45 protein-coding genes (1 of these 45 running past the window's edge) are annotated in these 57,671 nt (G+C 59.3%); 37 read left to right on the top strand and 8 right to left on the bottom strand.

From position 1 onward, the window contains the following. The 17 genes in view from IEV40_RS00225 to IEV40_RS00145 are tightly spaced (at most 45 nt apart) and all read left to right on the top strand, a layout consistent with a single transcriptional unit that may run on beyond the window. A protein-coding gene (locus IEV40_RS00225; RefSeq protein WP_188418929.1) for a phage tail sheath family protein crosses the window boundary here: on the top strand, positions 1 to 1,077 show its 3' portion. Its footprint begins 492 nt before the window's first position; only the last 1,077 of its 1,569 coding nucleotides appear in the window; the start codon falls outside the window, past its left edge; the stop codon is at positions 1,075 to 1,077. Between the two features lie 45 nt (positions 1,078 to 1,122). Further along, positions 1,123 to 1,581, top strand: a complete 459-nt coding sequence (locus tag IEV40_RS00220) for a phage tail protein (RefSeq protein WP_188418927.1) — start codon at positions 1,123 to 1,125, stop codon at positions 1,579 to 1,581. Between the two features lie 34 nt (positions 1,582 to 1,615). Next, positions 1,616 to 2,092: a phage tail protein gene (locus IEV40_RS00215; protein WP_188418925.1), complete on the top strand. Its 477-nt coding sequence runs from the start codon at positions 1,616 to 1,618 to the stop codon at positions 2,090 to 2,092. Between the two features lie 7 nt (positions 2,093 to 2,099). Next, positions 2,100 to 2,273 carry a DUF5908 family protein gene (locus IEV40_RS00210; RefSeq protein WP_188418923.1) on the top strand — a complete coding sequence of 58 codons (174 nt, stop codon included), beginning with the start codon at positions 2,100 to 2,102 and terminating at the stop codon, positions 2,271 to 2,273. Next, on the top strand, positions 2,273 to 2,965 hold the full coding sequence (locus IEV40_RS00205) for a CIS tube protein (protein ID WP_188418920.1): 693 nt from the start codon (positions 2,273 to 2,275) through the stop codon (positions 2,963 to 2,965). Before IEV40_RS00210 ends, IEV40_RS00205 begins: the two co-directional genes overlap by 1 nt. A gap of 13 nt (positions 2,966 to 2,978) precedes the next feature. Continuing rightward, entirely contained in the window at positions 2,979 to 4,772 is a 1,794-nt protein-coding gene (gene vgrG, locus IEV40_RS00200) for a type VI secretion system tip protein VgrG (protein ID WP_188418918.1), read from the top strand. Between the two features lie 17 nt (positions 4,773 to 4,789). Beyond that, the gene (locus IEV40_RS00195) at positions 4,790 to 5,092 is read left to right on the top strand and encodes a PAAR domain-containing protein (protein WP_188418916.1); all 303 of its coding nucleotides are present in this window, start codon (positions 4,790 to 4,792) and stop codon (positions 5,090 to 5,092) included. Positions 5,093 to 5,104: 12 nt separating this feature from the next. Beyond that, on the top strand, positions 5,105 to 5,536 hold the full coding sequence (locus IEV40_RS00190; RefSeq protein WP_188418914.1) for a GPW/gp25 family protein: 432 nt from the start codon (positions 5,105 to 5,107) through the stop codon (positions 5,534 to 5,536). A gap of 9 nt (positions 5,537 to 5,545) precedes the next feature. Beyond that, the gene (locus IEV40_RS00185) at positions 5,546 to 9,397 is read left to right on the top strand and encodes a baseplate J/gp47 family protein (RefSeq protein ID WP_188418913.1); all 3,852 of its coding nucleotides are present in this window, start codon (positions 5,546 to 5,548) and stop codon (positions 9,395 to 9,397) included. Positions 9,398 to 9,399: 2 nt separating this feature from the next. Continuing rightward, positions 9,400 to 10,197 carry a hypothetical protein gene (locus IEV40_RS00180; RefSeq protein ID WP_188418911.1) on the top strand — a complete coding sequence of 266 codons (798 nt, stop codon included), beginning with the start codon at positions 9,400 to 9,402 and terminating at the stop codon, positions 10,195 to 10,197. After that, positions 10,194 to 10,484, top strand: coding sequence for a hypothetical protein (locus IEV40_RS00175; RefSeq protein ID WP_188418909.1), 291 nt, complete (start codon positions 10,194 to 10,196; stop codon positions 10,482 to 10,484). Before IEV40_RS00180 ends, IEV40_RS00175 begins: the two co-directional genes overlap by 4 nt. A 16-nt stretch (positions 10,485 to 10,500) precedes the next feature. Further along, positions 10,501 to 13,008, top strand: coding sequence for a baseplate wedge protein (locus tag IEV40_RS00170; protein ID WP_188418907.1), 2,508 nt, complete (start codon positions 10,501 to 10,503; stop codon positions 13,006 to 13,008). After that, positions 13,005 to 18,002, top strand: coding sequence for a contractile injection system tape measure protein (locus IEV40_RS00165; RefSeq protein ID WP_188418905.1), 4,998 nt, complete (start codon positions 13,005 to 13,007; stop codon positions 18,000 to 18,002). Before IEV40_RS00170 ends, IEV40_RS00165 begins: the two co-directional genes overlap by 4 nt. Before the next feature lie 25 nt (positions 18,003 to 18,027). Further along, entirely contained in the window at positions 18,028 to 19,392 is a 1,365-nt protein-coding gene (locus IEV40_RS00160; RefSeq protein WP_188418903.1) for an ATP-binding protein, read from the top strand. Between the two features lie 44 nt (positions 19,393 to 19,436). Continuing rightward, complete coding sequence (locus IEV40_RS00155; protein ID WP_188418901.1) at positions 19,437 to 22,280, top strand: hypothetical protein; 2,844 nt, start codon at positions 19,437 to 19,439, stop codon at positions 22,278 to 22,280. Positions 22,281 to 22,292: 12 nt separating this feature from the next. Then, entirely contained in the window at positions 22,293 to 22,913 is a 621-nt protein-coding gene (locus tag IEV40_RS00150; RefSeq protein ID WP_188418899.1) for a class I SAM-dependent methyltransferase, read from the top strand. Continuing rightward, positions 22,913 to 26,200 carry an eCIS core domain-containing protein gene (locus IEV40_RS00145; protein ID WP_188418897.1) on the top strand — a complete coding sequence of 1,096 codons (3,288 nt, stop codon included), beginning with the start codon at positions 22,913 to 22,915 and terminating at the stop codon, positions 26,198 to 26,200. The genes IEV40_RS00150 and IEV40_RS00145 overlap by 1 nt, the downstream gene beginning before the upstream one ends. A 69-nt stretch (positions 26,201 to 26,269) precedes the next feature. Here the strand turns inward: IEV40_RS00145 and IEV40_RS00140 are convergent, their stop codons facing one another. The 3 genes from IEV40_RS00140 to IEV40_RS00130 all read right to left on the bottom strand — a co-directional run bounded on the left by IEV40_RS00140 (position 26,270) and on the right by IEV40_RS00130 (position 29,727). Then, positions 26,270 to 27,694, bottom strand: a complete 1,425-nt coding sequence (locus IEV40_RS00140) for an ATP-binding protein (protein ID WP_188418895.1) — start codon at positions 27,692 to 27,694, stop codon at positions 26,270 to 26,272. A gap of 498 nt (positions 27,695 to 28,192) precedes the next feature. Then, positions 28,193 to 28,867 carry a response regulator transcription factor gene (locus IEV40_RS00135; protein WP_188418892.1) on the bottom strand — a complete coding sequence of 225 codons (675 nt, stop codon included), beginning with the start codon at positions 28,865 to 28,867 and terminating at the stop codon, positions 28,193 to 28,195. Positions 28,868 to 29,154: 287 nt separating this feature from the next. Then, a complete protein-coding gene (locus IEV40_RS00130) occupies positions 29,155 to 29,727 on the bottom strand; it encodes a response regulator transcription factor (RefSeq protein WP_188418890.1) in 573 nt (190 codons plus the stop codon). Positions 29,728 to 30,063: 336 nt separating this feature from the next. Here IEV40_RS00130 and IEV40_RS00125 point away from each other — a divergent pair, with 336 nt between their 5' ends. The 20 genes from IEV40_RS00125 (at position 30,064) to IEV40_RS00030 (ending at position 52,298) form a co-directional block, all read left to right on the top strand. Further along, positions 30,064 to 31,107: a BamA/TamA family outer membrane protein gene (locus tag IEV40_RS00125; protein ID WP_229723887.1), complete on the top strand. Its 1,044-nt coding sequence runs from the start codon at positions 30,064 to 30,066 to the stop codon at positions 31,105 to 31,107. 131 nt (positions 31,108 to 31,238) lie between these two features. After that, a complete protein-coding gene (locus IEV40_RS00120) occupies positions 31,239 to 31,862 on the top strand; it encodes a hypothetical protein (RefSeq protein ID WP_188418886.1) in 624 nt (207 codons plus the stop codon). A gap of 352 nt (positions 31,863 to 32,214) precedes the next feature. Then, positions 32,215 to 33,285, top strand: a complete 1,071-nt coding sequence (locus IEV40_RS00115; RefSeq protein WP_188418884.1) for a hypothetical protein — start codon at positions 32,215 to 32,217, stop codon at positions 33,283 to 33,285. 82 nt (positions 33,286 to 33,367) lie between these two features. Next, a complete protein-coding gene (locus tag IEV40_RS00110) occupies positions 33,368 to 33,784 on the top strand; it encodes a hypothetical protein (RefSeq protein WP_188418882.1) in 417 nt (138 codons plus the stop codon). Positions 33,785 to 33,833: 49 nt separating this feature from the next. Beyond that, positions 33,834 to 34,853 (top strand): HAD family hydrolase, encoded by a 1,020-nt coding sequence (locus IEV40_RS00105; protein WP_188418879.1) that lies wholly within the window; start codon positions 33,834 to 33,836, stop codon positions 34,851 to 34,853. A 167-nt stretch (positions 34,854 to 35,020) separates the two neighbouring features. After that, positions 35,021 to 36,031: a SphA family protein gene (locus IEV40_RS00100; protein WP_229723886.1), complete on the top strand. Its 1,011-nt coding sequence runs from the start codon at positions 35,021 to 35,023 to the stop codon at positions 36,029 to 36,031. 38 nt (positions 36,032 to 36,069) lie between these two features. Further along, positions 36,070 to 36,228: a hypothetical protein gene (locus IEV40_RS00095; RefSeq protein ID WP_188418877.1), complete on the top strand. Its 159-nt coding sequence runs from the start codon at positions 36,070 to 36,072 to the stop codon at positions 36,226 to 36,228. Further along, positions 36,221 to 37,471, top strand: coding sequence for a DUF3300 domain-containing protein (locus tag IEV40_RS00090; RefSeq protein ID WP_188418875.1), 1,251 nt, complete (start codon positions 36,221 to 36,223; stop codon positions 37,469 to 37,471). The genes IEV40_RS00095 and IEV40_RS00090 overlap by 8 nt, the downstream gene beginning before the upstream one ends. A gap of 11 nt (positions 37,472 to 37,482) precedes the next feature. Further along, positions 37,483 to 38,451 (top strand): DUF2950 domain-containing protein, encoded by a 969-nt coding sequence (locus tag IEV40_RS00085; RefSeq protein WP_229723885.1) that lies wholly within the window; start codon positions 37,483 to 37,485, stop codon positions 38,449 to 38,451. A 206-nt stretch (positions 38,452 to 38,657) separates the two neighbouring features. Further along, positions 38,658 to 40,274, top strand: coding sequence for a mechanosensitive ion channel family protein (locus IEV40_RS00080; protein ID WP_188418873.1), 1,617 nt, complete (start codon positions 38,658 to 38,660; stop codon positions 40,272 to 40,274). Between the two features lie 205 nt (positions 40,275 to 40,479). Then, the gene (locus tag IEV40_RS00075) at positions 40,480 to 40,836 is read left to right on the top strand and encodes a hypothetical protein (protein WP_188418871.1); all 357 of its coding nucleotides are present in this window, start codon (positions 40,480 to 40,482) and stop codon (positions 40,834 to 40,836) included. A gap of 200 nt (positions 40,837 to 41,036) precedes the next feature. Then, a complete protein-coding gene (locus IEV40_RS00070; protein ID WP_229723884.1) occupies positions 41,037 to 41,837 on the top strand; it encodes a hypothetical protein in 801 nt (266 codons plus the stop codon). A 51-nt stretch (positions 41,838 to 41,888) separates the two neighbouring features. Beyond that, on the top strand, positions 41,889 to 43,865 hold the full coding sequence (locus IEV40_RS00065) for an alkyl/aryl-sulfatase (RefSeq protein ID WP_371870017.1): 1,977 nt from the start codon (positions 41,889 to 41,891) through the stop codon (positions 43,863 to 43,865). A gap of 109 nt (positions 43,866 to 43,974) precedes the next feature. Beyond that, positions 43,975 to 45,102, top strand: coding sequence for a formylglycine-generating enzyme family protein (locus IEV40_RS00060; protein ID WP_188418869.1), 1,128 nt, complete (start codon positions 43,975 to 43,977; stop codon positions 45,100 to 45,102). Between the two features lie 93 nt (positions 45,103 to 45,195). After that, entirely contained in the window at positions 45,196 to 46,137 is a 942-nt protein-coding gene (locus IEV40_RS00055) for an HAD family hydrolase (protein WP_229723883.1), read from the top strand. 29 nt (positions 46,138 to 46,166) lie between these two features. Then, complete coding sequence (locus IEV40_RS00050) at positions 46,167 to 47,816, top strand: arylsulfatase (protein ID WP_188418867.1); 1,650 nt, start codon at positions 46,167 to 46,169, stop codon at positions 47,814 to 47,816. Positions 47,817 to 48,057: 241 nt separating this feature from the next. Continuing rightward, the gene (locus tag IEV40_RS00045; protein ID WP_188418865.1) at positions 48,058 to 48,606 is read left to right on the top strand and encodes a lipid-binding SYLF domain-containing protein; all 549 of its coding nucleotides are present in this window, start codon (positions 48,058 to 48,060) and stop codon (positions 48,604 to 48,606) included. A gap of 113 nt (positions 48,607 to 48,719) precedes the next feature. After that, positions 48,720 to 50,174: an MltF family protein gene (locus IEV40_RS00040; protein WP_188418863.1), complete on the top strand. Its 1,455-nt coding sequence runs from the start codon at positions 48,720 to 48,722 to the stop codon at positions 50,172 to 50,174. Positions 50,175 to 50,310: 136 nt separating this feature from the next. Next, positions 50,311 to 50,871, top strand: a complete 561-nt coding sequence (locus tag IEV40_RS00035) for a DUF4136 domain-containing protein (RefSeq protein ID WP_229723882.1) — start codon at positions 50,311 to 50,313, stop codon at positions 50,869 to 50,871. Between the two features lie 218 nt (positions 50,872 to 51,089). After that, positions 51,090 to 52,298, top strand: coding sequence for a multidrug effflux MFS transporter (locus IEV40_RS00030; RefSeq protein WP_188418861.1), 1,209 nt, complete (start codon positions 51,090 to 51,092; stop codon positions 52,296 to 52,298). A 43-nt stretch (positions 52,299 to 52,341) separates the two neighbouring features. On the opposite strand, the gene IEV40_RS00025 is transcribed toward IEV40_RS00030, so the two are convergent. The 5 genes from IEV40_RS00025 to IEV40_RS00005 form a co-directional block, all read right to left on the bottom strand. Further along, a complete protein-coding gene (locus tag IEV40_RS00025; RefSeq protein ID WP_188418859.1) occupies positions 52,342 to 52,968 on the bottom strand; it encodes a class I SAM-dependent methyltransferase in 627 nt (208 codons plus the stop codon). Between the two features lie 61 nt (positions 52,969 to 53,029). After that, the gene (gene fusA, locus IEV40_RS00020) at positions 53,030 to 55,126 is read right to left on the bottom strand and encodes an elongation factor G (protein ID WP_188418857.1); all 2,097 of its coding nucleotides are present in this window, start codon (positions 55,124 to 55,126) and stop codon (positions 53,030 to 53,032) included. 267 nt (positions 55,127 to 55,393) lie between these two features. Continuing rightward, positions 55,394 to 55,660 carry a hypothetical protein gene (locus IEV40_RS00015; RefSeq protein WP_188418855.1) on the bottom strand — a complete coding sequence of 89 codons (267 nt, stop codon included), beginning with the start codon at positions 55,658 to 55,660 and terminating at the stop codon, positions 55,394 to 55,396. 235 nt (positions 55,661 to 55,895) lie between these two features. Next, a complete protein-coding gene (locus IEV40_RS00010; RefSeq protein ID WP_188418853.1) occupies positions 55,896 to 57,179 on the bottom strand; it encodes a multicopper oxidase family protein in 1,284 nt (427 codons plus the stop codon). A gap of 12 nt (positions 57,180 to 57,191) precedes the next feature. Beyond that, positions 57,192 to 57,563 carry a hypothetical protein gene (locus tag IEV40_RS00005; RefSeq protein ID WP_503826737.1) on the bottom strand — a complete coding sequence of 124 codons (372 nt, stop codon included), beginning with the start codon at positions 57,561 to 57,563 and terminating at the stop codon, positions 57,192 to 57,194. Positions 57,564 to 57,671 lie beyond the last annotated feature (108 nt).

The raw sequence follows: 57,671 nt of genomic DNA, 5'->3' as shown, positions 1-57,671 counted from the left end.
CTCGACAAGGACAACTGCACCTCGGTACAGCAGGCGATGCTGCGCCACTGCGGCGAGACGATGCGCAACCGTTTTGCGATCCTCGACATCCACGACGGCTACAAGGAGCGTACCGATCCTTCGGGCGACTGCATCAACGCATTCCGCGATGCGCTGGGCATCAACAACCTCGATTTTGGCGCGGCCTACTACCCGTGGGTCAACACGACCATCGTGCAGGAGCGCTCGCTCGGCTACGAAAACATCACGAACCTGCCGGACCTGCAGGCGCTGCTGAAGACCGAACTGCAGTTCGCCGACGCGCTGACCGACGACGACAAGAAGGACCCGAAGCGCGTGGCTGCCTTCAACGCGATCGCCGATATCGGCAATGCCTGGGACAAGGATGCGTCGCTGACGCCGGATGTCGTCGCGACGAAGAAGATCTTCCTGAACAAGACACTGGTTGCGATCAGCCCGGTGTTCAACGTCATCCTCGACGTCATCAAGCGCCGCCTGAACCTGCTGCCGCCGGCCGCCGCCATGGCCGGCGTCTACACGGCGACCGACAACCAGCGCGGCGTGTGGAAGGCACCGGCCAACGTCAGCCTGAATTCGGTATCGGCCCCGACCGTCAACATCACGCACGCCGAACAGGAAGACCTGAACGTGACGACCGCCGGCAAGTCGATCAACGCGATCCGCACTTTCATTGGCGAAGGCACGCTGGTCTGGGGCGCCCGCACGCTGGACGGCAACAGCCTCGACTGGCGCTACATCAACGTGCGCCGCACGATGATCATGCTGGAAGAATCGATCAAGCTGGCATCCAAGGCCTATGTGTTCGAGCCGAACGTGGCCAACACCTGGGTCACGATCAAGGGCATGATCCGCAACTTCCTGACCGGCATCTGGAAGCGCGGCGGCCTGGCCGGCGCCAGCCCGGACGATGCGTTCGCCGTGTTCGTCGGCCTCGGCGAGACGATGACGCCGGAAGACATCCTCGAAGGCATGTTGCGCGTGACCGTGCTGGTCGCGATCAGCCGCCCGGCCGAATTCATCGAGATCACCTTCCAGCAGCAGATGCAGAAGTCCTGATCCGCTTATTCCATTCGATCAAAACTATTCAGACAGAGGTAAGTAATGGCAGACGACGGTTCGAAACAATCCACCAGTGTATGGCCGATGCCGAAGTTCTACTTCCAGGTGAAGTGGGATTCGCAGGTCATGTCCTTCCAGGAAATTACCGGACTGGACATTCAGTCCGAAGAAATCAAGTATCGCCACGGCGACAGCCCGGAATTCTCGGTCATCAAGATGCCGGGCCTGAAGAAGGTCGGCAACGTCACGATGAAGAAGGGCGTCTTCAAGGGCGACAACAAGTTCTGGGACTGGTTCAACCAGATCAAGATGAACACGATCAAGCGCGTGCCGGTCACGATCAGCCTGCTCGACGAAACCGGCGCGCCGACGATGGTGTGGACGCTGGCGAACGCCTGGCCGACCAAGATCACCGGCACCGACCTGAAGGCGGAAGGCAACGAAGTCGCGATCGAGACCATCGAGATCGTCCACGAGGGCCTGACCATCGCCAACGGCTGACCGGCGCAAGCCGGATCGCACGGAGTAAAACACCATGCCGGACGCCAACGCGCTGGTCGGGAAGGGCGGCTATCCGCCGTCCGCCTTCTATTTCAAGGTGGTGTTTTCCGCCACGATGGGCATGTCCGACACCTCCTTCCAGGAAGTGTCGGGCATCACCTCGGAACTGGAAACCGAAACCGTCACCGAAGGCGGCGAGAACCGCTATCAGCTGCAGTTGCCCAAGGCCGTCAAGCATCCGTTGCTGGAACTCAAGCGCGGCATCGCGTCGGCCACGTCGCCGCTGGTGATCTGGTGCCGTTCGGTGTTCGAGATGGATTTCGCCGTGCCCATCGTGCCGATGCCGATTGCCGTCTACCTGATGGATGAAAACCAGGTGCCGATCCGCGCCTGGACCTTCGCCAACGCCTTTCCCGTCAAGTGGGAAGTGGAAGGCTTCGGCTCGACCAAGAACGAAGTCGCGATCGAGAAGATCGCGTTAAGTTACACGTATTCCAACCGGCTCATCTGAATCCGCCATGTCCATCGAAATCAGGCAATTGCTGATCAAGTCCAATGTCGTCCAGCGCTGCGCCACCGGCGGCGAGGGCGGCGGCGATTCCGATGAACAGCGCGCGGAAATGCACGAAGACATCCTCGCGCAATGCCGCGAGCTGGTGCTGGACATCCTCGCGCAGCGGGGTGAACGCTGATGCCAGGAATCAGCACCGGACTGAAGAAGAAGCTGACCATCTCCGCCTGCACGGTGGACGAGGCCGGCAATATCGCGGTCGACAATTCGCAGACGGCATTCGAGGTCTTGATCAATCCGTCCAGCTACAAGCACCAGCGTGCAATCGAATACAACAAGAAGAAAACGATCGGCCAGGCCGGCGCCACGCCGCGTTTCAACGGCATGTGTCCGGAAAAGGTCACGCTGCAGGACATCATCCTCGACGGCACCGGTGTCGTTTCGCTGATCGGCATGAGCGACGTCAAGACGATGGTCGATAAGCTGATGACCGTCATCTACAAGTATGTCGGCAAGAGCCACGAGCCGAACTACGTGCGCCTGCTGTGGGGCAGCCTGATTTTCTTCTGCCGCGCCGAATCGATCGGCGTCGACTACACGCTGTTCAAGCCGAGCGGTGCGCCGCTGCGCGCCAAGGTGCAGATCACCTTCGTCGGCTGGATGAGCGAACAGGAAGCGATGCTGAAGGCCAATCCGTCGTCGCCGGACCTGACGCACCTGGTCGAGGTCAAGGCCGGCGATACGCTGCCGCTGCTGTGCTACCGCATCTACAAGGACAGCGGCTACTACCCGCAGGTGGCACGCCTCAACGGCATCACCAATTTCCGCGACCTGCGTCCGGGAACGGTGCTGCGTTTTCCGCCGCTGGCGTGATTCGGGGAAAGATATGGCAGATTCCCCGGCAGTCGGCAGTTCCGACGTTCTCAAGCTGACGATCACCAGCAACGGCAGTCCGCTGGCGACCACCATCGGCATCGAATCGGTCAGCATCAACAAGAGCGTCAACAAGGTATCGATGGCGCGCATCGTCATCCGCGACGGCGACATGCCGAACGCCGAATTCCCGCAGAGCGACGCCGCCGATTTCGTGCCGGGCGCAGCCATTGTCGTCAGCGCTGGCTATGGCTCGACCGAGACGTCGATTTTCGAAGGCGTCATCATCCGCCACAGCATCAAGATCACCGGCGCCAACCATTCGCGCCTGATCGTCGAATGCCGCGACAAGGCGGTCGGCATGACGATAGGACGCAAGAATGCCAACTACGTCGACCAGCTTGACAGCGACATCATCAGCAAGCTGATCGGCAACTGCAGCGGCCTGTCGGCCGATGTGACGGCGACCTCGGTGCAGCACAAGGAACTGGTGCAGTACTACTGCACCGACTGGGATTACATGGTCGCGCGTGCCGAGGTCAACGGCATGCTGGTGACGGTGGATGCCGCCAAGGTCACCGTGCAGCCGCCAGCCGTCAGCGGCTCGGCGGTACTGACGGTCACCTACGGCATGGATCTGATGGAGTTCCACGCCGACATCGATGCGCGCACGCAATTGACGTCGGTGCAGGGCACGACATGGGACCTGTCCACGCAGGCCGTGGCGCAGACGACCGCTTCGCCGAAGACGCTGAATGCACAGGGCAATCTGGACAGCGCGACGCTGGCCGGCGTGATCGGCCTCGCCAATTTCAACCTGCAGACTGCCGTGCCGCTCGATACCGGATCGCTGCAGGCCTGGGCCGATGGCCAGCAGTTGAAGGCCGGGCTGTCGCGCATCCGCGGCCGCATGAAATTCCAGGGTAGCGCGCTGGCGCTGCCGGGCGCTCTGATCGAGATCAAGGGCGTCGGCGCGCGTTTCAGCGGCAACGTCTTCGTCAGCGCCGTCAACCACGATATCGAAAACGGCAACTGGGTCACCGAAGTCGAGTTCGGCATGCCGCACCGCTGGTTCGTCGAGCAGCAGGACGACGTGATCGCGCCGCCGGCGGCCGGCCTCGCGCCGGGTGTGCAGGGCCTGCAGATCGGTGTCGTGATGAAGCTCGATGCCGATCCGGACGGGCAGTACAAGATCCAGGTATCGACGCCGGTGATGCAGCCCGAGACCGACGGCGTGTGGGCGCGGCTGGCCGGTTTCTATGCGTCCAGCGGTTTCGGTTCCTTCTTCCTGCCGGAAATCGGCGACGAAGTCGTGCTCGGTTACTTCAACGACGATCCGTCGCATCCTGTCATTCTCGGCAGCCTGTACAGCAGCAGCCGCAAGCCGGCCTACGAACCGGCGGCGGAAAACAATTTCAAGGCGATCGTCACGCGCAGCATGCTCAAGTGCGAATTCGACGACGACAAGAAGATCATCACGCTGACCACGCCGGCCGCCAACAAGATCGTCATCAGCGACGATGCCAAGTCCATCCTGCTGTCGGACCAGAACGGCAACACGCTGGAACTGAAGCCGGACGGCATCTACCTCGATAGCGCGAAGGACATCGTGATGAATGCCAAGGGCAAGGTCACGATCACCGCCACCGGCAACATCGAAAGTACGTCCCAGGCCGACATCAAGAGCCAGGGGCTGAACATCAACAACAACGCCAACGTCGGCTTCGTCGCCAAAGGCGCGGCGTCGGCGGAACTGTCCGCGTCCGGCCAGACCACGGTCAAGGGCGCGATGGTCATGATCAACTGAGCGCAGGAGAGAAAACGATGCCGCCCGCCGCCCGCATTACCGACATGCATGTCTGCCCGATGCAGACGCCTGCATTTCCGGCACCGATTCCGCACGTCGGCGGGCCGATCATCGGTCCTTGCGTGCCGCAGGTGCTGATCGGCAATCTGCCGGCCGCCGTGGTCGGCGACAGCTGCGTCTGCGTCGGCCCGCCGGACAGCATCGTCAAGGGTTCGGCCACCGTGATGATCGGCGGCAAGCCGGCCGCACGCATGGGCGACACGACGGCGCATGGCGGCAACATCGCCATCGGTTATCCGACCGTGATGATCGGCGGTTGAGGGAAGCGGACGATGGCAGTCGATCAATCCTTCCTCGGTACCGGCTGGAGCTTCCCGCCGCGCTTCCACAAGCACACCGGACGCGACGGCGGCGGTGCGCTGGATACGGTGTCGGGCGAGGACGACATTCGCGAAAGCCTGCTGATCCTGATGTCCACCGCACCGGGCGAGCGCGTGATGCAGCCGGCCTACGGCTGCGGCCTGAAGACGCTGGTGTTCGACAACGTCACCGAAAGCACGCTGACCGAAATTCGCGACCTGATCGAGCGCGCGATTCTGTTCTTCGAACCGCGCATCACCGTCGAGCGCATCGACATCGCCGACGACCGCATCGAGGAAGGGCTGCTGACGATCGACATCGTCTATCGCGTGCGTTCGACCAATACGCGCAGCAACATCGTCTATCCCTTCTATTTCATGGAGGGCACGCATGTCCGGAGTTGAGTGCCGCCCATGACTGCGCATCCCGTATCCCGCCACGCCTCAAGCCGCTCGTCACGCCGCACCGGCACGATCAGGCGGCCCATCGTCAGCGATGGCATCAGCCAGCAGCAGCGCGCACAGCCGGCGCTGCGCGACGGCTATTTCAACGTCGATGAGACCAAGCTGACCGATCTGCTGGCGATGATGAGCCGCTATGCGGCCGGTGTGCGCTTTCGCGACGAACGCAACCGGGACGACGGTACCTGGGAAGCGTATTTCTCCGCCGACGAGACGATGATCATCGCCGACATCCTGTCCATTGATCTGGACGGTTACGCGGCCGCCTTCGAGCAGATGTGGAGCGATACCGGCAGCGATCCGCGCCGGCTGACACGCGACGTCGCACTCGACGAACTGCCGGCCTACAGGCTCGCCGCGCTGATCGATCGCTGGTTCACCGCGCTGCGCTCGTCGCAGACACCGGCCGGACGCGATCTCTACGGCCTGCTGTCCAGCATGGCGAGCCGGCTGCAGGGCGAGTTCGAGCGGCTGCAGCAGGCATGCGGCGAGGCCGATGCCGATGTCTCTGCAGCGCAAACGCAGGAAGCCGAACCGGCCATGATGGCGTTCGATCCGGCCATGCGTGGCGACAGCGTGGCGAACGGAAAAAATGGCACGGGCGGCGAAGCCCGCATGGCCTTTTCGTTCCGCACCAACTTCTATGCCTTCCTGAAAGCGATCGACATGCTGCAGAAGGGCGCGGCGCGTCTGCTGCCGGCATCGCTGGCCAACCGGCGGCACGACCCATCGATCGGCATGCTGATCGCCTTTGCGCAACTGTATCCGCATTTGCAGGAACGCCTGAACCGCTTCACGCATCGGCATCTGGATTTCTACTACGACAAGGTGCTGCTGGCGAAGCCGCGGCCGGCGCGCGCCGACAAGGCCTGCCTGGTGCTGCAGCCCAGCCTGCCGGGGCGCGACATCCCGATTGCGCCCGGCACCGAGTTCAGCGCGGGGCCGGATGCAACCAAGCGCGAGATCGTCTTCGCCAGCGAATCGCCGCTGCTGGTCGGCGATCTGCAGGTGAAAGCGCTGCACACGCTGTACTTCGACCGCGATGCGAACAGCGCACCGGAGAATGCGCTGCAGGAACCGGCAGACGACGACAGGGAGCGGCAATACGCCACCGGCTGCTATCTGAACAGCATCGACGTGCCTGCGGAAGTCGTCACCGATCCGGAAAAGCTGTTTCCGCAGCCGCTGCTGGGAGCGCCGAAAGCCGCGCGCGATGCGATGTTCCTGCCGGAAGCGCGGCTGGGCTTCGCGATCGCCAGCCGGGTGCTTCTGCTGCGCGAGGGCAAGCGCCGCATTCGCATCACGCTGTCCTTCGAGGAAGGCGCGAACGGCGAAGACCTGTTCGCGCAACGCGTGGCGACACTGGCCGAAGCGATCAATGGCAGACAGCAGGATGCAGAACAGCGGCAGGTGTCGATCGAGGATGCGTTCTTCCGTGTGTTCCGCCGCATGTTCACGGTCGCCGTCACCTGCGAGCAGGGCTGGCATGCCGTCACCGAATACATTCCGCTGTGCCAGGGCGTCGATCGCAATTTCGATATTCGCTGCGCGCCGCATACCCTGGTGATCGATTTCGAACTGGCAGCCGACGCGCCGGCGGTCACACCCTACGTGCCGGCCGTGCACGGCGAACGCTACGAAACCGCGCTGCCGATGGTGCGCTTCCAACTGCACGCCGACTACATGTATCCGTACGGCGTGCTGGATCGCCTGCCGCTGCGCAAGATCGCGATCGACGTCGGTGCCGAAGGCTGCAAGCAACTGGCGTTGTTCAACAATGTCGGCCAGCTGTCACCGGCAGCGCCGTTCCAGCCGTTCGGTCCGATTCCGGCATTGGGTTCGTATTTCATCGTCGGCAGCGCGGAAACCGCCGGCAAGCGGCTCGGCAGTTTCGAGATCGAGGTCGAATGGGGCGGGTTGCCGACCGGTCACGGCGGATTTCGCGACTGGTATGCCGGCTACGGCTACAGGGAAGGCGCGGCGGTGACGGCCGCAGCCAGCGTGCTGGCCGACGGCAAATGGCTGCCGGCCGATATCCGCAGGCAGCCGGACGTCGTGCTGTTCGACCGCTGGGACGACGAGCGCGATCTGGAAGCGATCCGCACGCAGCGTACGCTGTCGTTCGCGCAGGTGATCCACCATGCGCGGCCGGCCGACCAGGTGCCGCCCGATGCCGCATTCGCCTACGGTCCGCTGGCGAAAAACGGTTTCTTCAAGCTGACGCTGAACAGCCCGGAGTTTGCATTCGGCCATAAGGAATATCCGGTCGCGCTGGCCGAAGCGCTGGGGCGCAACGCCGTCGAGAAGAAACTGAAGCGCCACGAGCCGCTGCCCAATCCGCCGTACACGCCATTGATCAACGCGATTTCGTTCAGCTACACGGCGTTCGCGCATCTCGATCTGGCGCACACGAACGGGCGCGACGTGACGGGCGACCGCATGTTCCACCTGCATCCGCTCGGCTGGGAAAGCCTGGCCGGCATGCGGCGCGGCCATGCGACGCTGCTGCCGCACTTCGACGATTCCGGCAATCTGTACATCGGACTGTCCGGCACCGCCGACGGCCAGATCGTGAGCCTGCTGTTTCATCTGCATCCGGATTCGCTGCCTTGCGATAATCCGGCCGGACCGTCGCTGCACTGGGCCTACCTGTCCGGCAACCACTGGATTCCATTCGGCAATCGCGTGGTGTCCGATACGACGCACGGCTTCATGGTGTCCGGCATCGTCTCGCTCGAACTGCCGCCGGACATCGACAACGATGGCACCGTGATGCCGCGCGGCCTGTACTGGCTGAGGCTGTCGGCCGAATACGATCTGAACAAGGTCTGCAGTCTGTATGCGGTCTATACGAACGGGCTGCAGGTCAGCCGTGTGCGCGGCAGCGATTCAGACGGCGGCGGCAATGGCTATTCGACCTCCGATGCGCCGCTGCCGGTCGGCGCGATCCAGCGCAGCCGCAAGACCATTGCCGGCCTTGGCAGGATCGTGCAGCCGGTCGCCTCGTTCGGCGGCGCACCGGCGGAAACGCGCGAACAGCTGCGCACGCGCATCAGCGGCCGCCTGCGCCACAAGAACCGCGCCGTCTCGCCGTACGATTACCAGACGCTGATCCTCGAAAAATTCCCCGAGATCTACAAGGTCAAGTGTTTCGCGAACATGCGGATGGATGCGGATCCGCAGCGCTGGATCGCGCCCGGCCACGTGCTGATCGTCGCGCTGCCGCAGCTGCCGGCCGACATCGGCAGCGGCCACATGCCGACGCTGGACGGCCACCTGATCGGCGAGGTGCGGCAGTACGTCGCCGGCCTCGCGTCGCCATGGGCGCAGATCGACGTGCGCAATCCGGTCTATGAACACCTGCAGGTGCGCTGCACCGTCAAGTTCAAGAAAGGCTTCGGCGGCGGCTATTACGTCAAGCAGCTGAACCGCGACATTTCGCGCTTTCTGTCGCCATGGGGCGGCGGCGGGTATTCGGTGCACTTCGGCTGGCGCGTGCGCCAGCATGACGTCGAAGCCTTCATTCTCGGGCTGGATTACGTCGAATTCGTCACCGGCTTTTCGATGCTGCGCATCTCGCCGGATGGCGGCGAACGTTACGGCCTGCTGGATACCGCCGCGCACAAGGCCGGCGGCGCGCGCCGTAACCGGGACATCGCGCCCGATTACCCGTGGAGCATCGCAGTGCCGCTGCAGCGCCACGCGATCGCGATCGGCGACGATCTGTTGCCGCGCGATCCGAAGGCGGCCGGTCTCGCGGCGCTGGAAGTCGGCACCACATTCATCATTGGAACGGAAGAATAGCGATGGGCCAGCAGAACAGGAAAACGCTGAAGGACAAGTTCATCGAAGGCCGAATGCCGGATGCGGCCGGCTTCGCCGACCTGATCGATTCGACGCTGAACATGCTCGACGATGGTTTCGAGAAGACGCGCGCCGACGGCTTCAAGGTCACGCAGCTGGGCGGCGGCCGGCTGCTCAGCTTCTATCACGACATCGACGTGCAAAGCCCGCTATGGTCCATCCAGCTTGATCCGTCCGCCGAACGCAATCTGCTGATCACCGACAAGCAGGGCGCGCCGGCTTTCGCGCTGCGCCGCATGCCGGACGAAGACGGCGCACCGACCGACCGGCCGCCGCGCTTCGGGCTCGGTCTCAACAAGGAAAAGCCCGAGCATGCGCTGGACGTCGCCGGCACCGTCGCCTCGTGGGGGCGCATCGGCCGCAAGGGTGAACTGCCGGTGCCGGCCGACAGCGAATGGCACGACATCACCGGCGTGCTCGAAGGCTGCCAGGCATTCGAGATCATGGCCGGCGTCGGCAAGCGCGGCAGCGGCCGCTACGCGCTGATGCATGCGTTCGCCGTCAATGCCTTCAACGGCAAGGGGCACATTACCTACCACCAGGCGCACTTCAGCTCGCGCTGCTGCCGCATCGAACTGCGCTGGCAGGAAGCCGGGCCGAACAACGAATACAAGCTGCAGATGCGCGTCGGCTGCGGCTATGGCGAAGGCGTCTGGATCAAGTATTACCTGACCGGCCTGTGGCCCGATCCCTTCATGGACGATTGCCTGCTCAAGCCCGGCCAGAAGGGAGGCCGATGAAAACCTATGCCGTCGCGCTGACGGCGGACGAGGGCAGCCTGATCGTGCAGGCGCTGGCCGAGCGGCCGTTCAAGGACGTGTTCGCGCTGGTTGCCAGCCTGAACCGGCAGGCCAACGGCTTTGCCGGTGGCGATGGCGGTCGGCGCGACTACACGATGAACGCCGCCGAACTGGCGCTGGCCGTGCGTGCGCTCGGCGCATTGCCCTTCGATCGCGTCTGCGGATTGATCGCGGACCTGAACGCGCAGATCCGGCAGCAGCAGGATGCCGCTTGCGCGGCGGACTGATTCGTCTCGAGCACGCATGACGAACGCCGGCACCATCGCCCGACGCCAGCCCGATTCCGACGGACTGGATTTCGATGCGTTGCGCGCGACCGGCATTGCACTACTGCAGCAGCTGTGCGGCGAAACCTGGACCGACTACAACCTGCACGATCCCGGCGTCACCATCCTCGAACAGCTGTGCTACGGCCTGACCGATCTGGCCTATCGCTCCGGCTTCGAGCCGCAGGACTACCTGACCGGGCCGGACGGCCGCATCGATTACGCGGCGCAGGGGCTGTACATGCCGGAAGACATCCTGCCGGTGCAGCCGATCACCGAAAACGACTACCGCAAGATCATCTACGACGCGGTACCGCAGATCGACGATTTGTGGCTGGAACGCTTGCCGGCCGACGGCAAACGTCCGCGCGGGCTGTATACGCTACGCGTGCTGCTGGACGAAACGTTCACGCAACCAGCCTCCGACGCCCAGCGCGAAGCAGTGCGGCAGCGCATCCGTGCAACTTATTCTGCACACCGCAACCTCGGCGAGGATCTGGAAGACGTCGTCATCGTCGATACTGCGCCGTATTTCCTGACCGGCGAAATCGAACTCGAAGGCTTCTGCAATCCGGCCGAAGTCTATGCGCGTATCTTCTTCGCCTGCGAACGCTGCATCTCGTCCGGTTTCTACGTGCATCGTTACGAAGACGTGTTCGCCGCCGGCGTCGATCTGGACAAACTGTTTCTCGGTCCGCTGACGCGCCACGGCCATATCGACGACGAGCGCATTTCGTCCGCGCAGCGGACGGTGACGCTGGTCGATCTGATCGGCCTGATCCAGCAGATCGACGGTGTGCGGCAAGTGCATGAACTCGGACTGGTCGATGCGCAGGGGCAGCCGGCGGAATCGCTGTCCTTCGATCCGTCCGCCTCCGTCTGTCCACGCCTGCAGTTTCCCGCCAATGCGGATCAGGATCTGCTGCATCTGGTATTCGGCCGCAATGCCGGTGCCGCGCTGGCGCCGGAAGACGACGAAGCTCGCCGGCTGCGCAAGGAACGCCGGACCGATCTGCTGAGCGAAGCCAGGGACGAACTGGTGCAGCTGCAGTTCGGCTTCCGCGCCTTCCGCAACAGCCGACAGACCTTTTCGCAATTCATCCCTGTGCCGGAAGGGCAGCGGCGCGATCTGGCCGACTATTATTCGGTCCAGCATCACTTCCCGGCGATCTACGGCATCAATCGCCACGGCGTGCCGGATTCCGCTCCCGCAAGGCGCAAGGCCGAAGCCGCGCAGCTGAAAGCCTATCTGTATCTGCCGGAACAGCTGATGGCCGACTACCTGCAGAACCTGCAGGAAATGCGCCGTATGTTCTCGATCGAAGACGGCATGCGGCAATCGTACTTCACGCAATACATCGGCAACGACAGCCTGTCCGGCATCGAAGCGCTGTATGCGCAGGATCGTGCGCATACCACGGAAGCGCTGGCCGCCGTGCGCCGCCAGCATGACAATGCGGCCGACCGCCGCAGTCGCGCGCTGGATTACATGCTGGCGATCTACGGCGAACAGTTCACACAGAAATCGCTGAACCGCTTCAGCTATGAAAGCGAGGCGCAACGGCCGTGGTGGCTGGCAGAAAAGAAACTCGCCTTCCTGAAGAACATCGTCGATATCAGCGCGCGCCGTGCGACCGGCTTCGACTATCTGCGCCCCGCATGGGAGTCCGACAACATCGCCGGCCTGCAGCGCAAGGTTGGCGTGCTGCTCGGCATCGAGGAAGTCGGCCGTTTCCGCCGGCTCGGCCAGGTGCTGCAGCAGCGCAATCTGCGCCTGCTGCCGGACAAGGTGTTCGACCGCTCGACCAAACAGCTGAACGAAAGCCGCGATGCGCGGCCGGTTCCGCGCATCGATCCGTCGTTCGCGGAAAACGAGGAGACATCGTCACTATTCAACGGCATCGTGCTCGGCGAATCGGTTTTTCGCCACGGCATCGATACCGGCAATTACGTGCTGATTCCAGAGGAGGGGCAGCGCATCGCCGTCTGCTTCAAGCCGCACCGGGACGCCAGGCCGTGGCTGCTGGCAACCGCGCCGGATTACGAAAAAGCCAAACGCTGCGCCTGGCAGATGAGCCGCGAACTGACCGCGCTGAACGCCGCCAGCGAAGGATTGCATATCGTGGAGCACGTTCTGCTGCGGCCGCGCGGTGCACCTGCCGACGCATCCCTGTCCGAAGCTGACAGCGATTTCTTCACGCATCGCATCAGCGTCGTGTTCCCCGGCTGGACTGCGCGCTTCCATGACAGTGAGTTCCGCAAGCTGGCCGAGGAAACCGTCTGCATGAACGCGCCGGCGCACCTGCTGCCGGAGTTCTACTGGCTCGACCATGTGCAACTGTGCGATTTCGAATCGCGGCTGCATGGCTGGCTGCATGCTCTGCGTTCGCCGCAGCAGGACGACGCGACCATCGATACCGCTTCCGCCGCATTGCGTGCCTTCCTGCGCCGGCATGTGCGGACCGAACGCGATTACTGGGTATGAACATGGCCAGCCACGTGATCGACGACATGGTGCTCGATATCGCGTTCGACGCGGATGCTGGTCCGCGCGACGACGAATGGCGTTCCTACCTGTCGGCAAGACTGCTGCCGGCCATCGCATCCGTGCTGGACAGGCACAGCCATCGCGACGGTGTGCTGGTGCTGCCGCAAGTCGAACTCGATCTGGGCGATATTCCGCTCGACGATTTTCAGGAGGAAATGACGCGGCGCGTCGAACGCCAGCTGGCGGACCTGCTGCAGCATCGGCAGGCGCAGCTTGCCAGCGGCGAGAAGGGAGAGGTCGCGCTGGTACCGCATGCGCGCCGCGCGATCGAACGGCTGGCGGATTTCCTGACCAACGGCGTGCTGACGGTGCAGGAAGACATTGCCGATGCCGGCAGCCATCAGCGCCTGCTGGATCAGGTACTGGATGCGAATCCGGCCGGATTGCATGCCTTGCTGCGGCTATCCGCGAAGAGAATGCAGGCCGTTGCACGGCTAGTCGCGCAGTTTCCGGTGTCGTCGCTGCAGCGGTTTGCGAACATTTTGCAGCCGGAGGTCGATGTCGCCACGCTAATTGATCGAAGGTTGAGCCGTCCCGGCAAGCCGCTGCCGCCGATACCGAAAGAAGCGCTTCGCCTCCAGCTTTGGCGCGCGGCTATCGATGCGCTGCTGGATGGGCGGGATGTACAAAATGCATTGATGGCTGCGGCCCGGATTGAAGCCGAGCCTGTCGGTATTGCGGTTGTCACGGAAAAACGGGAAGGCATTGCGGCAGAGATTGCGACAGATGTTGCGGCACAGGCATCGACAAGCGATATGCCGCAACAAACTGCTCCGGCATCGCCGCATGACGACAGGGCAACGGCAAATGCCGACATCTTGCATCGCCAATTGTTACAGGCATGCATGGCAGGCGATGCCGCGACGCTTTCCCGTCTGCTGGAGAAGGGCGAGGGCGATGCGATCCGCTCGGCCTTGCATGCCGTTGCAGGCAGGCATGGGATAGCGGAAAAGATGGCAGAGAACTTGCCTGCATCCTTGCTCGCCAAACTGATCGGCGTGCTGCAACCGCAAGCCGGACATTTCCTGCGCGCCCTGTACAAAGCCGTGTCGAACATGCGACCCGATATGCGCATGGGCGTATCCGTGACAGAACGGACCATTGATCCGGATGCGGATGAATGGTCCGGAATACTTGAACGACGATTGATCGCTTCGCTATTCGTGGCTGTGCTGGATGCATTGAAGACGTCGGCTCCATTGTTCGCGGCGATCCGCCATGCTCGACAGGACGTGAAGATGATGGCGAATCGATTGCGGCAACCGGCGAGTTCTAGCGACGCGATGAACAGAGACATCGTTCATCCAGTTCTCAACGCAGAATCCCTGTCGCGGGAGATCGGCGAGAAGATGTCCCGCTTGCCGGTGGCGGCATCAGGCGTCTTGCAGGAAGTGCTATTCGGTCGAATTGCCAGAGAAGCATCGGCAACGTCAGCCGGTACGTCTTCTGACAGGGAGCAGAAGGATTCGATTGCGCCTGCTGCCATGCAGCCAATCGGCACGATGGATGGAAGGACCGTTGCAGGAGAGAAAAAAGAAGAGGGAGAAGCGGAAGCAAACGCAAACGCTGAAGATGTGCTGGAACATGAATACTGGCGGCTTGCATTGGCTGTTTTACTGGAACGCGAAATGCAGACGACAGAAATTTCCCGCAATGGAAATGATGATGCCGTTTCCGGTATCGAAAACGATCAATCGTTCCGATCTGATGCAAATGCAAACACCGCTTCGGAATCGAAAGGAATATCGCAGCCCGACAAACGTTCATCGTCACATCAGAATCATGTGCCGCCTCTATCCCGTAATGCAACGAACGAGGCTGCAGATCGGTCCATGCAGCTATCGGATGCGAGGAAAAATGAGTCTCTCCAATCCAGTGTCGATTTGTTCAGCGAACGCAATGCAGCAGCCATGCAAGCAGATATCACTTATCCTAAAACTGGCCGAGGCATGGGGCATGACATAGACGAACCGCTTGTCGAACTGAACGATCGCTCTCATTTTGCAGTTCAGTCCCCGCAAAGTAAAACCGCTGAAATCGCATCGCGCAATACGTCATTGCAGAACGAAGAACGTCAGAAAATGCATCTCCCTGACAACAGACGACAGCAGAGCGATGCTGCAGGGGCAATACCAAATCAGCCTGCAGAACCGTTGAACGCACCCGATGCACTTGCCGATGCCGACGATCAGCATGAATCGCCGGACATCGCCGTCATTGTCGATTCCATGATGCAGATTGCAGATGCGTGGCAGTCCGAGGAACGCATTTCCGCCGATGCCATCGAGCATGCTCCCGACAGTTCCGCTTCCGTCGAAACCGAAACCAATCTGCGCCATCGTCTCGCCAAGGCTCTGCTCACTGGCGATGCCGCAGGCCTGCAAACTGACTGGCGCAGGCTGTTGCAACAGCAGCCTGAATTGATCGCACAGGCTGTCCGCCATTACATGCAGATGGCTGGCGTTCTCGAACGCCTGGTACGCGGCTTCCCGGAAACCATGCTGACTGATCTGTTGATGCTACTGGAACCGCGTGCCTTGGCGCTGCTTTCCGAACAGCAGAAGCGCCTGCATGTCTTGACTGAAACAGAAGGCACAGCGGCACGGAAATCGCTCTGGGAAGCGACATGGCAGCAATTGCCAATGGCGACGCAGACCTTCGATGCAACGACCTATGCGAACGCACTGAAGCAGCGAACCGATGCCATCCTGCAGGACGCCATCGCGTCGGTGGAACAGAACAATACGTCGGAGAACGCGACACTGGAACAGGCTTATCGGCGAACCCGGCAATTGCACGATGCCTTGCTCGGCAACGTGGCGCTGACACCGCAAGCTGTGGACGATGCCGGCATCCTGCAGGTGGATTTTCCCTTGCTGTTGCGCCAGTTGATACGCGCTCTGCGTTCGGAGCCGCCATCCGTGGATCGACTCGCCTATGACGAAAGTCTGTATGCCGTGCTGCTGCCGCAGGCGATTGCCGATGGCGGCACGACGTTGACCGACATGCAGACGGCATTCCTGGATGCGATCGCCTCGCATGCCAGACATGCGGTCGATCGTTCCGCCTATTACCGTGGCGTGCTGGCGGCCTTGCTGCGTGGGGAAGCGGTTGATCTCGATGCATTGGCCTCTCAGAAAGCGCGCGTTTCAGCCAACATGGCTAACGACGAAGGCGTGGCAACGGTGGAAGTGAAAGCAACGAAAACCGGTGACGCAGAGAGAAAGTCCCAACCGGGACCTGTCGATATGGACGCCGGCAATCCATCTGCAGAAAGCCGGCATGGGACATTGGTGTCCGATGGGAAAGAACGTATCCAGCAGGCGACGCACAATCACAACGCGTCGCAGCCGTCGCGCCTGTACCAGACACTGGCTGTATCGGACGACGAAGAGACTGAAGCGCTACAAAAACTGATACTGGAAACAGCCACCAGATTTCCCGAAGCCATGCAGACGATCTGGGATGCCTTACGGACGGAAAAACTGCCGGCCCCAGGAAAAATCTTCACGCGCGAAATATGGCGCAGCCTGTTGATCGCATGGATGCGAAACCGCTTTTCCGCTTCAGAGACTGAGTCCATGCTAGCCACGCTGGACAACAAGGCCGGGGTGGCAACAAGAAATAACGAATCCTGTCGTCTCGCCTTGCTGAACATGCTGCAAGGGCACACTGCTCATACGCATTCCAGCGAGCCGCAATCTTCCATGCCACCTGCTGAAGCACGGAACGATGTGCAGCGCGAACAGAAGGAAGCACCGGCGTGGCAAGCTACTACGTTACCTGCGCTGTTGGCTGCCACGGAAAACGATATCGATGCCCAGCGATCCTTGCATCACTGGCTGCGTACCGGCTTGTCCGATCATGCACCGGCGGCGCGAGCAGCACTGCGCGCAGCCTTGCAGGACATGCGCATGGCCGGCGTGTTTGCCATCGCGGTGCCGGAGGCATTGCTGGCCGAGACCCTGGCGGCTATCGATGTGAGGCATGCGTCGAAACGATTCCGTGCAGACTGGGTAGAGGATTCACTCTTTGCTATCGATGGCGCGTTATCTTCATCTCGGTTACGCACGGCAAAATGGCAGCATCTTCTGCATCGTGCAGCGACAGGAAAAGGCAATAGCGACGACAGCGAATATGCCTCCGATCTGGCACGACATCTGATCGAAGCAACCGGCTCGGCGCATGCCGACGCGCTGCTTGCAGCCATCCGCCAACCGATGCCGGCCATTCCTTCACCCCGCACCAATGTTGCCGGCATTGATGAAAACAGCCGCCGGCAAACGACCGCCTCAGCTTCCGCGCCATTCTCTTTTGCCTCTGATGCCGCATCGCCATTGGCAAGCGGCGGCACGAAAGCCCGACGCACCCGAACTGCTTCCAGCGACGATACGCAGGAAACGGAAGACGACCGACGCAACCGCCCCGAACAGGAAATCCACATCCCCAACGCCGGCATGGTGCTGGCCGCGCCGTATATCCCGCATCTGTTCTCGCTGCTGAAGCTGACGGAGCAAGGCAGATTCGTCGATCCCAAGGCGGCGGAACGTGCCGTGCATCTACTGCAGTTCATGGTCGATGAGCGCACCGCGACGCCGGAATACCAGTTGGTATTGAACAAGCTGCTGTGCGGCGTGAAAACCGGCACGCCGATCGCTGCCGGAATCGACATCACCGATCACGAACGGGAAACCGTCGAATCGCTGTTGACAGGATTGATAGCCAACTGGGGCGCGCTGGGCAGCACGTCGATCGACGGTTTGCGCGTGTCCTTCCTGCAGCGCACCGGCTGGCTGCGGCGACAGGAAGACGGCTGGCACCTGCAGGTAGAACGGCGCGCCTACGACATGCTGCTCGACCGGCTGCCGTGGAGCTTTTCGATGATCCGGCACAGCTGGATGCCGACCCTGTTGCGCGTGGACTGGCGCTGATCGAGCAATGGAGAACAAACACAACATGCATATGGCCGACAACAACGCGCGCGTACTGGAACGGGAAATCGCCTGGTTTTCCCGTGTGATGGATGCGCGCTTCAACCTGCATTTCGAGGCGAAGGATGTCGAACTGATCGATATCCGCGACATCCCGGCGCCCGATCTGCAGCAGGGCGATTCTGTCGATTCGGAATACGCGCGCGTGTTGCGCGAGCACGAACTGGAAACCGATTTCAATGCGCGCCTCGTGCTGATGCTGGCGATGATGCCGCACATCCGTCCGCAGGTACTCGATCCGCTGTTCACGAAAAATAGCGGCATCGGTCGCAACTTCACCGAGTTCGGCGGCTGGACCGGCAAAACGCACGGCGGCCATCTGCCGACTTGCGAGACGGCGGCCTTTCTGCTGGCCGGCAACGATCTGGCGCACCGCTTCGCCGTCATGCGCCTGTTCGAGGACGATCATCCGCTGATCAAGGCCGGCATTTGCAGGATCAGCAACCGCCAGCCTGACGAACCGTTCTTCAGTGCCGCGCTGACCGTCACGAGCGAATATCTGAACCGTTTCACGACCGGGCATTTCCACAAGCCGGATTTCAGCAGCGATTTTCCGGCCAAGCGCATTGTCAGCAAGTTGAATTGGAGCGATCTGGTGCTGCATCCGGAAGTGATGGACGAGATCGACAACATCGGCGTCTGGCTGAAGCACACCGGTGCGCTGATGCAGGACTGGGGATTGGAGCGCAGCGTAAAGCCCGGCTATCGCTGCCTGTTCCATGGTCCGCCCGGCACCGGCAAGACGCTGACGGCGACGTTGATCGGCGCGGCAGCCGGTGTCGATGTCTATCGCATCGATCTGTCGATGATCGTTTCCAAATACATCGGCGAGACGGAAAAGAACATGGCCAGCGTATTCGATCAGGCCCAGAACAAGAACTGGATCCTGTTCTTCGACGAAGCCGATGCGTTGTTCGGCAAGCGCACGCAGGCCGGCAATTCCAACGATCGCCATGCGAACCAGGAGATTTCCTATCTGCTGCAACGCGTCGAGGATTTTCCAGGGCTGGTGATTCTGGCGACCAACCTGAAGGCGAACATCGACGACGCCTTCGCGCGGCGTTTCCAGGCATCGATCTATTTCCCGATGCCGGACGCGGTGCAGCGGCTGCGGCTATGGCAGGGCCTGTTTCCGGACAGTCGCCGGCTGGCGGCCGACGTCGATCTGGCACGGCTGGCCGATGAACACGAACTGTCCGGCGGCGCGCTGACCAACGTCGCGCGCTATGCCGCGATCCGCGCCATCCGGGAAAAACGCGACACGATCACCCAGGCCGACCTGATACAGGGCATCGGCCGGGAACTCGTCAAAGAGGGGAGGATGCTGTAATGCAGGTCGCAAGACGACGGGGATGTTCAATAGCGCTGGCTGGCATGATGCTGCTGGTTGCGCTGCATGCGAATGGCGAACCGGTCGCCGGAAAACAGGCACCTTCCGTGCCGGCAACGACGAAGGCGTCTGCTGAAAAAGTAAAGGACGATACGCCTGCCGCTGCCAGCGAACCGGCTGAACCGGAAAAAGTACAAGTGCCATCGGAAGCAAAGGCAGATGCCGGAACCGCTGCTGCCGTCGCAACGGACAAGCCCGAGATTAAAACCCCGGAAACGAAGGCGGCATCGCAGGCAACGTCACCGCAAGAACCGGCATCGACATCAGCATCGATATCGTCACCTGCGTCTGCACAGCCAGCAGCTACGCAACCGGCAGCACAGGCTGCTACGCGCACCGCACACAGCCGCTTGCCGGCACGCACCTCGCAGCCGCTGACGGTGGAAGACTTCAACCGCCTGAGCGCCGCCAACCAGCGCCGTATCCAGCAGGCGCTGTTCGAAATCTACAAGGGCCAGCCGGAGTTCATGAAGGAATACGACTGGAACGGCAATCCGCTATCGGATTCCATCGTCGGGCCGATCACGTTGTCGTGGCTCAACCGCTTTCTGAAGGATTTCCGCATCGAGGCGCCGCGCGGGCAACTGTCCGACGACACCATCGAAGCGCTAGTGCACTTCGCCGCGATTGCCAAGGTCTATCCCGACTGGAAATCGACGCTGCTGAGCGACGACCTCGCGCGCTGGATCGACCGCAAGCCGCAGCCGTTGCGCAGCGAGCTGTATCGGATGCGCCTGTCCGGTTCGGCACAGCAGGTGATCGCGCTGCTGAACATGTATCGCACCGACGGTGCGCCGACAGGCCGTGCAAACCTGACGGAAAGCTGGCGCAACTGGGTCATCCACACCTACCGGCTGGACGAAGCCGACCTGAAGACGCTGGCGGCGAAAGGAAAGGCTGTCGCCGAACTCGCGGTGCTGCAGGAAGAAACCTACGTCAACCGGCAATTGCTGTCGAACGCGGTGCGCGATGCGTTGAAGGAGAGCGCTCCCGGGCAGGATCAATGGCTGCTGCCCGTCGTCGAACAATATGCTCGCATCGAAGATCCGGATGCACCCGGCCAGTTCAGCTATGCAATCACAGGCGATGTGCTGCAACAGGTACAGGCCGATCCGCGCATGACGACGCTGCCGGCCCCGGTCATCACGATGCTGCAGAATCTGCAAGGCATCGATTACCCGCGCCAGGATCTGTTTGACAAGGCAGTACGCGCGACGCTTGGCGACGGCATCGGTGTCTGTCCGCTGAACCGTTCCGATTACCAGCGGACGCAGTTGCCGGATCATGCGCTGCCGGCGGAGACCTTTGCCGGGCTCAAGGACACTCTGCCGTCGGACCTGTACGCGACGCTGGACAAGTACCGCACGTTGACGACGCCATGTTCGGACGCACAACTGAAAGAAGCGGCGGCCGCGGTCGACAAGGTCGATGCGATGTATCAGCCGTCAATCGAATCGCAGGCACGCAAGACGCCGCTGTTCGACCCGGCCGTGCCTGTCGACTGGAATGGCGGCAATTGCGGCTGCGTGCTCGACGAACTGGCCGGCACTGTCTACGGTTTTTATCCGTTCTGGCTGGCCGGCGGCAAGCAGCAGCTCGATTTCAGCCTGCTGTCGCGCGCCGGCTATGTCGGCCTGTCGTTCGATGAACGCGGCAATCTGGTTCATCTGAACGAGCGCCCGGACGGCGAACGTGCGGACGGCATGCTCGATACGCAGTTCGTCGCTGCGGCGCACAAACATCGCACGCGGGTCGACTGGGTTCTCTACAAGCACGACTGGAACGTCTGGGCCAGCCTCGGCGAAGCGGAACGTCGACGGGGATTCGATGCCCTGGCCGACAACGTCGCCAGCTTTCTCAACACGCGTCTGACCGATCCCGTCTCGCGCATCATTCCCTATCTGTCGCTCGGCGCCACCGCTCCCGTGCAGGGCGACGGCGTCACACTGTACTTCGACAACTATCCGACCGATACGCAATCCGTCACGCTGTTCGAACAGTTCATCGATCGCCTGTTGTCGAAACTGGGCAGCAAGCAGCAATCACATGGCATCAATCTGCTGCTGCCGCGCTCGGCGATGCTTGCAGGCAAAGGCATTTATACGCCGGAACACCTGGTCAGCCTGATCGACAGGATCGCCGGCACCGAACCGGAAGGGTGGTCATGGAGCACCGCGCAGATACGTTCGAGACCGCATTTTCTTGTCTTTCTGGAAGAGCCGACTTCCGAATCGAAAAAGCAGCTGCGGCTCGATATCGAGAACGCGCTGCATGGTGCAGCCCGCGAAAAACTACTGCGCCAGATCGTGCCCGTCATCGAATTCGACGGCCGTAGCTGGCAGCAGTTAGAGGACGACGTGATCTATTTGAAGGACAACTTCGGCGGCATCGGCCTGTGGCCATTGTCCTACCGGAATGCGACGGCGGCGGCCGATGCGGCTGCGCCGACGAACAGCGTCGATCAAACCTTGCTGCAGCATTACCTGAAACCGGGGGGCGATCCCGATCTGCTGGTCTGTCGCATCGTCTGTCCGAATCGATGGCTGTTCCGTACCGCATGGAATGTGTCCTTCGGCATCGCCTTGCTGATCGGTGGATTGTATCTATGGAATTGCCGTTGTCGCGCGGCAATCGAGCGCCGCTACCTGCTGTACCTGCTGGCCGCCGTCGTCCCCCCGTTCGCGCTTGGCATGCCGCTGCTCTCCTGCGATCCGTATCTGGAGCAAATCTCGCGAGGCAACTGGCCGTTCATCGGCCTGTTCGCGCTGATGCTCGGCTTCGTCGCGTGGCGCTACATGAACCGCAAGATGAACGCGAGCAAGCCCTGAGGGAAACATGCGATGAACCTGATCGAAAAAGCCACCGTCATGCATTACCACCGGCATCGCATCGCGGAACACATGCCGGGCGATGTGAAGGTGCTGGGCTGGCGCGGCGAGCACAGCCAGCAGGCGCGCTATGCAGTGCTGGCCCAGGTCGGAGCGCTGGAAGGCAGTTCCATTCTCGATGCGGGCTGTGGGTATGGCGATCTGAAGGCGTATCTGGATCGGTACGTCAGCCAATTCGAATACATCGGCATCGACCAGATGCCGGAATTCATCGAAGAGGCGCATCGACGCTATCGCCATCATCCGGCGACGGCGTTCTATCAGAGCGATTTCGCCACTGCCGAATTGCCGAAGGTGGATGTCGTATTTGCCTGCGGTGCGATGGGGTACCGCTGCATGAACCCGTATTTTCATTACGAGCTGATTGCGCGCTTGTATGCGAATGCACGTTACGCATTGGCGTTCAACATGCTGGATACCGAGCGTTTCCCCGAACATCCATTGCTGATCGGCCATGACAGAAAAAAAGTTCTTTCCTTTTGCCGAATGCTGGCGCCCCGCGTGGAACTGATCGATGGTTATCTGGAAGATGACTTTACGATTTTCATGTATCGCAATGAAGGAGAGGCGTGATGAAACAATCTATTGCGAATGAGCCGGTCAAACAAAACAAGTCAATCGAGGAAGACGAAAAAATTGGTTCTTCTGCTGCGCAGGCGATGTTCGTCGACAATCGCGTACAAGCGATTGCCCAGCGAAGATTAAATGAAATTTCCGCGGGAAGTGCTCGGGAATTTCCTCATTTTCAGGCAGTTTCTCTACCGTCATCCGATAACGGCCTGCCTCGCCAGCTCAGGAGCGGTATCGAATCCATGTCGGGCATGTCAATGGACGATGTCAAGGTTCATTACAACTCCAGCGCGCCGGCACAACTGCAGGCATATGCTTATGCGCAAGGAAGCGATATTTACCTTGGGCCGGGTCAGGAGAGGCATTTGCCGCATGAAGCCTGGCACGTCGTTCAACAGAAGCAGGGCCGCGTTCCTTCCATGCGGCAAATGCGCGGCATCGATATCAATGACGACAGTGGCCTTGAGCACGAGGCGGATGTCATGGGCGAGAAAGCGCTTTTGGCAGGGAAGTCGACGACGGCTGTCCAGTTATTGCGACGACAGCAATCGCTGCCCACCGTGCAGGCGAAAAGCAGGGTGCGCCAGTATGCCTATATGCCCTTGGCGGAAGCCTATGAAGACCGCCTCGGAAAATACTGCTTCACGGAGCCGCATGCGGAGCACGCAGCGACGCAGGCAATCGCCAAGATGAAGCAGGCAATGAACGTCGACGCACCTTCCGGCAATGCCGGTCGGGTATTCGGTGGAGACGATCCGCGTTATCCCGGTAATGTGGGGAAAGACGCCAATCGTGTATTGGATGCCATCGACAATGGCAACCTGCGGGAAAAGATGACAGGCTTCTATAACGCATCACTCGGTCCGTTCAAGAAGATGCTGTCGGATCGCATTAACGGTGTCGGCGAATGGGCAGATAACTGGGATGGCGCCAAGCTGGATTTACAGGGCCGCGGCCTCGATGCGAATGATGGAACGGCAATCGGAACACGCAAGGAGCAAATTACAGGCTCCTATTACGACCTGGTTCCTTTTTCCGGAAAGATGAAGGATCTGTATGTCGCTCCCGGGGATTTCAAGACCCGCGACAAGGACGATGCGCTATATCAGGGCCAGTCAATTTCCAGCAGCAAACAGCCAAGAGAAGAAGCGCTTGATATGAGAGACAACGCGAAATTGAACGCATTGTCGATCGAAGGATTGAATCAGTTGACGATGGTGGAAGGGGATCTTGTAGGTGAACACAATGCTTTTCTCGGCAATACATTTGGTACGAGTACCTATCTGAAGATCAAGACGGCATTGCATGATTTGCAGACCAATAGAGGAAATGGTTCTACCCAGGCCGTCGTGCTGAAGAATCTGGCGGATATCAGGAAATACACCTGGCAATGGTTGAAAGACAATACGAAAGAAACAGGAATTCTGTCCGATTTTCGCAGCATCCACGGTCAGGCGAACACCAAAATGGGGGAGATATTACAGGCAGTACAAACATCTACCCTCTTGTTGCCGCCATCGTTACGAGTGACGGAAGAGGGAGGCGATGACGATCTTGCGCATGTTCCGGATAATGCTTTCGATGGTTTGGCGCATGATTTGTTTGCGCTCGATCGCGGGGCACTCATCGGCGAACAGAACGAATTCCTTGGCGAGGCCGGCGGAAATGAGGCATATCAGGCCGTTCTGGAGAAAATGGGCGAAATTCAGGAAGCGGTTGGGAAAAAGGAAAAAATCAGGGCATTGCATGAACTGCGTGTTCTGGCGACAGCCTGGTCGGGAAATTTTCATGACCCGGCAGACGATCGGCTACTGGCTACGGTAAACAAGGTCAGGGCAAATGACAAGCTCAAGAAACGTGTGCTGGTAGAACGTCTTCAGAAACAACTGGAAAAGGTTTATTCATCTACGCACCGAAGCAATGATGATCTTCTTTCCGGGGCACTCGATGCCCGATTGAGTCAGCGTGAAAAAGACTTCCTGATGGAAGAGCACGCACCCAGATTCGACAATATGGGCGCGTTCCAGAGCAATGCCAAGCTTCCGTGGGAAGAGGGGAGCGCCCGCTACAAGCCAAATCTGAATAACGATTGGACAAACGAAGCGCTTAACGTATTGAAGATGCCTGTGATGACAGGACCGTCAGGCACAACCGACCGGATGTATCAAGCTTTGAATTTCCTCGGCAATCCGACGGATCGGTACGATTTCCGGCTGGCACTGCTCGGATGGATGTTGACGTCGAAAGATCACAGCTTCCATGAAATCATGGCCGTTGCGAAAACCTATGGTTGCGAATACATACCAGGGCCGAAATCGTATCGCAGCATTCGCCCGCTTACGGAAGCGGATTTGCGCACTCACGTTTGCCTGGAAGCCGGATACCTGCATTTGTTCCCGGACGAGGTCGAGTATCACACCGATATGGACAACAATCGGTTAGCGCTTTATTCACCGATTATCGGCAGTTTGAATCGGCAAACGCAACATAACACCTTGCTCGAGAATCAGCTTGGCATGGATATCGGCACATACAATTCATCTGAAAAACCGAAACTTCTTCGCAACGTCACGGCCTACACCACAACAGCCTATGCCATCCAAAATATTGTTGCCAACGATAGCAAGTTCGAGGCACTGATAAAAATAAAAGCAATGATGAGTACAGCTCAAAAACACCCTACACTCATCGCCAAGATGCAATTGCCAGTTCCGGGATTGACCCTTGAAGAAACAAATGCGTGGAAAGCACTTTCATTTGCAGAGCGCCATATGGTCAAGGTTCTCGGTCTGCATTCAACGATTACTGCTGATGAACTTTACAAAGAGGCGGTTCGTCACAACGAGTTTACATTGGAGGCCATGCATCAATTGCCTGAATACAATGGCATTGCATGGCGCGGCGAGGCAATTACTTCCTTGATTGGCAATATTTCCGGATACGATCGCAATACGACTTTCACGCTTAATAAATTCATGAGCACCTCAAGCCTGGACACGCATGCTAATGGATACGTCAAGTTGGCGCGTGGCATTTCCACTGTTGGCGGGGTGGATCAGAGCAAGTGGTATACGGCTTTTCGCACCGGAGTAATTTTGCGCATTCAATCTCAGCATGGAAAAATTGCAGATTCAGTTTCCGTCAACGAGAGAAATGACGTCAGAGATACAACTGTTGCGCCACGTGTCGCGGAAGTCATTTTTCTTCCAGGGACGACCTTCAGGGTGACGAGTGATCCTCAAACAATACCAGGTAAAAATTCACCAGTTATCGATATCGATGAACAATAGTTTTTCGTGGGTGAAGAAAATTAAGATGGTGCATATACGCATGCAGGGGACTGCATCAAATAATTTCCGTTACGACAAAATCGCCGGAATCACCACCCTGAAAACAGCGCCACCATAAGGGCTGTTCGAGGCGGTTATCGTGCCGTGATGCATCTCGACGATCGTTTTGACGATAGCCAGCCCCATTCCCATGCCTTCTTCCTTTGTCGTGAAGAAGGAATCGAAAATCTTGTCAAGGGCATCGGTGGCAATCCCCGCTCCGAAATCGGCAACCGTCAATACGACATGCCCGGCCTCGTTGACTTCCGTTCGAATGCGCAGGACACGTTGTTCAGGCGGCAATTCGTCCATGGATTCCATGCCGTTGGATACGAGATTGATCATGACCTGCTGCAAGTGCGTGCAGTCTCCGAGGACGGAGGGCAAGCCGTCCTGCAGATGAATCTGCAATGTGGCGTGGTGGCGGATCGCAAGGTTGCCGAGCAGGCTGCGGCTGGTTTCGACTATCTCATTCAATGAAATCGGTTTTACTTCCAATGAATGCTTGCTAAGCAGTGCCCGCAGCTTTTTGATGGTTTCGCTGGCGCGCAGATTGTCTTCGCGGATGTCTGTGAGAATCGCCTTCAATTCCGTTTCGGTGAAAGTATGCTGCGACAGCATCATGCTGGCGGCACTGACGTTGGCCAGGATCGCACCCAAGGGTTGATTGATTTCATGCACGATGGATGCGGTCAGTTCGCCGACGCTGCTCAATCTGGCAGCGTGTACCAATGCAACCTTGTGGCGTGTCGCTTCTTCGTCGGCGCGAATGCGTTTCCTGCGTTGCAGTTCGAAAGCAAGCAGAAGCAACAGGACCAGAGCTGCCAATATGACGGCAATGACGATTTGCCGGCCATGTAGCTCCCAGAACGACGGTGCATGAAACAGCCGGTTGCAACGGTTGTTCAGTGCATCGGCATTCATGTTCCATCGATGAAACTGCCTGTCGTCGATGGCGCAATATGATTCGATAGTTGTTGCGAATTGCGGTTTGGCTTCAGGATGCATCAAAAGCGTCATGGCCATTTCTGCCGCCTGTTTGCCATGTGCGGCCAAGTCGACCATTTTCCCGCCGACGATGCCATTTCCGAGGAAACTTTGCTGCATGCCGTACAAGGGGGCGTTGAAGTCGGTTGACAGCGCATGAATGGCATTGCCATTGGCGTGAAATATTCCACTGTGCTTGTCGTCGATCGCAATGGCCAGCAGTGCAACGTTTTCGGGAAGATGGTTGGTTTTCTGAAAAAGAGTAGATAGCTCCATCTGTTGTACGGTATTTACGCGGATATCCTGCTTTGATGCTGCAACTGCCTTGGCCATCGTGGCTTGCATGCTGCGTATTGCGTCGGGAATTTGTGTATCGACGATCTGAATAATGTGCCTGACTTGCGGCTGCAAACGCCGGATCAGATCGAGATTGCCTGCCGAATCATGGCCGATGAAGATGCCGCTCATGCCGGCAGGGTGGCGATAGAAATAGGGCGACATGTCCGATACGGAAAAATACATCGCGGATACGCCGGGCCAGATGCGATTTCCATATCGTTCCATGAAGGCGACCGCCGTTTCTCCACGTGCCATGACAAGATCGATATCGATGCCGCGATATTTTTTTTCCAATAGCGCAACCGTATCGCGTTCCAGCTCTCCTGCCGGTTCCGTCTGCGGCATCACATTCTCGGAAAGAATGGATATCTGCTGAGGCGACTTCTTGAAAACATCGAACATCGCACGGTCCGTTACATGGATGTCTACGGATAGCGTATCGGACGGGTTCAGCAGCAGGATGGTCTTGCGGTCATCGTGACCGGTGCGCACCTCATGTGCGTATGCGGGAACACAATGGAAAGAAATCATGATGTACGAGAGCGCAGCGCATGACAGCAGCAGCCGGCAAAATCCGCTTCCCGCGCATCGTTTTCGCGCCTCCGTCAGGATCGGGCGCACGCTATGCTATACCGCCTCCAGGTGAGAGATCGTCTCGCGTTCGGTATTGTGACGGTAGAGCTGCTCCATGGAGCGGACCAGTTCCGCCAGCGTACGGACTTCCATTTTCTCCATGGCTCTGGCACGGTGCGCTTTCACGGTACGTTCCGCCACATTGAGTGCTGCGCTGATTTGCTTGTTCAGCATGCCGTTGCCAACCATATTCACAATTTCCTTTTCACGGGAACTGAGGGATGCATAACGCGTCCGCAAAGAAGAGAATTGTTCATTCTGCTGTCTGCAGCTGGATGCTTCTTGCAGGGTTTTGTCTACCGCGGCCAGCAATGTTTCGGCTTCGATCGGCTTGAGCAGGAAGTCCGCGGCACCGGCCTTCATCGCGCGGACGGATTCGCGTACGGTTGCTTCGCCCGTTACGAAGATCACGGGCAGCGAGTTCGCATGCGCCTTGAGCATGTCCTGCAAATCCAGTCCGCTGGGACCGGGCATGTGGATGTCGAGAATGAGGCAGCCGTGATAATTGCCTACGCCTGCGAGCAGCATGTCGCCGACGGAGCCGTAGTCTTCTACAAGATAGCCGGAAGTCTGGAGCACCCGTTGAATGGCGCGTCGGAAGGAAACATCGTCATCGACCAGGCGGATGACCGGTTGTTGGTTGAATTCCCGTAAAGCAGCTTGGTTCATGACATTCTCCATGCCAACTGACTGCAGATAACCGGATATTCATTGTCGTCCGGGCAAACATCCGTTCGACAATGGTCATTGGCAACGCAAACCATGTTGCCGGGACGACCTTGGTGAATGGAAATACTAAATTTGAAACTTGCCGCTTGCAACACTTTTTTACATTTTTCAGAGGGAAAATGTGATGCGGAGTGGTTGTGTAAGTCAATTCCTACACGAGCGCAAAGAACGCTGTTTGATGATGCGGTATTGACTGTGTATGCACCGAACCAATCCCATGCATTGCATCATTTACGCTGTGCATGCATGCACATGCGGATCGTCGCTGCCAGCAGGTCGCCGCTGAACGGTTTTTGCAAATAGCTTGCTCCGGCCTGTTCCACGCGTTTGCCGATTCTTGCATCGTCCTGCGCGGTAATCAGAATGGCCGGCGTTTGTATGTCTTGCTTGCGGATTTTTTCCAACAGTGCAAAACCCGATATGCCGGGCAGATAGAGATCCAGCACCATGCAGTCGGCCTGATGCCGCGCCTCCGAGCCGAGAAAGTCTTCCGCGGCTGGAAAACCGCTTCCTTCCCAGCCGCAAGCGGCGAGCATGCGCAGAATCGCGGCACGCAAGCCATCGTCATCTTCGACGACTGCAATGCGCCATGACTTGTCGGACTCTGTCATGCCAATGCTCCGAGAAGTTGCAATACACGTTGTGATGCGGATCGTGATGTGATGCTTGATGCAAGCGGCGGTTCCGTCCGTATCTTCCGATATCGATGGATCGCACCGCAAGAGTGAACGGTCGCCTCGGTTTTGCCTATTGGCCGAAGGGGCAACAGGTTTTGCACATGGAGGCAGGATGCCGGGCATGCCCTTGCGGGCATCTGTGCCTACCCTCACGGACAGATGCCCGTTTCCGCGTTTTTCTTCATGCTGTGCATGTTCATCTTGCGCGAGGTTCGCATGTCCTTTCCATCTCTGTCTGGTGCTGCAGTACGCCTGTTCGTGCCGATGCCGATATGTGCATCCCTGGATCGGTCGCCGGGTTGGTGCAATCTTGCATGGTTCTGCTGAATTCCCGGCAACGTGGCGATGACAGCGGCCTTCACCCTGCACGGCGCTGCGTCCGTGTTTGTCGCGCTGGCTTTTCTGCTGTTTCCCGCCGCATGTCTTGGCCAATCGGAAACATGGGATACGACCCGGGACATGACAGACGGCACCGAACATGCGGAAGAATTGTCCCGCCATAAAGACGGCAAGGTAAATTACGTTTTCCTTCCCATCCCGCAATCCAATCCTGCAATCGGCTCCGGTGCGACGCTGGTAGGTCTGGCACTGTACAACCCCAACCAGAGCCGCCAGCCCTGGGTGAGCGGCATCGGCGTCATGCGGGCAGGCGACAGCCGCGCCACCGGCATCGTGCAGCAGGCCAACCTGATGAACAGCCGCCTGCGCCTGCTGGCCGCCCTCGGGCATGCGAATCTCGATCTGAAGTTCTATGGCATCGGTGCCGACGCCGGCGAGCGCGGCACATCGATCCCGCTTGAGCAAACTGGCACCGGCGGATTCGTGCAAGCCTTGTATGAGGTCGGTACGCACTGGTTTCTCGGCTTGCGTTACCAGAACATGTACCTGCGCAGCAAATTCGACTTGTCGCAGGCGTTGGCGCTGGGAGCAGTGATTCCAGAGGTAGATCTGCAGCGCCGTACCGTCTCCATCGGGCCGGCGCTGGAATACGATTCGCGCGACGACAACTTCTATCCGACGCGCGGCGTGTCGGCCAAGGCCAACCTGAATTTTTATACAGAGGGGCTGGGCAGCGACGTTTCCTTCCGGCAGTTCTCCGCTTCGTGGAATCGCTACTGGCCGATGGCGGCAGACAGGGTTCTGGCCGCACGGGTAGCCGGCTGCACCGTTTCCGGAAACGTCCCGTTTTCCGATCTGTGCATGTACGGCAGGAACAACGATTTGCGCGGCTATACCACCGGCCAGTACCGCGACCGCGCAATGCTGGCTGCGCAAATGGAAATGCGCTGGCGTCTTGCCCCGCGCTGGGGCGGCGTGGCATTTGCCGGCATGGGCAGCATCGGTTCCTCGCTCTCCGATCTTCCCGACGAGAAGATCCTGCCGTCCATCGGCGCCGGTCTGCGCTGGCAGGCCAGCAAGGATTACAAGGTCAATGTCAGCCTGGATGTGGCGGTGACGAGGGACGATCACGCCGTCTATTTGTATGTCGGCGAGGCATTCTGATTGCCTCAAAGGGCAGGCGAGAGCACACCATCGGCCAATGGGCAAGGGCATTGTCGGCATCCATGATGGCGATACCGAAAAGACGGCGAAGGCCGTCGACGGCACATTTTTATCCAACGAGGAGAATTGCCATGCCTATGCGAACCGCCGGAATGACACTGACCGTTTCCCTGACTGCGTCCCTACTCCTTCTGCAGGGGGCCGCGATTGCGCAAGACCGCCCGGCAACGGTGGAGGGTGCGATGGTCGTGGGCAAGCAATCGGGGAAACTGGGTGCCGCCGCAGTATCGGTCGGGCGCGCAACGATTACCGGCGTCAATCGCGAACGTCGCGAAATCACCGTCAAGCGCGCAGAGGGCGATGAAGTGACGATACCGGTCGACGAGCGGGTCCGCAATTTCGACCAGATCCAGGTCGGCGATCAGATCGTGCTGCGGCAAGGCGAAACGCTGGTTCTTTCTCTGAAAAAAGTCGACGGAAAAGGCATACGCGAGCGCTCCGTGAAGGAGCAGACCACGCTGGCCCCGTTGGGCGCGAAGCCGGGCATTGCAGCCTCGCGCGATACGCGCATCGTTGCCGATGTGACGGATGTCGATCGCAAGGCCGGCACAGTCACGCTACGCGGCGTGCATGAATCGCGTACCTTGCGCGTGCGCGATCAGCAGATACTGGCCAAGGTCAAGAAGGGTGATCAGGTAGAGGCGCTGCTGCAGGAAGGCGAGGCCTTGTCCGTCGAGGCTGCGCCATCGCGATAAAGGCAATGCGTTCCGTTTCGCGCGATATGCGGAGCGCAATGCCTGAATAAGGCCGGGCCGCTTTCTTGTGCATGGTTGCAGCTTTTGCTGCATCGGAAGTCGGGCACATACGCGAGAAGGCGGCTTGCCGATTCGCACCGAACGCTGGCAGGCAGGTACGGCCGTATCGCGATCGTCGTTACGCTTGTTCGCCGCTTTTCCCATACCTTCCTGCATGGAGGTCAAGCCGATGACTGCCAGCACTTCAAGCGGAAGAAGTACTTCCAGGCCTCATGCTGCGGCCGGCGACGCCCCGATTTTTGTCGGCGGACCGCTGCTAGGCACGCAATTCCGAATCGGCCTTGCCGCACCGATGCGACTCAATACGCTGGGGCGCATGGGTACCCTGGTGCTGCTGACATGGATGCCGATCCTGCTCCTCAGCACACTGGATGGCTGGGCTGCGGTCGACTCATTCCTCTCCGACTTCAACGCCCATGCACGCTATCTGGTCGCACTGCCACTTCTGGCCGTTGCCGAGGCTTCCTGCCTGCCGCGTTTGAGCACATTGGCAGAAAATTTCTGGCGAGCAGGCCTTGTCTCGCCGGCCGATCGTCCGCTGTTTACGCACATTACATCGTCGACCCGGCGCATTCTCAATTCAGTCTGGATGGAAGCGGCCATCGTTATTGCTGCCTACGTTCTGATATTGACCGCCTATCGGCATATCTCGATCACCGCGTTGCCCGGCTGGGTCTACGATCCTGCACTCAAGAAAATGACGCCGGCCGGCTGGTGGGTCTTGCTTGTCAGCCTGCCGCTGCTGCTCGCATCGATGCTCGGCTGGTTGTGGCGCTTGCTGGTGTGGACGCGTTTTTTGTGGAAGATGTCGCGCATGAATCTGCGGCTGGTGGCCGTGCATCCGGACGGTGCTGCCGGGCTCGGCTTTCTCGGTTATTCGTCGCATGTCTTTGCGCTGCTTGCCTGCGCACTGGGCGTGCTGGGAGCAGGGCATGTCGGCAATGCCCTCCTCCATGGCGCAAGCCTGGGTACGCAGTATGTCTTCGCGCTTGGCTTTGCGGCCGGCGTGGTCGTGCTGCTGAATCTGCCGCTGCTGGTCTTCACACCGCATCTGCTGCATGCCTGGCGAATCGGCACGATAGAGTACGGCATACTGGCCGACCATTTCGGCCGGGATTTCGAGCGCAAGTGGCTGAACCGAATGCAGCCGCTCGACAGCAAGGTCCTGGAACAGCCCGATTTTTCGGCGGCTGCCGACCTGTACCAGATCGTCGACCGCTCCCATGATATTCATCTGCTGCCGCTGCATCTGAAGAGCGTGATGCTGATGACGATTGCGGCCCTGTTGCCGTTCATGCTGGTGGCATTGATGACGATCCCCGTGGACATCGTAGTCGACAAGCTGATCCATCTTCTTTTCTAGCAAAAAGCGCGCAGCAGAACCAGGTTGCGCCGATCGCACCAATTGGAATCAAGCAGTACCGCACGCCGGCGAGGAGATTCTCATGCCCGAACTGCACGACATTTTTCTGCGTTTCTGGGACGACCTGATGTCGCGCCCCAATGGCCCTTATGGCGTTCGCTTCATCCTGCAGCCGCTGACAGCGGCCGTCGTTGCGATCATCGATGGGATTCGGGATGCGCATAGCGGCCGGGCGCCGTATCTATGGACCATTCTGAGCACTTCTGGCAAGCGAAAGACGCATCTGCACGAAGGCATCAAGGCAACCGCACGCATTCTCATTGCCGGTATGGCGATGGAAGTGCTGTATCAGGTCAAGACGCTGCATACGTTCTATATCGGCGAGGCAATCGTCATCGTCATTTGTCTGGCGTTCCTGCCGTACTTGCTGCTGCGCGGGCCGGCGACACGTATTGCACGGTATTGCATCGCACGCAGGGAAAAGGGAACGCAGCCATAAACGAAGCGGCGTGGCAAATGTCGGCTGTGCAGCAAAAGGAGGAAAAAAAATGGAAAAGCCGGGAAAACTTCTGATCGGACGGCGGCGATTCATGCTGGCTGCCGCTGCAGCACCATTGGCCACCACGTTGCCGTTTGCACAGGCGGCGCCCCATGATCCTCTGCCGTCGTGGCGCAATGGCACGGCTAAAAAGGCGATCATGGATTTCGTCGGTACCGTCACCAATACCGAAAGCAAGGAATATGTCGAACCGGAAAACCGCATTGCGGTGTTCGATAACGACGGCACGCTGTGGAGCGAACAGCCGCTTTATTTTCAGCTGTATTTCATGATTGCCCAGTTGAAGGAGGCGTCGCCTCGGCATCCGGAGTGGAAAAACGATCCGGTATTCAACGCACTGATGACGGGCGATGTGAACGCCATCGTGAAACAGGGCGTGAAGCCTGCTCTCGAACTGCTCGCCGTCGCCAATGCCGGCATGACCACCGAAGAGTACGGCAGGAAGATCGATGACTGGATCCATTTCGCACGCCATCCACGCTTCAATCGCCCCTATACCGATCTGGTGTATCAGCCTATGCGCGAATTGCTGGCGTATTTCAAGGCAAACTGGTTCAAGAATTTCATCGTTTCCGGCGGCGGCATCGAATTCATGCGTGCCTGGGCCAGGCATGCATACGACATTCCGCCGGAACATGTGATCGGGTCTTCCATCAAGGTCGAATTCGCCATGAAGGATGGTCAACCGGTGCTGAACCGTTTGCCGAAGCTGGATTTCATCGACGATGGCGCAGGCAAGCCGGTGGGCATCTATCGCAATATCGGACAACGCCCCATCGCCGCATTCGGCAATTCCGACGGCGATCTGCAGATGCTGCAATGGACTGCCGGCGGAAAGGGCGCACGCCTGCTGGGCCTGATCCACCATACCGATCGGCAGCGCGAATGGGCATACGACCGCGGTTCGCCGATCGGCCTCCTGGACAAGGCGCTGGACGAAGCGTACGCGAAAGGCTGGACGGTCGTCGATATGGCTCGCGACTGGTCGCGCATCTATCGCTTCGAATGACGTGATGTGCCATATCCAATCATCTCGCAATATCTGGCACGGCAAGAACAGGAAGGATTTCGGCGAATTTGCACGAGCTTTTCCCTTGCCCCAAAGGGCATCCGGCATTGCCCGCGCGCCCGATATGGCCAGTGTGGCTTTTTGAATAATCTGGCAGTCACGGCTTAATGGAGAATACGTTCGTCATGGCGGAATGCGTACAGACGTTTTCCTTGCGGCATCGAATGGGCAAGGCTGTGGTTGCCCTGGCTGCGATCAGCATGGCGACTGCGCCCATGGCACCTGTGGCATGGGCGGACGAGGGCGGCACCAGTTTCTGGCTGCCAGGCCAGTTCGGCAGTTTTGCAGCCTTGCCATCCGCACCCGGCTGGTCGCTGCCGATGATGTATTACCACGCCTCCGCCAACCAGAGCGCCAACAAGACGACTCAGCGCGGAGGGCGCATCACAGCCGGCCTCGATGCGAAAGTCGACATGCTGTTCCTGCTGCCGACGTATGTGTTCGAAAAACCGTTCCTGGGCGGGCAGGCTTCGCTCGGCGTTGGCGGTGCACTCATGTCGATGGATGCCGGCATCGATGCGACGTTGACCGGGCCGCGCGGCGGAACGCTGTCAGGCTCGGAGAGCGACAGCGTCACCGCAGGAAGCGATCTGTATACGCAGGGCATCGTCAAATGGAACAAGGGCGTGCACAACTATATGGCCTACACCATGCTGGGCACGCCGATCGGGGCCTACAAGGAAGAGCGGTTGATCAATCCCGGCACCAATCACTGGTCCCTGGACGGTGGTGGCGGATACACCTATTTCGACAAGAAGAACGAATTCTCGGCCGTACTCGGCTTTACCTACAACTTCGAGAATGACGATACCGATTACCAGAACGGCGTGGATGCCCACCTGGATTGGGGCGCTTCACGCTTCATTTCCGAAAGCACGCACGTCGGCCTGGTCGGCTATTTCTACCAGCAGGTGAGCGGCGACAGCGGCTCCGGCGCGCGGCTGGGCGACTACAAATCCAGTGTCACGGCAATCGGCCCGCAGATCGGCCATTTCTTCGCAGTCGACAAGGCGAAGTGGTACGTCAATCTCAAGGGTTATTACGAATTCGATGCAGAGAACCGTCCCGAGGGATGGAATCTCTGGGTCTCGTTGCTGATCCCGCTCGGATCGCAGTAAGCATCATCGCGGATATGGACTTGAACGGAGGCCGACTCATGCTGAACAGGTTCATGCAGAAAACAAGCGATCGGGCCGATGGACATTTCCTGCAGCTTGTCGACGGCGCAGGCTTTGCCGACAGCAAGGCGATGCGGGCGGATTCGGTTTGCCGGTTATTGCGACCTGCTTTTCAAACAGGGAGGCGTCATGCGTAATTCCGTATTGAACATCCTGCGTATTGCCATAACGGGCATCACGATGCTGACGATCACGCTCGTTCCCGTCATGGCGCCGGCGCAGGAATCGCAACCGTTCTCCAGGGAACAGATCGATCAGCTGGTGGCACCGATTGCGCTGTATCCCGATACGTTGTTATCGCAGGTGTTGATGGCATCCACCTATCCGGCCGATGTGGCCGATGCCGCCAAATGGTCCAAGTCCCATTCGAGCATGAAAGGCGACGATGCCGTCAAGGCGGTCGACAGCCAGCAATGGGATCCGAGCGTGAAGGCAATCGTCGCGTTTCCTCAGGTGCTGCAGATGATGGGTGAAAAGCCGGACTGGGTGCAAAAGCTGGGCGATGCCTTCCTTGCCTCGTCGAAGGATGTGCTGGATTCCGCCCAGCGCCTGCGCGCGCAGGCGCAGAAGGCCGGCAACCTGAAATCCAGCGAGCAGCAGAAAGTCGTGGTCGATCAGTCGCAAAGCACGCAGGTGATCAAGATCGAGCCGGCCAATCCCGAAGTCGTCTACGTTCCGACCTACAACCCGACGGTCGTCTACGGAGCGTGGCCGTATCCTGCCTATCCGCCGTACTACTTCCCGCCGCCGCCTGCCTACTATCCGGGTGCGGCACTGGCGTCGGGCATTGCGTTCGGTATCGGCGTCGGTATCGTCGCATCGCTGTGGAGCGATTGCGACTGGCATCACGGCGATATCGATATCAACGTCAACAAGTACAACAACATCAACGTCCACAACAAGATCAGCGCCAACCAGACCAAGTTCCAGCACAACAGCGCCAACCGGCGCGGTGTGCCTTACCGCGATCAGGCCAGCCGGCAGAAGTACGGAAAGAGCGTACCCGGCGCCAGCCAGCGCGCGGATTTCCGCGGACGCGACCAGGCGCGCGACGCCCAGCGCCGGCAGGCGCAAGGCGCGCTGCAGCAGCGCGGCATGGATCCTGCAAGAGAGCGGGCGCAGCTGCAAAACGATCCGAAAGCCCGCGAGCTTGCACAGAATGCGGCACGCGATACCGGCCGCAACCGGACCGGCAATTCGGTGCGATCGCAAGGGCAGATGCGTGGAGCCGGTGACAACGCCTTGCACGGCGCCGGCAACGGCCGCCAGATGCGCCAGCAGATCGATCGCGGCAATGCCAGCCGCGCGTCGATGGCGCAGCGCGGCGGCGGAATGAGCAGAGGCGGCGCGCGTGCCGGCGGATTCGGACGTCATCGTTAGGAGCGGCGAGCATGAGAATCGATACGACTATTCAAAAGGCCGCACTGCGGCATGACCGGTTCCAGCCATTCACCGCATTGCTGATGACGGCCGGCGTGCTGTTGATGCTGATGGCGTTCCCGGCCGGGGCGCAACAAACCTATCCATCCGCCGAAACGGCGGCCGACACCTTCACCGAGACGATCATGAGCAACGATATGGATCGTCTCCAGACCGTGCTCGGCAAAGACTGGAAACGCTTTGTTCCGACGCAGGATATCGATCGTGACGACATCAACGTCTTCCTCGCAGCATGGGCCGAATCGCACAGGATCGTGGAAGAAAAGCCCGGCAAGGCCTGGCTGCAAGTGGGAGAGGAGGGCTGGACGCTGCCGATTCCCATCGTCCGGCATGGCAACGGCTGGCAATTCGATCCGAAAGCAGGGCGCGACGAAATGCGCACGCGGCGTATCGGCCGCAACGAACTGAACGCGATGCAGTCGGTACTCGCCTATTACGATGCGCAGAAGGAATACGCGAGCGTCCCGCGTACGCCGGACGGCGTATTGCAGTATGCGCAGAAATTCCGCAGCACGCCCGGCAAGCATGACGGACTGTACTGGCCCGCAAGCGGGGACGAACAGCCAAGTCCGCTGGGTGCACTGTTCGATGCCCGCACACAGGGCGAGGGCTATCACGGCTATCGCTACCGGATACTGGCGGCGCAGGGCAAGGATGCGCCGGGCGGTGCCTACGGCTACATGATTCAGGGGCGCATGGTCAGTGGTTTTGCACTGGTTGCGTGGCCGGTACGCTATGGCGAAACCGGCGTGAAGAGTTTCATCATCAGCCATGACGCCCAGCTCTACGAGCAAGACCTCGGCCCCGATACTGCGGCGGTGGCAAGCCGCATGCGCCTCTTCGATCCCGATGCCGGCTGGAGCAAGGTAACGCCGGCGAAGCCTGACGGAAGCAGCGGCCAGCAAGGGCAGGGCAACTGAAATGACGATTCAGACCGATCCATGACAACGCCAGACGATTGCCTGTCGATCGGCCGGCATGCCGTGACAGGTTGATCTCGTACCGCCAGCTGTTTACATGAGGTGGTGAAATGAATAGAGGAAAAATTACAAACCGCTTGCCGCTGTTTGTCTCATCGTTTTTCCTGTCCCTTGTTTTGCCGTTCACCTTTTGCCTGGCATTGTTCATGCCGCATGGCGATGCCTACGGCATGGAGGAAACCTCGCACGCGCTCGCAGCTGATGCAGTTGCTTCCTCGCAGGAAATGCGGCAGTCCATGCCGCTTCTCATTTCCAACCGCAAGATCATCGTTCTCAAAGGCCCGATCGTCGGCTTGAGCGCAACCGAGCGCGTGGCGAATTCGACAAAGCGCATCGAAGATGTCCTGCGCGCCACGAAAAAGGTGCCGCAAATCGCGATCGAAGATATCGAGGATGGCCGCGCAACCCGCATCACGCTCGACGGCAAACCGGCATTCGTCGTCACGCCCATCGATATCGATCCGCAGGCCGGCGAAACCACGCAGATCGTCGCGCGCGAAACGGCAAAGCGATTGCATGACGCCATGGCCGAATGGCAGGAACAGCGGACCATGCGCTACATCGGCATGGCCATCCTGCGGTCGGTGGCCGCAACGCTGATCTTCGCAGCGATCCTGTGGCTGTTGGCCCGCGCAAACAGATACGGGATGCACAAGCTTGCCATGGCCGGGCAGACACAACTGCAGAAGACGGCAGGCGGGCGGCTCGACTGGCTGGACCGGGGATTCATCCATGTGAGCATCATGCGCCTGTTGCGGCTGCTTGGCTGGATGCTGGTTGTCATTCTTGGCATCGCCTGGCTGATTTTTGTGCTGGAGCAATTTCCTTATACGCGTCCCTGGGGCGAGGGATTCGAGGACAGCCTGGTGCAACTGCTCGCCGATTCCGCAAGACAGGGCGTGGCTGCCGTTCCAGGATTGGTGCTGGTCGCGATCATTGCGGTGATCGCGCGCATGATCATGCGCATCGTCTCGGAATTCTTCCGGCGCGTGGGAGCAGGGAAGATCGAAGTCACATGGCTGAGCACGGATACGGTGCGGCCGACGCAGCGCATCGTCAATTTCATCGTCGTCGCGTTTGCGCTGGTGATGGCTTATCCCTATCTGCCGGGCGCCGGGACCGAGGCCTTCAAGGGACTGTCGGTACTGATCGGCCTGATGATTTCATTGGGCGGCGCAAGCATCATCGGGCAAGCTCTGAGCGGCCTGATTCTGATGTACATCAAAGCCTTCAAGACCGGCGATTACGTGCGCATCGGCGAAGCGGAAGGCGTGATCACCGATGTCGGCATGTTCACGACCCGCATGCGGACAGGCACGGAACAGGAAATCATCCTGCCCAACAAGAGCGTGATGGAAAGCACGACCGTCAACTATTCCCGTCCATCGTCCGGCAGCGGATGCATTATCGATACGACCGTGACCATCGGCTACACCACGCCGTGGCGGCAGGTCGAGGCCATGCTGCTCGAAGCAGTCAAACGCACACCGTACTTCGCCGATCAACCTCAACCATTCGTGCGGCAAACCGCCTTGTCCGATTTTTACGTCGAATACAAGCTTGTAGCCTGCCTGAAGCCGCATGCGGACATGACACGTTCAGGCGCACTCACTGCATTGCATGGGCATATACAGGACGTGTTCAACACCTACGGCGTCCAGATCATGTCCCCGCATTACGAGTCGGATCCGCCCGAGCCGCAGGTGATCAAGGAAGGGGATTGGCGTCCGCATCCGGCAAAGCCCTCGGCACAGGATTCCTGATATGCGAATAGGGCTTCGGATGCCCGGCATTTCATCGGCATCGCATCCCGAAATACAGGGAGAAAAACCAAGCCACCTGTCTCCGAGGGCAACCAAGTCTGCACCTTCGACCAATTCTTTACCAGGATGAAAATCGGTATGTTTTCAACAGAGGGCCGAAACCACGGTTCGCAGCTTTGCAGATGACTCTTACAAAGGAGAAATTGTGAAAAAGATCGCCGCTTTCCTCATTCTCGGCAGCGTTGCCGCCGCCAGCTGGGCGCAATCCAATTTCCACTGGCTCAAAGACGAACCCATCACGAAATTCAGCAAGGAAGACCAGCAGACCTCCTTGGCTACGCTGCAGAAGGCGCTCGACAGCGGCGAAGACGGCGTCCCGGTCAAATGGGAAAACCCGGCCGCCAGCAACAGCGGAAGCGTGACGCCGTCGCCCGATCCGAAAGGACAAGCCGGATGCCGGCAGGCGCGCATCGAAAATCGCCACCAGACCTTGCACAGCTCGTCGGAAGCCGTGTTCTGCAAGGTCGACGGCAAATGGAAGCTGCGCCAGAAGCTGAAGTAAGACGCCATCCGCCAGGTCGGTCACGTGTATCCGCATGCAATACCGCAAATTACTCAAGGGAGATGCAAACAACATTCCCGAAGCATATCCAGGCTCGGATAGCGGCATGGGGCATTACGGTGGATATCGAGGATACGGTCAGGTGCAATGAATATTTCGCATAATTTGTATTATGTAAAATTAAATCAGGAGGCCTGTGCATGAACAGCTCGTCACGATCCGTCGGTCTGCGTCTCCTCTTCGGCATGCTCTTCCTTGCCGGATTGGCTCAGGCGCCTGTACATGCGCAGGATGCCGCGCAAGCCAACAATCCGTTGGCCAACATGACGGCATTCAATCTGCAAAACTATTACATCGGTGACCTGACGGATACGGACGACGACGCCAACCAGTTCTGGCTGCGCTTTGCCAAGCCTTTCTCGGTCAACCAAAGCAAATGGCTGCTGCGTGCTTCGCTGCCGGTCAATACCTATCCCGTACCGCCGTCCGGCGGACACACCACCGGCATAGGCGATCTCAACCTGTTTGCCGCCTATCTGATCGATACCGGCAACCCGGCCGTCAGTTTCGGCGTCGGCCCGCAGATCACCGCGCCCACGGCATCCAAGGATGAAGTCGGCAGCGAAAAATGGTCGGCTGGTCTCGTCAACGTCCTGTTCGACGCCAGTTCGGCCAAGTTCCAGTATGGCTATCTGCTTTCATGGCAGCAAAGCTTCGCCGGCACGAACAGCCGTGAAGACGTGAATGTCGCCGCCTTCCAGCCCTTCGCCTTCTACCAGCTCGGCGGCGGCACTTATCTGCGCGCTGCGCCGATCTGGGTCTACAACATCGAAAACGACAACTACAGCGTGCCGCTCGGCATCGGCATCGGCCAGGTCGAGAAGAAAGGCAAGACGGTCTACAACTATTTCGTCGAACCGCAGTTTTCGGCATGGGATAAAGGCTCGGGGCAACCCGAATGGCAGATTTTCTTCGGGCTGAACATGCAGTTCATGAACTGACGCAGCAGGAATCAGGTTTGTTTGTAACGCTCTTATCTCAAGGAGAATGACATGCAAAAAGCAGTTTCCAATCTATCCACTCTGGCGCTCTCCGGGTTCCTGGCGCTCAGCCTTGTTGCACCTGTCCAGGCGCAGGATATGCGCAAGGATGCGACCCAGCCCACCAAGGCTGCAAACGACAAGCTGCTGAAGGAACTCCCCTTCTCCGACAAGACCGACTTCGACAATGCACGCCGAGGATTGTTGGCTCCCCTGCCGCAGGAAATGATCAAGGGAGATTCGGGCCAACTGATCTGGGACCCGGCGAAGTATGGTTTCGTTACCGACAAGGCGGCACCTGCCACCGTCAATCCCAGCCTGTGGCGCAATTCGCAGTTGATCAATATCAGCGGCCTGTTCGAAGTCGTGCCCGGCATCTATCAGGTACGCAATCTCGATCTGTCGAACATGACCATCATCGAGGGCAAGGAAGGCATCACCATCGTCGATCCGCTGGTTTCTGCCGAAACCGCCAAGGTAGGCATCGATCTCTATTACGCCAAGCGCGGCAAGAAACCGGTCAAGGCCGTCATCTACACGCACAGTCACGTTGACCATTACGGCGGCGTGCGCGGCGTCGTCGACGAAGCCGACGTCAAGGCCGGCAAGATCAAGATCTATGCGCCGAATGGTTTCATGGAGGCCGCCGTGGCCGAAAACATCATGGCCGGTAACGCCATGAGCCGCCGCGCCAGCTATATGTACGGCAACCTGCTCAACCCGGATGAAAAAGGCCAGGTCGGCGCCGGTCTGGGCACCACCACCTCGGCCGGCACCGTCACGCTGATCGAGCCGACCAACCTTATCACCAAGACCGGCCAGAAGGAAAGCATCGACGGCCTGACTTACGAGTTCATGATGGCACCGGGTTCGGAAGCACCGTCGGAAATGCTCTGGTACATCGAAGAGAAGAAAGCCATCCAGGCAGCCGAAGATGCGACCCACACGCTGCACAACACCTATTCGCTGCGTGGCGCCAAGATTCGCGAACCGCTGCCATGGTCGAAATATCTGAATCAGGCGCTGACGATGTGGGGCAGCAAGGCCGAGGTCATCTTCGCACAGCATCACTGGCCGACCTGGGGCAACAAGAATGTCGTCGATCTCCTGCGCAAGCAACGCGATCTGTATCGCTACATCAACGACGAAACGCTGCATCAGGCCAACCAGGGCAAGACCATGCGTGAGATCGCCGAAGACTTCAAGCTGCCGGACAGCCTGGCGCATGTCTGGTCCAACCGTGGCTATTACGGCTCGGTCTACCATGACGTCGCCGCCACCTATGTGCTTTATCTGGGCTGGTTCGACGGCAACCCGGCTACCCTGCAGGAACTCGCACCGGTGCAGGCCAGCAAGAAATATGTCGAATTCATGGGCGGTGCCGATGCCGTTCTGAAGAAGGCCAAGCAGTCCTACGACAAGGGCGAATACCGCTGGGTGGCGCAAGTGGTTCACCACGTCGTGTTCGCCGATCCGAACAACAAGGCGGCTCGCAATCTCGAAGCCGATGCGCTCGAACAGTTGGGTTATCAGGCCGAATCCGGCCCATGGCGCAACTTCTACCTGAGCGGCGCACAGGAATTGCGCAAGGGCGTCGCCAAACTGCCGACGCCGAACACCGCCAGCCCGGATACGGTCAAGGCCATGACGATGGACATGATCTTCGACTATTGGTCGGTACGCCTGAACCGTGAGAAAGCCGGCAATGCCACGGCCAGACTCAACTTTGACATCGGCGGCAAGGAAAACTATTACGTCGAACTCGAAAACGGCGTCATCAACCACACCGCAGGCGTGAGAGCGCAGAACGCGGATGCCAACATCAGCCTTTCCAAGGATGCGCTGACCAACATCATGCTTCAGAAAGTCACGCTGGACGACGCGATCAAGTCTGGCGACGTCAAGATCAGCGGTAGCGAAGCCAAACTGAAGGAGATGCTCTCCTACTTCGACAACTTCGAGTTCTGGTTCAACATCGTGACGCCGTAATCGTGACGACGTAAACATGCGATGTGCGCAACCGCCAATCCGGTTGCGCACTTTTCATGAACGGACACCGCATCGTCGTCGATAAATTTGAGAACTTAAAACGCACATCATGCCAAGATCCATTTCCAAATCCCTCCTGATCACGATATGCGTTTCGTCCGTGGTGCTTGTCTTCACAGGCCTGATTCTGTTCGGTATCGTATCGATCCCCGGCGTCAATGCCTCCCCTGCCAGGCCGGTGATTATCGAAGGCGATGGCGTGCACGGTCCGCGCAACATGGTATGGGTGCCGACCGGAGAATTCCTGATGGGCAGCGACCACAAGCTTGCCCAACCGAACGAGCGGCCTGCACATAAGGTACGCGTACACGGATTCTGGATGGACCGCACGCATGTCACCAATGCGCAGTTTGCCGCCTTCGTCAAAGCCACCGGTTATGCCACGACTGCCGAGCGCAAGCCGGATTGGGAAACACTGCGTGTGCAACTACCTCCTGGCACGCCAAGATTCCCGGACAGTATGTTGGTGCCGGGAGCAATGGTATTTACCGGCACCAACCGGCAGGTCAATCTCTCCGATTATTCGCAATGGTGGGCGTTCGTTCCCGGTGCGAACTGGCGTCATCCGCAAGGTCCCGACAGCAATATCGAGGGCAAGGACAATCACCCGGTCGTGCAGGTCTCTTATGAGGATGTGCTGGCCTATGCCAAGTGGGCCAACAAACGCCTCCCCACCGAGGCCGAATGGGAGTTCGCTGCACGTGGCGGGCTGGAGCAAGCGACCTATGCCTGGGGTGACGAATTCGCGCCGCAAGGAAAAATCATGGCGAACGTCTGGGAAAACAAGCCGCGTCCCTTCCCTGTGGTCAGTCCAAAGGCGGGCGGTGCAGAAGGCACGTCACCGGTCGGCACCTTCCCGCCCAACGGCTATGGCCTCTACGACATGACGGGCAATGCCTGGCAGTGGGTGGCTGACTGGTACGGCGCCGACTATTTCAAGCAGCAGGCTGGCCATGGCGTGATCGACGATCCACATGGTCCGGATACCAGCTATGACCCGGATGAGCGCGGCGTCCCCGTCAATGCGCCCAAGCGCGTCACACGCGGCGGCTCCTTCCTGTGCAACGTCGATTACTGCCTTTCCTATCGACCGAGTGCACGACGCGGCACCGATCCCTTCAATCCCATGTCGCATATCGGCTTCCGGCTGGTAAGCGATGCCCCGGCTCCACTGTAGTCTCGAGAGGAGAAAACTACCGTGATCTCACCCAAATACTTGTCGCGCTCGCTATTCATTCATACCCTCCTGCTCTTCGCGGCTTTGTGCTCCTTGAATGCACAGGCGCAAACGCGCGATCCTCTCCCCTCCTGGAACGACAATCATGCAAGGGCACGCATCATTGCCTTTGTCGATGCAGTCACCGAACAAGGCGGCAAGGATTATGTCCCGCCGGCAGAGCGGATCGCGGTCTTCGACAACGACGGCACGCTTTGGTCGGAACAGCCGATCTACTTCCAGGCGCAATTCATCATCGATCGCGTGAAAGCGCTGGCTCCCAGGCATCCTGAATGGAAAACCACGCAACCCTTCAAGGGTATTCTCGAAGGCGACATGAAGTCCGTGGTCGCCAGCGGTGAAAAGGGATTGCTCGAGCTGGTGATGGCCACGCATAGCGGCAGTACCACCGACGAATTCCGGCAGATCGTGCTCGACTGGCTGGCCACGGCACGTCATCCGAAGTACAAGCGTCCCTACAACGAATTGATCTACCAGCCCATGCTGGAACTGCTTGCTTACCTGCGCGCCAACGGCTTCAAGACCTATATCGTCTCCGGCGGCGGCGTGGAATTCATGCGTGCCTGGGTGGAAAAAGCCTATGGCATCCCGCCCGAGCAGGTGATCGGTTCGACCATCAAGACCAAATACGAATTGCGCAACGGCAAACCGGTCATCGTGCGCATCCCCCAACTGGATTTCAACGATGACAAGGCCGGCAAACCTGTCGCCATCAACCAGTACATCGGTCGCCGCCCCATCGCCGCCTTTGGCAATTCCGACGGCGATTTCCAGATGCTTGAATGGGTTACCTCCGGCAACGGCCCCCGTCTCGGCATGATCGTCCATCACGACGATGGCGAACGTGAATATGCCTATGACCGCAAATCATTCATCGGCAAGCTCGCGCGCGGCCTCGACGAAGCCCCGCAACGTGGTTGGAGTCTCATCAGCATGAAGCAGGACTGGAAGCAGATTTATCCGCAAGACAAGTAATCGGCTTTACTTAATCAAGGAGAACGACGATGCGCAGATATCTCGGAATTTTCACACTGGTTGCACTGGGCTTGATCACCCTGTCGGTCCAGGCGCAGAACAAGCCCAATATCGTTCTGATCGTTTCGGACGACACGGGCTATGGCGATCTCGGACCTTATGGCGGCGGTACGGGCCGCGGCATGCCGACTCCCAATATCGATCGCATGGCCGATGAAGGCATGACTTTCTTTTCCTTTTACGCACAGGCCAGTTGCACGCCAGGCCGCGCTGCCATACAGACCGGACGCATTCCCAATCGCAGCGGCATGACAACAGTGGCCTTTCAGGGGCAGGGAGGAGGATTGCCGAAAGCCGAATGGACACTGGCTTCCGTGTTGAAGACGGCTGGCTACAGCACTTTCTTCACCGGCAAGTGGCATCTGGGCGAAGCCGATTATGCACTGCCCAATGCGCAAGGCTACGATGAGATGCGTTATGTAGGCCTCTATCACCTGAATGCCTATACTTATGCCGACCCGACCTGGTTTCCAGACATGGCGCCAGATCTGCGGGCAATGTTCAAAAAAGTCACCATAGGTTCGCTTTCGGCCAAGGCGGGCGAAAAAGCAGTCGAAGATTTCGCCATCAACGGCCAGTATGTGGACAAGCCGGATGAAAAATCCACCGAGTATCCTCACGGCGTTGTAGGGATCCCCTATTTCGACGGGTATGTTCAAAAAGCCGCGCTCGAATACCTGGATAAGGCAGCCAAATCGAACAAGCCCTTCTTCATGAATGTCAACTTCATGAAAGTGCATCAACCGAACATGCCGCATCCAGCATACGAGCACAAATCGCTCTCGAAATCGAAATATGCGGACTCGGTAGTTGAGCTGGACGCTCGCATCGGCGCCATCATGGATAAATTGCGTGCGTTGGGGCTGGACAAGAACACACTGGTTTTCTACACCACCGACAACGGTGCCTGGCAGGATGTTTACCCTGATGCGGGATACACCCCTTTCCGTGGCACAAAAGGCACTGTGCGTGAAGGTGGCAACCGGGTCCCTGCCATCGCCTGGATGCCCGGCAAGATCAAAGGCCATGCGAAAAACCACGACATTCTCGGTGGACTCGATCTGATGGCAACTTTCGCCAAGGTCTCTGGCGCGAAGCTGCCGACCAATGATCGCGATGGCAAGCCCATCATTTTCGACAGCTACGACATGTCGCCCGTACTTTTCGGCACTGGAAAATCGGAGCGCAAAGCCTGGTTCTATTTCACCGAAAACGAACTGACGCCAGGCGCGGTGCGCGTCGGTAATTACAAGGCTGTTTTCAACTTGCGCGGCGATAACGGCCAATCAACCGGAGGGCTCGCGGTCGATAGCAATCTTGGCTGGAAGGGAGCGGAAAAATATGTCGCCGCTGTGCCGCAGATTTTCGATTTGTGGCAGGACCCGCAGGAACGCTACGACATCTTCATGAATAACTACACGGAGCGCACCTGGATGCTGGTCACCTTTAACAACGTCATCCGGGAAAAGATGAAGACATACATCAAGTATCCGCCGCGCAAGCTGCAAAGCGAGGTATATACAGGACCGCTGACGCTCTCGTCGTACCAACGCCTGAAGACTGTCCGCGATCAGCTCTCAAAGGATGGCTTCGAGATTCCTCTTCCTAGCGGAAATTGATCTTTATGCTGCAAGAGGATTCCATTAAGTGACCGCCCGCTGAAGGAGAGAAAGCCATGAAAACGATGCAGAACTGCTATTTAATTATTGCAGCATTGTTCGCAGTGGCTTTCTCTGCTTCGGCATTAACTGACATCGCGAAGAGTTTCAAAGCAACAACCCGGTCAAAGCCAGAAAATGATCGACAGCTTCGAGGCCGGCGTAGTCGTAAACGAATGAATCATTGTTGCGGAGGTACGTCATGAAACCGTTGATTCGTCATTGCCTGGCTCTGGTAATCGCTATCGGATGTGTTGGCGCTGCCCCGGCGCAGGCAGAAACGGCCGCCCAGCTTGCGCAGACTTCGCAAAAAGCGCTGAAGACGTTGTACGCCAAGGTGCCGGTGGCGAAAAAGCTGGGCGCCAAGGCAGTTGCCATTCTCGTGTTTCCCTCGGTGACCAAGGCCGGCCTGGGCGTCGGTGGCCAATACGGCGAAGGTGCGCTGATCCGGCACGGCAAGGTTGTCGGCTACTACAACACCACCGGCGCATCCTTCGGGCTGCAGATCGGCGCGCAGCGGTACGGCTACGCGATGTTTTTCATGACCGAAAGTGCTTTTCAGGCGCTGGAAAAGAGCGACGGCTTCGAGGTCGGCGTCGGCCCCAGCGTGGTCGTGATGGATGAAGGCATGGCGAAAAGTGCAAGCACCACGACCATGAACGACGATGTGTACGCCTTCATCTTCAGCCAGAAAGGACTGATGGCGGGACTGGGCATCCAGGGCAATAAAATCAGCAAGATCGAGAAGTAGCGTGAACAGGACGCTTCTTTGCGTATCTAATAACACAGGTGTCATGTGTGCCGGATTGGGTTAAATCGGTTGCACGAAGTTTCTGTGCCAGGACGACACGGAGAGGAAGACTGATGAAACTTCATACCCTGTTGCTTGCTTCGCTTTTTGCACTGATTCCGCTCGCCAATGCTGCGCAGGAGAAGAAGGAAGCGCCCGACCTGCGCCAGTTAAGCCTGGAAAACCGCCCCTGGAAAGGCGATTTCGATCAGATGCTGGAGCGCCGGATGATACGCGCGCTGGTACCGTACAGCCGCACGCTCTATTTCGTCGACAAGGGATACGAACGCGGTGTCGCCGCCGACCTGCTCCGCGATTTCGAACGGTATATCAACAGGAAATATGCCAAGCGGCTCGGCCGCCGGCCGCTGACCGTCTACATCATCCCGACCACGCGAGACAAGCTGCTCAGCGGCCTTGAACAGGGGCTGGGAGATATCGCGGCCGGCAACCTGACCGCCACGCCCGGACGGTTGAAGGTCGTCGATTTCGTGGCGCCCAAGGATGCACTGCCGGCATCCGAACTGCTGATTACCGGGCCGAAATCCCCTGCCGTCGCCACCATCGACGATCTGTCCGGGCAGACGGTGCACGTCCGCCCGGCATCGAGCTATTACCAGAGCCTGATCGCGCTCAACCAGCGCCTGAAGGCGGCCGGCAAGCCACCGGTGAAGATCACGCCGCTGCCGGACGAACTTGAAGACGAAGACATCCTTGAAATGCTCAATGCAGGCCAGCTTGCCTTCACTGTCGTCGATGCATGGAAAGCGAAGATATGGGCGCAGGTGCTGCCCAAGATCAAGGTGCGCAACGATATCGTGCTGCGCAACGAAGGCTATACCGGATGGGCGATACGCAAGAAAAGCCCCGAACTGGAAGGCGCCATCCTCGACTATTACAAGAAGCAGGTCGTCAGGACCGGCGGCATCAACAGCCGCATCGCCAGCTACAACAAACGCATCAAGCAGATCTCGAACAACACGGGCAACGCCGAGCTGAAGCGCTTCGAAAGCACGCTGGAGCTGTTCGAGGAATACGGCGGCAAGTATGGTTTCGATCCCCTGATGCTGGCCGCGCAGGGATATCAGGAATCGCGGCTTGACCAGAATGCGCGCAGTCATGTCGGCGCCATCGGCGTCATGCAGATCATGCCGGCGACCGGCAAGGAACTCAGGGTCGGCAACATCCACAAGATCGAACCGAATATCCATGGCGGTGCCAAGTACATGGATCAGCTGATGACGCGATATTTCCCCGACGCCAAGTTCAGCGAAACGGAACGGCCGCTGTTCGCTTTCGCCAGCTACAACGCCGGGCCGGGCAACATTTCGAAGATGCGCAAGCTGGCGGCGAAGCGCGGGCTCGATCCGGACAAATGGTTCAACAACGTCGAGATCGTCGTTGCCGAGAAAATCGGTATAGAAACCACGACCTATGTACGAAACATTTACAAGTACTACGTTGCCTACAAGCTGATCCTGGATGCGCAGGCTGCGCAACAGAAAGCGCGGGAGGGGCTCGACAATTAGGCCATCCGTGGCGCATCCGGCCTGCACGACAACGAGCAGGCCGGCGGAGAATGCCTTGATCGTCCTGAACAGATTCCGAAATCCCAGCCGCCGCACGCCAGCTCGTCGCCAACGACATCAACCACAGGAGAACGACATGCTCCCCATCCCGAAACCACGCGCCATGGCCGGCATCGCCGCCTGCTTCACCGTCCTGCTGCTGGCCGGCTGCGCCTCCAAGCCCACGATCCATGTGGACAGCGATCGCAACGTCGATTTTTCGCGCTACCACACCTATGGCTGGCAGACGCAACCCGACGTGCCCGTACCGCTGATGCGGCAACGGTTGATGGACGGCATCGATGCCCGGCTGCAGGCAAAGGGCTGGCGCCGCGTGACGAACGGTGAAGTCGTCGTCGTTGCGCATGTGGCGACGCAGCAGCAACAGACATTGACGACCATGTATGACGGCGGACCGTACGCCGGCTGGGGCTGGCGTACGCCCGGTTTCGGCACGGCGACCACCTATGTGGATACCTATGAAACCGGCACGCTGGTCGTGGATCTGTTCGATGCCGCCAGCAAGCGCGCGATCTGGCGCGGCACGGCGCGCGCGGTGATGCCAGAGAATCCGGACAAGGGCAACGCATTGCTCGAGCAATCGCTGGACGGCATGTTCGCAGACTTCCCTCCCGGCACGGCAGCGAAATCCAAATAACCGGACACAGATACTGCCGTGTTATTGCGATTGCGCCGGTCGTGACTGCAGATGACGTCGATTGCCACTGGCTGCAGGAAAATTCGTCTTGTTCTTCCCGCCGTTATCGCATGACGGGTATGCTACGGGACGATATTCTTTTGAATGTGCGAGGCGAATCTGATTCAGGATTCGCGTCCCCTCTTCTGCTCCCGTCCGTCTCTTTTCCCTGGTTTTCCATGAATTCCCGTTTCTACAAGAATGCGCTGGTGCTCGGTCTGCTGTCGGCCATCGGTCCGTTCGCCATCGACATGTATCTGCCGGCGTTGCCGTCGATCGGCGCCAGCCTCGATGCGCCGGCCAACGCCGTGCAGGCCAGCCTGATGGCGTTCTTCATTTCGCTCGGCATCGGCCAATTGCTGTACGGCCCGATCTCGGACATGGTCGGCCGCAAGCCGCCGCTGTATTTCGGATTGCTGCTGTTTGCGGTCTGCAGCGTCGGCTGCGCGCTGGCGCCGAATATCCATACGCTGATCGTGCTGCGCTTTCTGCAGGGACTGGGCGCGGCAGCCGGCATGGTGATTCCGCGCGCGATCGTGCGTGACCTGCATACCGGCCATGACGCGGCGCGGCTGATGTCGCTGCTGATGCTGGTGTTCAGCGTATCGCCCATCCTGGCGCCGCTGGCCGGCAGCTTTCTGATCGAATGGAGCGGCTGGCGCAGCGTGTTCTGGGCGGTGGCCATTGCCGCCGCGCTGGCGCTGATCCTGCTCGCCAGCGGTCAACAGGAAACGCGCACGCCCGAGCAGCGCGTCGGCAGCAACGTCGGCGGTGCGCTGAAGGCCTATCTTTTCCTGTGCCGCGACTGGCATTTTCTGGGGCTGGTCTTCATCGGCTCGTTCGGCGTGGCGAGCTTCTTCACCTATCTGGCCAATTCGTCGTTCGTGCTGATCAACCATTACGGATTGTCGCCGCGTGAATACAGTCTGGCGTTTTCGGCGAACGCGGCTTCCTTTATCGGCGTATCGCAGTTCACCGGGCGTTTGAGCCGTCGTTACGGACTGGTGCCGGTCGTGAAAGTTGCTGTCACCGGATTCACCATCATGATGGCAGCGTTGATGCTGCTGAATCTGGCCGGCGTGACGCGGCTGGACGTGATGCTGGCGATGCTGTTCGTCGGCTACGGTTTTCTCGGCCTGGTGGTGCCGACCACGGCCGTGTTGGCGCTGGAAGAACACGGCGAGATTGCCGGCACTGCTTCGGCACTGATGGGAACGCTGCAGTTCGTGACAGGCGCCGTCATGGTTGCGCTGATCGGCCCGTTCGCCGACGGCACCGCGCGGCCGATGGTGGTCGGCATCGCCGTTTGCGCGATTGCGGCCTGGGCGATCTCGGCGGTCACCTTGCGCCATGTGAGGGAACATTCCGCTTCGGCCGGACCGGACTAATCCGGTTCGCGGCTTTCACCGCTTCAGGAAAAGCCGGGAAATATCAGGAAACAGTCGCCTCGCCCCAGTAGTTGTACGAAAGCGAACGAGGCCATGCGATATACGCCGATTCGCCGTTCACCGCAAAACCCGCCTGCCGCAGCAGTGACGGCACGTCGCGCGTCAGGTGGCAGCCGCCGGCGATTTTGGACCAGTACGGCTCCAGTCGCGCCTGATGGCGCGCCACATGCGCATCCGGCGCAAGGCCGTGTTCCGCATACAGCAACCGTCCGCCGGGACGCAGCACGCGGCGCATCTCGTGCAGGGCCGCCAGCGGATCGGGAATCGAACAGAGCGTGTAGGTGCAGACGATGCAGTCGATGCTTGCGTCCGGCAGCGGCAAGCGTTCCGCCGACAACGGCAGCAGTTCGACCGGCAGATCGGCACGCCGGCTGCGGCGCCGCGCCAGCGCGTGCATCTGCGCGGCCGGATCGACGCCGGTCAGCTTTTCGATACGCTCCCGGTCGTAGAACGCCAGATTCAGGCCGGTGCCGATGCCGATTTCCAGCACCTGCCCCGCCGCCTGCGGCACGATCAGTTCGCGCTGCCGCGCGATCGGCGCCATGCCGCAGGCGACATCCAGCAGATACGGCAGCACGTGCCGCTCGTACCAGCCGGGCGCATGGCTCATGTTCGGAACCGGCCGATGCCAGAAGCCATGCAATCCCTCACCCGTACGCCGGCCGCGGCCGTCATTTTGTGGCGACCTGGTCGAGGATGTGCTTGGGCACCGGCGCGTAATGCTTGAACTCCATCGTGTACGTCGCCCTGCCTTGCGTGAGCGAACGCAGCGTGGTCGAGTAGCCGAACATCTCGGCCAGCGGCACTTCGGCGCGCACCAGCTTGCCGCCACCACCGGCAATGTCGTCGGTGCCCTGCACCATGCCGCGTCTCGACGACAGATCGCCCATCACGTTGCCGAGGAATTCCTCCGGGGTCTCGACTTCGACGTGCATCATCGGTTCCAGCAGCACAGGATTGGCGCGGCGCATGCCTTCCTTGAAGGCCATCGAACCGGCCATGCGGAAGGCATTCTCGTTCGAATCGACGTCGTGGTAGGAGCCGAAGGTCAGCGTGACCTTCACGTCCACCACCGGATAGCCGGCCAGTACACCGCTCTTCAGCGTTTCCTGGATACCCTTGTCGACCGCCGGGATGTATTCGCGCGGGATCACGCCACCCTTGATCGCATCGACGAATTCGTAGCCTTTGCCGGCTTCCAGCGGCTCCATCGTGATGACCGCATGGCCGTACTGGCCACGGCCACCCGACTGCTTGACGAACTTGCCTTCGACATCGGTGACGGTCTTGCCGATCGTTTCGCGATAGGCAACCTGCGGCTTGCCGACCGTGGCTTCGACGTTGAATTCGCGCTTCATGCGATCGACCAGAATTTCCAGGTGCAACTCGCCCATGCCGGAGATGATGGTCTGGCCCGATTCCTCGTCGGTGTGCACGCGGAACGATGGATCTTCCTGCGCCAAGCGGTTGAGTGCGATGCCCATCTTTTCCTGATCGGCCTTGGTCTTCGGCTCGACCGCCTGCGAGATCACCGGCTCCGGGAACACCATGCGTTCCAGGATGATGACCTTGTCGGTATCGCACAGCGTGTCGCCGGTCGTCACGTCCTTCAGGCCGACGGCGGCGGCGATGTCGCCCGCGTAGACTTCCTTGATTTCCTTGCGCTCGTTCGCGTGCATCTGCAGGATGCGGCCCAGTCTTTCCTTCTTGCCCTTGACCGGACTGTAGACGGTGTCGCCGGAATTGACGACGCCGGAATAGACGCGGAAGAACGTCAACTGGCCGACGAACGGATCGGTCATGATCTTGAAGGCAAGCGCGGAGAACGGCTCGTCGTCGGCCGGATGGCGCTCGATTTCGGCGTCGTGTTCGTCGTGGCCCTTGATTGCGGGCACGTCGATGGGCGATGGCAGATATTGAATAACTGCATCAAGTAATGCCTGTACACCCTTGTTTTTAAAGGCGCTTCCGCACAGCATTGGCACGATTTCGCCGGCAACCGTGCGGCGGCGCAGCGCACCGACGATTTCCTCTTCGCTCAGCGTTTCGCCGCCGAGATATTTATCCAGCAAGGTTTCATCGGCTTCGGCCGCAGCCTCGACCATCTTGTCGTGCCACTCCTGGGCCTGATCCTTCAGCTCGGCCGGAATCTCGCCGTATTCGAACTTCACGCCCTGGCTGGCTTCGTCCCACAAAATGGCTTTCATCTTGACGAGGTCGATCACGCCCTGGAAATGATCTTCCGCGCCGACCGGCAGCTGGATCGGCACCGGATTGCCCTTCAGACGATCCTTGATCTGCTGGTAGACGCGCAGGAAATCCGCGCCGATGCGGTCCATCTTGTTGACGAAGGCCAGGCGCGGCACCGCATATTTATTGGCCTGGCGCCAGACGGTTTCCGATTGCGGCTGTACGCCGCCGACCGAGTCGTACACCATGACCGCGCCGTCCAGAACGCGCATCGAGCGTTCGACCTCGATCGTGAAATCGACGTGGCCCGGCGTATCGATGATGTTGATGCGGTGCTCGGGGAAATTGCCGGCCATGCCCTTCCAGAAGGCGGTCGTCGCGGCAGACGTGATCGTGATGCCGCGCTCCTGCTCCTGCTCCATCCAGTCCATCGTCGCCGCACCGTCGTGCACCTCGCCGATCTTGTGGTTTACCCCGGTATAGAACAGCACGCGCTCGGTGGTCGTGGTCTTGCCGGCGTCGATATGCGCCGAAATACCGATATTGCGATAACGCTCGATGGGGGTTCTGCGGGTCATGACTATACCTTTCGAAAGTAAGGTTCGCGCCGGCGACGGCAGGTGTTGCATGTTACTGCTTTCGCCGGAAATGCATACGAAGCGGGATTTTCTCGTCCGACAGATGGTTGAGAGCCGACTATATGCCGGCTGGAATCATGTTTTCAAGTAAGGCGAATTGCCTTCGCAGCCGCCTCTTGGCATATCTGCCGCCGGTCGCCCCGGACAGTAAATGCAGACAAAGAAAAAGCCCGCCGAAGCGGGCTTTCTGGATGGAGAGGCAGCAGATCATTCGTCGACATCGCCCGGGTTCAGCCCGCGATCGATACGGTCGATGTCGATGTCGCGCACGCCCGTGTTGACGTCGCTACGCTCGACGCTGGCACGTTCGCCGGTTCCTGCCGCATCGGTGTCGCCATGGCGGCCCGGCGTGCCGACCATGTCGCTGCCGCTGTCCGACGAATCGCTTGGTCCCAGGGCATCAATGTCATGTCCTTCGCCCAATTCCCGATCCTGTTCGAAATCGTTGTCGAGATCGATGGTGCTTTTGCTCATGATGGCTCCTTGAATCTGGTGAGTATCTTCATGCTAGCAATCGTCCGCCGCATCGCGCATAGGAAAACACGGGCAATTCATGTAGGAAATTTACAGTGACATATTCATCAAAATCACTTTAATTTTCCATCGCAAGTGTTTGTTTTTAAATGTACATAAATATCAATGAATAGTTGATGTTGCACGTTAAATCAAGTCACGAGCAAAGCAATTTTTCTCGTCGGCAATGAAACCCTCATTCCTTTTTCCCATTCAACGCATAAGCCACACTCCCCTTCGGATGCCTGTACCAGCCGGGATCGCTGTAATCGCCGGGCTTCTGATCCGGCCTGATCTTGACGATGGTAAACATGCCGCCCATTTCGATCGGCCCGAACGGACCGTTGCCGCTCATCATGGGCAACGTGTTTTCCGGCATCTGCATCGTGCCCATGTCAGCCATGCCCTTGCTTCCCATCGCCATGTAGTCCGGGATGATGCGCACGACCTTCTCGGCAATCCTGCGCTGGTCGACGCCGATCATCGTCGGCACATCGTGCCCCATTGCATTCATCGTGTGATGTCCCTTGTGGCAGTGGAAGGCCCAGTCTCCCGACTCCGTTGCATCGAATTCGATCGCGCGCATCTGCCCGACGGCGACGTCGGTCGTGACTTCCGGCCAGCGTGCCGTCGGCGGTACCCAGCCGCCATCGGTGCCGGTCACTTCGAATTCATGGCCGTGCAGGTGAATCGGATGATTGGTCATGCTGAGATTGCCGCAGCGGATACGCACGCGGTCGCCCTGGCGGCAGACGATGGGATCGATGCCGGGGAAGACGCGGCTGTTCCAGGTCCACAGGTTGAAATCCAGCATCGTGTTGACGCGCGGCGTGCTGCTGCCAGGCTCGATATCGTAGGCATTGAGCAGGAAGACGAAGTCGCGGTCGACGCGATGCTGCTGCGGGTCTTTCGGGTGTGTGACCCAGAAGCCCATCATGCCCATTGCCATCTGCGTGACTTCATCGGCATGCGGGTGATACATGAAGGTGCCGGGACGCTTCGCCTCGAATTCGTAGACGTAGGTCTTGCCCGGCGGAATCTGCGGCTGCGTGACGCCGCCGACGCCGTCCATGCCGTTCGGCAGGCGCTGGCCGTGCCAGTGGATGGTGGTGTGTTCGGGCAGCTTGTTGGTGACGAAGATGCGCACCTTGTCGTCCTCCACCACTTCGATCGTCGGGCCAGGACTGGAGCCGTTGTAGCCCCACAGCGTGGCTTTCATGCCGGGTGCCAGCTCGCGGATCACCGGCTCGGCGATCAGGTGGAATTCCTTCCAGCCGCTCTTCATGCGCCACGGCGCACTCCAGCCGTTCAGCGTCACGACCGGGTTGAACGGCCGGCCGTTCGGCGGTGCCGGTGGCGGCATCGTGTGTGCGTGCTGGACGATCTGCGCCTCGGGAATTGAGGCCGCATTCGCGCGGCTGACAAAGCCGGCGCCGATCAGGGCGGTTGCGCCGCCCAGGAAATGTCTGCGTGAAACCATGTTCGTTCCTCGTCAATGTTCTTGGTTGTCTGCGTTCGGTGCAGCCGATGCAGTTGATATGGGCGGCAAGCCCGTGCCCGCGGAGCCGTTGCCGTTGATTGCCGTCTGCAGATCGGTTTCGGCCAGCCAGTAATCGCGTTGCGCGTCTATCGATGCGCTGGCGCTCTGCATCTGCAGGCGTGCGTCGGCCAGCAGGTCGAAGACGCTGGCCAGCATGCCGTTGTAGCGTCGCAGCATGTCGTCGGACACTTGCTTGCGCAGCGGGAGCACTTCGTCTCGATAATGTCGCGCCAGATCGTAGGCAGTACGCCAGGCGAGATAGGCTTCCCGCACTTCGGAGCGGGCCCGAATCGCCGTCTCGGCGGTGCGATGCACGGACTGCATGTACAGCGCTTCGGCCTTGCGTGTTCTGAGGTTCGGCCGGGATTCGTGCAAAATTTGTCAAAACTCCATATAACTATATGAATAAAAAGGAGTTTTAACTTTTCGCTT

It is taken from the genome of Oxalicibacterium solurbis (assembly GCF_014635845.1).
Lineage (GTDB): Bacteria > Pseudomonadota > Gammaproteobacteria > Burkholderiales > Burkholderiaceae_D > Oxalicibacterium > Oxalicibacterium solurbis.
The sequence above is the reverse complement of the archived record's forward strand: the minus strand, read 5'-3'. Positions and strand labels throughout refer to the sequence as shown.

Bases quoted from the DNA above. Each gene is read 5' to 3' on its own strand.
- IEV40_RS00115 (WP_188418884.1), top strand. From the start codon at position 32,215: ATGCGACTCAATACGCTGGGGCGCATGGGTACCCTGGTGCTGCTGACA.
- IEV40_RS00140 (WP_188418895.1), bottom strand. From the start codon at position 27,694: ATGAGCGGCATCTTCATCGGCCATGATTCGGCAGGCAATCTCGATCTG.
- IEV40_RS00185 (WP_188418913.1), top strand. From the start codon at position 5,546: ATGACTGCGCATCCCGTATCCCGCCACGCCTCAAGCCGCTCGTCACGC.
- IEV40_RS00060 (WP_188418869.1), top strand. From the start codon at position 43,975: ATGCCAAGATCCATTTCCAAATCCCTCCTGATCACGATATGCGTTTCG.
- IEV40_RS00005 (WP_503826737.1), bottom strand. From the start codon at position 57,563: ATGCAGTCCGTGCATCGCACCGCCGAGACGGCGATTCGGGCCCGCTCC.
- IEV40_RS00155 (WP_188418901.1), top strand. From the start codon at position 19,437: ATGATGCTGCTGGTTGCGCTGCATGCGAATGGCGAACCGGTCGCCGGA.
- IEV40_RS00070 (WP_229723884.1), top strand. From the start codon at position 41,037: ATGAACAGCTCGTCACGATCCGTCGGTCTGCGTCTCCTCTTCGGCATG.
- IEV40_RS00195 (WP_188418916.1), top strand. From the start codon at position 4,790: ATGCCGCCCGCCGCCCGCATTACCGACATGCATGTCTGCCCGATGCAG.
- IEV40_RS00220 (WP_188418927.1), top strand. From the start codon at position 1,123: ATGGCAGACGACGGTTCGAAACAATCCACCAGTGTATGGCCGATGCCG.
- IEV40_RS00080 (WP_188418873.1), top strand. From the start codon at position 38,658: ATGCCGCATGGCGATGCCTACGGCATGGAGGAAACCTCGCACGCGCTC.
- IEV40_RS00040 (WP_188418863.1), top strand. From the start codon at position 48,720: ATGAAACTTCATACCCTGTTGCTTGCTTCGCTTTTTGCACTGATTCCG.
- IEV40_RS00130 (WP_188418890.1), bottom strand. From the start codon at position 29,727: ATGCCCGGCATCCTGCCTCCATGTGCAAAACCTGTTGCCCCTTCGGCC.
- IEV40_RS00105 (WP_188418879.1), top strand. From the start codon at position 33,834: ATGGAAAAGCCGGGAAAACTTCTGATCGGACGGCGGCGATTCATGCTG.
- IEV40_RS00010 (WP_188418853.1), bottom strand. From the start codon at position 57,179: ATGGTTTCACGCAGACATTTCCTGGGCGGCGCAACCGCCCTGATCGGC.
- IEV40_RS00085 (WP_229723885.1), top strand. From the start codon at position 37,483: ATGAGAATCGATACGACTATTCAAAAGGCCGCACTGCGGCATGACCGG.
- vgrG (WP_188418918.1), top strand. From the start codon at position 2,979: ATGGCAGATTCCCCGGCAGTCGGCAGTTCCGACGTTCTCAAGCTGACG.
- IEV40_RS00150 (WP_188418899.1), top strand. From the start codon at position 22,293: ATGAACCTGATCGAAAAAGCCACCGTCATGCATTACCACCGGCATCGC.
- IEV40_RS00160 (WP_188418903.1), top strand. From the start codon at position 18,028: ATGCATATGGCCGACAACAACGCGCGCGTACTGGAACGGGAAATCGCC.
- IEV40_RS00015 (WP_188418855.1), bottom strand. From the start codon at position 55,660: ATGAGCAAAAGCACCATCGATCTCGACAACGATTTCGAACAGGATCGG.
- IEV40_RS00210 (WP_188418923.1), top strand. From the start codon at position 2,100: ATGTCCATCGAAATCAGGCAATTGCTGATCAAGTCCAATGTCGTCCAG.
- fusA (WP_188418857.1), bottom strand. From the start codon at position 55,126: ATGACCCGCAGAACCCCCATCGAGCGTTATCGCAATATCGGTATTTCG.
- IEV40_RS00090 (WP_188418875.1), top strand. From the start codon at position 36,221: ATGCGTAATTCCGTATTGAACATCCTGCGTATTGCCATAACGGGCATC.
- IEV40_RS00100 (WP_229723886.1), top strand. From the start codon at position 35,021: ATGGAGAATACGTTCGTCATGGCGGAATGCGTACAGACGTTTTCCTTG.
- IEV40_RS00110 (WP_188418882.1), top strand. From the start codon at position 33,368: ATGCCCGAACTGCACGACATTTTTCTGCGTTTCTGGGACGACCTGATG.
- IEV40_RS00165 (WP_188418905.1), top strand. From the start codon at position 13,005: ATGAACATGGCCAGCCACGTGATCGACGACATGGTGCTCGATATCGCG.
- IEV40_RS00065 (WP_371870017.1), top strand. From the start codon at position 41,889: ATGCAAAAAGCAGTTTCCAATCTATCCACTCTGGCGCTCTCCGGGTTC.
- IEV40_RS00180 (WP_188418911.1), top strand. From the start codon at position 9,400: ATGGGCCAGCAGAACAGGAAAACGCTGAAGGACAAGTTCATCGAAGGC.
- IEV40_RS00145 (WP_188418897.1), top strand. From the start codon at position 22,913: ATGAAACAATCTATTGCGAATGAGCCGGTCAAACAAAACAAGTCAATC.
- IEV40_RS00050 (WP_188418867.1), top strand. From the start codon at position 46,167: ATGCGCAGATATCTCGGAATTTTCACACTGGTTGCACTGGGCTTGATC.
- IEV40_RS00095 (WP_188418877.1), top strand. From the start codon at position 36,070: ATGCTGAACAGGTTCATGCAGAAAACAAGCGATCGGGCCGATGGACAT.
- IEV40_RS00030 (WP_188418861.1), top strand. From the start codon at position 51,090: ATGAATTCCCGTTTCTACAAGAATGCGCTGGTGCTCGGTCTGCTGTCG.
- IEV40_RS00125 (WP_229723887.1), top strand. From the start codon at position 30,064: ATGACAGACGGCACCGAACATGCGGAAGAATTGTCCCGCCATAAAGAC.
- IEV40_RS00205 (WP_188418920.1), top strand. From the start codon at position 2,273: ATGCCAGGAATCAGCACCGGACTGAAGAAGAAGCTGACCATCTCCGCC.
- IEV40_RS00135 (WP_188418892.1), bottom strand. From the start codon at position 28,867: ATGAACCAAGCTGCTTTACGGGAATTCAACCAACAACCGGTCATCCGC.
- IEV40_RS00025 (WP_188418859.1), bottom strand. From the start codon at position 52,968: ATGAGCCATGCGCCCGGCTGGTACGAGCGGCACGTGCTGCCGTATCTG.
- IEV40_RS00215 (WP_188418925.1), top strand. From the start codon at position 1,616: ATGCCGGACGCCAACGCGCTGGTCGGGAAGGGCGGCTATCCGCCGTCC.
- IEV40_RS00120 (WP_188418886.1), top strand. From the start codon at position 31,239: ATGCCTATGCGAACCGCCGGAATGACACTGACCGTTTCCCTGACTGCG.
- IEV40_RS00035 (WP_229723882.1), top strand. From the start codon at position 50,311: ATGCTCCCCATCCCGAAACCACGCGCCATGGCCGGCATCGCCGCCTGC.
- IEV40_RS00045 (WP_188418865.1), top strand. From the start codon at position 48,058: ATGAAACCGTTGATTCGTCATTGCCTGGCTCTGGTAATCGCTATCGGA.
- IEV40_RS00190 (WP_188418914.1), top strand. From the start codon at position 5,105: ATGGCAGTCGATCAATCCTTCCTCGGTACCGGCTGGAGCTTCCCGCCG.
- IEV40_RS00175 (WP_188418909.1), top strand. From the start codon at position 10,194: ATGAAAACCTATGCCGTCGCGCTGACGGCGGACGAGGGCAGCCTGATC.
- IEV40_RS00170 (WP_188418907.1), top strand. From the start codon at position 10,501: ATGACGAACGCCGGCACCATCGCCCGACGCCAGCCCGATTCCGACGGA.